Origin of the sequence: Paenibacillus sp. MMS20-IR301 (assembly GCF_032302195.1) — a bacterium.
In the GTDB taxonomy this organism is placed as follows: Bacteria; Bacillota; Bacilli; order Paenibacillales; family Paenibacillaceae; genus Paenibacillus_AQ.
Window position 1 is genome coordinate 6965001 of the sequence record NZ_CP135275.1, and the last position, 57671, is coordinate 7022671.

Below are 57671 nucleotides of genomic sequence, written 5' to 3' on the forward strand. Positions count from 1 at the left end.
AGGCATAAGGGAGCTTGACTGCGAGACCTACAAGTCGAGCAGGGACGAAAGTCGGACTTAGTGATCCGGTGGTACCGCATGGAAGGGCCATCGCTCAACGGATAAAAGCTACCCTGGGGATAACAGGCTTATCTCCCCCAAGAGTCCACATCGACGGGGAGGTTTGGCACCTCGATGTCGGCTCATCGCATCCTGGGGCTGAAGTAGGTCCCAAGGGTTGGGCTGTTCGCCCATTAAAGCGGTACGCGAGCTGGGTTCAGAACGTCGTGAGACAGTTCGGTCCCTATCTGTCGTGGGCGCAGGAAATTTGAGAGGAGCTGTCCTTAGTACGAGAGGACCGGGATGGACGTACCGCTGGTGCATCAGTTGTTCCGCCAGGAGCATGGCTGAGTAGCTACGTACGGACGGGATAAGCGCTGAAAGCATCTAAGCGTGAAGCCCCCCTCAAGATGAGATTTCCCAGTATGTAAGACCCCTTGAAGACGACGAGGTAGATAGGTTGGAGGTGGAAGTGCAGTAATGCATGGAGCTGACCAATACTAATCGGTCGAGGGCTTATCCAAGAATACCCCAAAAAGTGAAGAAGAGGCTGACGAAGCCGATTCCGAATACTTTCCGGGGGCCCCGTAAGAAGGGCAAACGCAAATTTCGTTTCGGATTCAGTTTTCAGGCGATTAAGACCTGAACGATTTTAAGCTGCATGTCCTTTCTGAGGATTGATATTTTGCGGGAGTGATTTCGCAGGAGTCAACGCAGCGCAAAAATCATGTTTGGTGGCGATAGCGGAGGGGTTCCACGCGTACCCATCCCGAACACGACCGTTAAGCCCTCCAGCGCCGATGGTACTTGGACCGAAGGGTCCTGGGAGAGTAGGACGCCGCCAAGCACACGAAGCCATTGTTGAGCAATCGACAATGGCTTTTTTGTTGCGGAAAATTATACAATTTGAAAAATGCGGGTAACTCTTGCTAACAAGTTGAATTGGACTGAGAAGCCTCTATTCTCCCAAGAAACCTGAAATATAGGCTGAAGCGGACTGAGATTCCGTTATCTTGTCCGTTTGAGCCCAAAAGAAGGCGAGAACGGGCAATTAAGAGAATCTCAGTCCGCCGGAGCTGTAATTTCAGTGATTTTGACTGAATAGCGGAATCTCAGTCCTCTCCCTGCTCGAAGAGGGAATTACATCAGGTTACCCGGCATTGCCTGAAAATATATGTTTTGGGCCTCCGCAATGTACCTGAGTCAGCCCCGAAGTCAAAGCTCCACTTTGTAGGGTTATTTTGTATTGCAGAAACTATCCCAACTATGAAAGAATGAAAAGAACATTTCTGATTACGAGGTGAAACGATGCGAATTCATTGTCTGCAGCATGTTCCTTTTGAAGCACCGGAGGAAATATCCGTCTGGGCCGGAAATAAAGGCCATACCGTTACAACAACCCTGCTGTATGAAAGCCAGAGTCTGCCGGCATTAGAGGATTTCGACATGCTCGTTATAATGGGCGGACCAATGGGGGTATACGATGAAGCTTCCATCCCTTGGCTGAAGAGAGAGAAGATTTTCATCCACGATGCCATCACCACAGGCAAGCTGACGCTGGGCATTTGCCTGGGAGCACAGCTGATTGCTGAACAAATCGGCGGGGAAGTCTACAGGAACAAGTGGAAGGAGATCGGCTGGTTCCCGGTTAAGCTGACAGAGGAGGCGAAAGGCTCAGCCTTGTTCAAAGGATTCCCTGAGCAGTTTGTCCCGTTCCATTGGCACGGGGATACCTTCAGCCTGCCTGCCGGAGCGAAACGGATCGCATTCAGCTTAGGCTGCGCGAATCAGTGCTTCGAATTCAGGGATACGGTCGCCGGCCTGCAGTTTCACTTGGAGGTTAATGAACAGAGCATTCAGCGGATTATGGAACACTGCGGAGAAGAAATAGAGCCCGGTGAATACATCCAATCCGCAGCAGAGATGGCGGGCCAGCCAGAGAAGGTCAGAGCCTCGAACGGGATACTGTTCACGCTTCTTGAGGCTATGGAAGACAAGCACCTGTCGAGAACGCAGTAGTCTAAGGGAGGATCATGCTATGAAAATATTAAATGTTGCAATCCCTACTCCTTTCCGGGAGGATGAAAGTCTGAATGTTGCGGGCTTTGAGCCGATAGTAGCTTATCATATGCAGCACGGGATCGAATCGCTGCTGGTGTCGGGAAGCACCGGCGAGCAGCACTCCATGAGTGTCGGGGAAAGGCTGCAGATCATCGAATATTTCAATCAGCATCCGTTCGCAGGGGTGGAGCTGATCTTCGGAGTTGCCGCCATAAGAACAAGGGATGCAGTACGGCTGGTCAAGTCGCTCGAAAGCTCCGTATTTGCGGCAATAATGATTGGCTTCCCGCCGTACATCCGGCCTACGCAGCAGCAGGCAGTTGCCTATGTAGAGGAGCTGCTCGGCCATACCTCGAAGCAGGTGATTCTATACAATAACCCTGGCCGGACCGGGTTTGATCTCCTGCCGGAGTCGTTGCATACACTAATTAGCCGGCACCAGAACATTGTGGGCTACAAGGAAGCCGGAGACTTGCAGCGCCACCTGCCGCTGGAGGATCCCGGGGACTTTATCCGTTTTGCGGCCGGTGATGTGAATCTTGCCGGCAATTTCACGCTGAACGGATGCAATGGCCTATCGAGCGTGGCAGGGAACATCTATCCGCAAGCGGTCAGAGAAGCCACCCTCCGGCTGTCGCAGGGAGAGCAGCCCGAAGCCGGTATCGAAGCCCTGGTTGAACGGGTAATCAGCGGCCATGCGCTGATTAATATTAAGCGGCACTATAATAATTTGGGGTTCGCTACGGGAGTCTGCCGCGCTCCAATTGCATAATACGGCCGCTAAAGGCAGTTGCCGCCCGCCTTATTGCTCACAGCATTATAGGAGCAATTATAGAGCCAGCCCCGGCAGATGGAGTCCTTAGGATTCGATCCGCCGGGGCTGGCTTTTATTTGGCTGCACAGACATGCCATGGATGTAAGCGCATAAACTCTATAGCAAGCGAAGAAAGCTATGATAGAATGAGAGGGAATATGTCGTGACTGAGAGGAAGTTGACATGAATATATCACGAGACCCGGCTAATCCGCAGAGACGTCCCTCTTATTTAAGAAAGTTTTCGATCAAAAATAGGCTGCTCGGCGCTTTCTTCATCACCTCACTGCTGCCGGTTATTTTTGTAACGCTGTATTCCAACGTCAGGTATGAAGAGTCTATATCGGATAAGCTGAGCGCCTTTTCCCTCCAGGTGCTGTCGGAATCGGCCGTCAATGTATCACGGGAGCTGGCCCAGTATGAAACGCTCAGTGAATCTATTATTGTGAATCAGGAGATTCAGAACGGCCTGCTGCAGGCGGACGGCATGAGCGATTATGAACGCAATGAGTTCCAGACCCGGATCAATAATGATCTTGGCGAGCAGGTATTCCGGCTCAGTAATCTGTCGAATGTAGTCGTTCTCACAGAAGGCATGGAGCCGTTCTACGATATGGGGTACGAGTGGTATCCGGGAAGCCAGATTGAGGATTCTGTCAAGCAGATTAACCAGTTCTCGGGCAATATGACCTGGAACTATTTACGGTCTAACCGCGGTACGGATAAAATCGCGCTGAGCCGGGTGATTTTCTCGGCAGACAATCTGAACAAGAAGCTGGGCTATCTCATCATCGTAATTGACGGAAGGGTCTTCACCCGGAATACATATGAGCATGTGGATCTTGGCACGGGCGGCAAATTATACATCGTGGACGGATTCGGCACGGTCGTCTCATCAGCTGACCCGGATATCCCGCAGGGAGCCGGCTACAAGCAGCGGGAGGTGTTCGATAATATAGTCAAGGGCCAGACCAACCAGTCCTTCTATACGTCGATCGGCGGCAAAAAAACGCTGGTGACCAATACCTATATCCGCTCTGCCGACTGGTATATGGTGGGACTGATTCCGCATTCATTCATTGTGTCCGAGCTGCTTGCGATCCGCGGGAATCTCCTGTACATCAGTGTGTTCATTCTGCTGCTCTCGACCCTGATGGCGATGTGGGTCTACAGAAGCATCATCACCCCGATGCGTGAACTGCTGCAATATGCCAAGCATATCAAGCTCGGACAGCTGGATTTCCGGCTCGCCTCTGCGAACGCTCCCGATGAGATGGGCAAGCTCACAGAGACGATAGACCAGATGGTGGCCCGGCTGAAGCAGCTGATCTATCAGGTCGGAATGGAGCAAAAGGCGAAGCGGGAGGCCGAGCTGAAGATGCTGCAGGCGCAGATTAACCCGCACTTCCTGTTCAATACGCTGAACTCGCTGAAATGGAGTGCTATGATGAGCGGCAACACCATCGTGGAGGAGGGTATCGCCTCCTTGTCGGAATTGCTGCACAATACAATTCTGGATCAGGAGGAAATGATTCCCCTCCGCAAGGAGATTGATAATCTGCTCCATTATGCAGTGATCCAGAGAATCCGGTACGGCCAGTCCTTTGAGCTGAACTGTACGGTTGCGCAGGAGGAGCTGTACGATTGCCTGGTGCCGAGATTTATCCTGCAGCCGATTGTCGAGAATTCGATTATTCATACCGGCGGCGATGAAGGGCGGATGGTCAGAATCAGCCTCAGGGTAGCGGGCAGTGAGGGAGTGCTGCAGCTTACGGTGTCAGATAACGGCAAGGGCTTCGATATGCAGGAGGTGCAGCGGCGCAAGACTTCCGCGAACAAGCTCTCGGGCATAGGCATTGTTAATGTTGAAGAGCGCATCCGCATGCATGTGGGTGAACCGTATGGAATGCTGACAACAAGTGAACCTAGCAAGGGGACGGTTACGGTAATCCGGCTGCCTCTGCAGATGAAAGAGGGGTAGACAACTTATGTATAAAGTGCTGATTGTGGATGATGAACTGATTGTAAGACATGCCGTAAAATCATTGATCCGGTGGGAGGACAGCCGGTTTGAATACGCAGGCTCGGCAGCTAACGGAGCGCAGGCGCTGGAGCTGATCACGAAGACAGGTGCGGATATCGTCATCACGGATATCAAGATGAGTGAGATGGATGGTCTGGAGCTGATCAAGCAGCTGTTCAAGACGTCCTTCACCGGTGAGATTCTTGTACTAAGCAACTACAACGATTATGACCTGGTCCGGGAGGCGCTGAAATGCGGTGCCCATGATTATATGCTGAAGCTCACACTGAAGACCGAGGATTTCATGGCTTCACTTGCAGAAATAGCGCTGAAGCTGGATCAGAAGAACAGCCGCCGCACCCGCCAGATTCCGCTTGCAGCAGGTACGGCAGAGGTGAAGGAGCAGATCGCGGAATGGCTGAAGGAGACGGATGCCGGTCTTGCCGCCGGGGGGGATTACGCGGGCAGGAATGCAGTTGCGGAATTGCTGGCCGGACCGCCTGCGCTGCAGGCGTATACGTTCGGCATACATGTACTTAAGGAGGGGAGGTCCGGCCAGGCGGCGGTGAAGTATCAGGAGATGCTGTATAAAATCGCCGAGAGCCTGCTCCCCGGCAACCGCGGACTGTATGTGGCTGCTGCCGGGCCGGAGCGGTTCCTGCTGCTGCTGGTGTCCCCGGTTCCTCCGGCCGGCGGTCCGGCTCCCGCGCCGCAGGAGCTGGCCCAGCGGATCAAAGGGCTGTCCAAAATTTATTACAATGTGGAGGTTACAGCGGTCTACGGAGATCCGTCAAGAACCTGGGAGGGGGTAGCCGGGCAGATCGGGCGGGTTAAGGAGGCGGCCGTGCTTTCTTTTTATACCGATCATCAGGAGAACTGCATATACAGCGGCCGCGCGGCCGGTTCCAGGGAAGAAGAGCAGCAATTCCGGGTACTGGAGAATCAGTTCAAAGACAGTCTGCGGCATATGAACGGGACGGAAATTGATTTGTGGCTGGAGAGCGCCACCATGCTCGTACGGGCAGCCGCTGAATTATGTATCCCTCCAAGCTCACTCAAACGGGCTATGATCGGCGGGATCTGGGGGCTCTTCAACTCAAAGCCGGTCAGCGGCGAGGTACCCTGGAATGAAAGCGAATGGGTGGAAAAGGTGGAATCCGCCTGCACCGACTCCCATGTGCTGCTTATCATCCAGGATATGTACGATGAAATTATGAATAGAATCGGCAAAACAGCGGGTTATAAGTTCATGCGGGAAGAGATCCGGCTGGCCAACGCGTATCTGGAGCAGCATTTCGCTGAGCGGGTATTTATCTCGGAGGTAGCGGCACATGTAGGGTTCTCCGAACCGTATTTATGCCAGGTCTTCAAGGCGGAGACAGGCTCAAGCATCCTGACCCGGCTCAATGAGATCCGGATGACCAAGGCTTATGAAATGCTGTCCTCCGGCAATTACCTGATCAAACAGGTGGCGATGGAGATCGGTATCCCCGATCCGTTTTATTTCAACCGGCTGTTCAAAAAGAGATTTGGAGTGGCGCCCAAAACGGTCAAGAAGATCCGCTGAAATGGACGATTTTAAGAATGTGTAAAAAATGTATAGGTTTGCGCTTCCGAAGGCCCATTCTTTCATTTGAGGTCAGCTTTATGCATAAAATCGTCCATGAACCTCCGTTCTTTTGTTAATATGGTGAACCCCCTCACAAACCTATAATTAAGACATCCAAATCCAGAAAGGGGTCAAACAAAGATGTCAAAGAAAAAGTGGACCGCCCTTGTCTCAGCCGCTGTACTCATGACGCTGCCGCTGGCTGCCTGCGGTTCCAATAATACCAGTAATAACGCCGGTACGAATGCTGCTCCGTCAGCGGCTGCTACTGAAGCTGCTGCGGAGGCGCCGGCCAGCGCAGCACCGGAGGCGGCAGAGACCTTCGGCAACCCGGAGCTGAACATCGCCGTGTTCCAGGGCGGATACGGGCGCGAGTATTGGGATAGTGTAGCCGCTGAATTCATGAAGGATTATCCGGGCACCAAAATCAACATTACGGCTAGCCCCAAAATTGCTGAGCTGGTCCGGCCGAAGATCGTTGCCGGGAATCCGCCGGATTTCATGTATATTTCGGGAAGCGATAACACCCCTATTCTGGATGGGCTGGTCAAGGATAAGGCTTTGCTGGATTTGACCGATGTATTTGATTCAAATACCGAAGCGGGAACTCCGCTGAAGATGCAGATTCTGCCCGGCGTGCTTACTTCCAGCCTGATTTCTCCTTACGGGGACGGCAAAATTTATCTCGCTCCTTATAATTTCGGCGTCATGGGGCTCTGGTACAATAAAAATCTGTTCGACAGCAAGCAGATTGCTGCGCCGAAGACCTGGGATGAGCTGTTCGCAGCGAACACCGTGGCGAAGGAAAATAACCGCGCCCTGTTTACTTATCAGGGACTATATCCTGGCTATCTGGAAGAGATGATTGTTCCGGCTATCGCCAGCGCAGGGGGCCAGGAAGCCCTGAACCAGTTCTTCAACTATGATCCGGAATTCTGGAAGAGTGAAACCTATACCAAGGTGTGGGGTCTGCTTGAGAAAATTGCTACAGAAGATAACGGCCTCATGAAAGGGACAGTCGCCCTCAACCACACCCAGTCGCAAACCGCCTTCCTGCAAGGAAAGTCGATGTTCATCCCGAACGGCACCTGGTTTGAGGATGAGATGAAGGATGCGCCGCGAGAGGACGGCTTCCAGTTCGGATTCCTTGGTGTCCCTTCCCTGGGATCAGACGGCAAGGTTATGGCACTTACCCAGGTAGAGCAGATGGTCATTCCCGCCAAGGCGAAGAATCCGGAGCTGGCCAAAGCCTTCCTGAAGTACCTTTACAGCGAGAAGAGCATTAAGCTGAATGCGGAAAAATCCAAAGGCGTTATGGCAGTAAACGGCGCGCCTGATCTGGTGAAAGAATACATTTCTGAGACGACCTACAATATCTATAAAGCGGTAGACAGTGGAATGGTTGCCGTCAGCGGCTCCTTCAAGCCGGTGGCCAAGGGCAGCAAATATAACGCCAGCGATGAAGTCTACAAGCCGATCTCCTCTATTATGAGCAAGCAGCTGACCCTGGATGAATATTCAGCGAAGCTGTACAAGGTCTACACACAAATTCAAAAAGAGCTGCAAGAACAAGGCCAGTAATTCAAGTACCGCCAGTTCGTCCTGCCTTGCAAGTACTCAAAACCTGCCTTTCATGTATGGGCGGGTTTTTTGTATAAATACGAATGTGAGCGCCTTCAACAGCTGTCTCACAGGGAAGGAGGTAAGGGGTTACCGAAGGGATTATTAATCATAAGGAGGATATCCAAGGTGAAAAAGGTTGTAACACTGGTATTGTCTCTTATACTCCTCTCGTCCGTTCTGATCACCGCAGGGCCGGCCCAAATTGCCAATGCAGCAGGAACTACTTATTATGTTGATTCAGCAGGCGGAAATGACTCGAACAGCGGTACTTCTACGGCTGCAGCCTGGAAATCCCTGACCAAGGTCAATGCGACCACCTTCCAGCCGGGGGACCAGATTCTTTTCAAATCCGGCGGGGTGTGGAACGGCCAGCTCTGGCCGAAGGGATCAGGGAGTGCGGGATTGCCGATCAAAATTGACCTGTATGGCGGAACCGTGCGGCCTATCATTAACGGCGGCGGCACGCAGCGCGACTATCAGGCGACAGGCGCCGTTATGCTGCGGAATCAGCAGTACTGGGAGATCAGCAATCTGGAAGTCACCAATGATGATAACTTCAACACGGATCTGACTGCAGTAACGTACGCGAACAGCAAGCCCTCCAATATCCGCGACGGCATTCTGGTCGTGCTGGATACGAGCCAGATTGCCGCCGGCGCGGACACCATTATGGATCATATCTATATCCATGATAATTATGTACATGATGTAGACAGCCCCAACGTCTGGCCGAATCAATACGGCAATGCCTCATTTAACGGCGGAATCATCTTCTATGTCATCGGCTCCCTGCAGGCGAATATGACCTTCAATGATGTGCGGATCGAGAATAACACGATTGAAAAGGTAGATCTGCTCGCCATAGCCAACTTCAACTACACAACCCCTTCGGCTTTCCAGGATGAGATTGATCCGTATAATCTCTGGCAGACCAATATCTATATCGGGCATAACTACATGCGCAATATCGGACAGGGTGCAATCGATATCTGCGATGCGAAGAATGTGGTTGTGGAATATAACGTGGTGGACGGCTGGTCCCGCCGCTACAATGCCGAGAGTGCCGGGATCTATCCCTGGAAATCCTACAATGTCACCTTCCAGAATAATGAGGTGTACGGCGGACCGACCACGACAGGGGCGAACAACGGGGATGGAACAGCCTTCGACTTCGATTCCCCGAATATAAATATCGTCTATCAGTTTAATTACACGCACAATAATCCGATGGGCTGGATGTCGTACCTGGGCAGAAGCAGCAATAATATTGCCCGCTATAATATCAGCGACGATAACGCCGCCTACCTGATTAAATTCGGCTGGTTTGATGTCGATACCTCACCTACTTACTTCCTGAATAATGTGTTTATCTATGACGGGGCGGTCACCAAGTTCACCAGCTCCAATGCCAATCTGGCTTCAACCTACTTCAAGAGTGTCCCGTATTACTTCTATAACAATGTCTTCTACGATAAAAATAAGCCGTCTTCCAGCTTCTGGCCAAGCAGCCCAAGCAGCTACGGTACGGCTGTATTCAGAAATAATGCCTTCTATGTGGCCAATGGCAGCCATGCTGCCGGGGAACCAAGTGATGCCGCCAAGGTGATTCTTCCGCCGCAGATGGTCAACCCCGGAGCGGCGCCGGCGGCGGGTGCCAACGGCTATACCAGCGGGGCTACGGTATGGAACGGCTACAAGCTGCAGGATACTTCGCCGCTGATTAATGCGGGCTTGTACGTCTCGCAATTAGGGACCAAGGATTTCTACGGCAATACGCTGTACAATGGAGCGGCGCCGGATATCGGGGTATTCGAATCCACGGTTGCCGGGGGATCGACAGATCCGGTATCCCTGACAGCGGGAGGAACGGTTACAGCGAGCTCAACCAGCAGCCCGTCCGGGGAAGAGAAAGAGAAGGCGTTCGATGCCAATCCTTCAACGAAATGGCTGATTACAGTGAGCACAGGCTGGATTCAATACAAGTTCGCGGCAGGGGTGACATGGGCAGCAACCTCCTATTCCATAACCTCAGCCAATGATGTTCCCGGGCGCGATCCCAAGAGCTGGACGCTGCAGGGCTCTAATAATGGCACCAGCTGGACCAACCTGGACACCCGGACCAATGAGACCTTCGCCACCCGGTTCCTGAAAAAGACGTATACGTTCAGCAATACAACAGCTTACGCGTACTACCGGTTAAATATATCTGCTAACAACGGGGAAACAAACCTTCAGCTGGCTGAAATCGGCCTGTACAACTAATTTGCACCGCCAGGCTGTCCCGGACGGAAGAGGAGCGGTTCCGCCCGGACAGCTTTTTTAAAATAAAAGAATAATGTTTCGGGGGAATTTCAACAGCACAAACCTGTACGATTTTAAGATGGCCTGCAAGCTGACAAGGGGGGTTAAGGGTTGCCTGTATTCGCTTAAAATCCTCCATGAACATCCTTCCTTTTGTTAATATGGTCTGCCTGCCAACCAACCTATAATTAGAGCATCAAGAGGAAAGGGGCTGGATACGAACATGACAATGAAGACCCGAAAAAGCATATTTATCGCTACATGCCTGCTTCCGGGATTATTCTTATTTCTCTTATTCAAGGTGTATCCTACACTGCAAATCTTTCAGAAATCCCTGTATCTGTGGACCGGGCTCAGCGATAAGCCGAAGTTCATCGGCCTGCAGAATTATACGGATATGTTCCAGGATGATACGTTTCTGCTGTCCCTGAGGAACACCGGTCTCCTGATGCTGGTTGTTCCTGTGGCCACGCTGCTGATTGCCCTGGTCAATGCTTCGATTCTGACCAAATCGAAGCTGAAGGAGCGGAATATCTACCGCACTGTGTTCTTCTTCCCAAGCATTCTGTCCTTTGTGGTTATCGCCATTCTCTGGTCCTTCATCTATCATCCGACGATGGGCTTCCTGAATGCGGGCTTAGAGGCGATTGGACTGGACCAGTGGGCGCTGCCCTGGCTCGGAGACCAGCGGGTCGTGCTGTGGGCTCTGGCCGTTACACTGATCTGGCAGGCCGCAGGTTATTACATGGTCATCTACATGGCCGGTATCGACGGGATCTCACCCGAGCTGTATGAAGCCGCCGAGCTGGACGGGGCAACCCGGATCAAGCAGTTCATTCATATCACGATCCCGATGCTGTGGGAGATTATCCGGGTTACGATTATTTTCAGCATCAACGGGGTGCTCAGTATAAGCTTTGTTATTGTCTCGGTCATGACGGCCGGCGGCCCGGATCACCACTCCGAGGTTGTAATGACGTATCTGTATTCGCAGGCCTTCACGAATTCCAACTTTGGCTATGCGATGGCGATCGGCGTATTTATCTTCGTGATATCCATGGTCCTGGCGCTGATCAGCAACAGGCTGACTGAAAGGGGGACTGACTGACTATGGCTGCCGAGAATACTGTGAACCGTCCTGCGAAAAAGGCCGGCAGCGCGGTAGGCAAGACGCTGCTCCGTCTGTTGCTGCTTGTCCAGACCGCCGCTGTGGTCTACCCGCTGCTGTGGAATGTCATGGCCTCGTTCAAAACCAATGCGGAGATTATGGATAATCCCTGGAAATTCCCTAAAGGGATGGAATGGATCAACTACGTCCATGCCTTCACAACTGCCCGGATCGGAGAATACATGCTGAATTCCGTGCTGGTCGTGATTCTCTCCATGGCTATTCTGCTGGTAGCGGCTGTGCCGTCCGCTTATGTGCTGGGAAGAATGCGGTTCCGCGGGCGTTCCTTTTTCACCAATTTCTATATGGCCGGGCTGTTTGTCGGCGGAGTATATGTCATTGTGCCGCTGTTCATCCTGATGAACAGTCTGCATATGCTGGACAACCGCTTTTGGCTAAGCGCAGTGTACGCTACAGGCAGTCTGCCGTTCTCCATCTTCCTGCTGACCAGCTTCATGAAGTCCATCCCGCATGATTATGAGGAAGCGGCGATGATCGACGGCTGCGGTTACTTCAGCACGATGTTCCGGATTATTGTCCCGATGGCCCGTCCCGGAATTATTACCCTGATTGTATTCAGCTTCTTCGATTTCTGGAATGAGTATGTGATGGCTATGACGTTCATCAGCAGTGATGCCAAGAAGACGATTCCGGTCGGATTATCCAACCTGATGCAGATTCAGCAATATGCTACGGACTGGGGCTCCCTGTTCGCCGGTCTCGTCATCGTGCTGGCACCGACGATTCTGGTCTATGTGCTGCTGCAGAAGAAGCTGACGGAAGGCATGATGCTCGGCGGAGTGAAGGGTTAGACTGTAAGGCTGAATATGACAAGCAGCGGGAGGAAGCGGATATGGGCCGTAAGGTTAAATCGGATACTTCCAGATATTACGTTGGAGGCGCAAGCCTTGTCCTTCTTGCAGTATTGATGATTATATCTGTCATATATTTGCGGGCTGCCGCCCGGACGCATGCGGTTGCCGAACCGGCTAAGCCCGGGTTAAGCGATGTGATCCTGTATGTGAATGAAGCGCCTGTGACGAGGCAGGAGTTCCAGTTATATATGGATAAGGAGAAAGGGGCAGTCACCAATTACTTCAGTGTTACTTACCAGGCTGAGGATCAGCCTGACTACTGGAGCAGTGAGTTCGGAGGCGAGCGGCCCATTGATCTGCTCAAAAGCCGTGCGGCGGAGGAAGCGGCCAAAGGCAAATTACTGCAGTCCATCGCCCTCCGCAAGGGGCTGGTGCAGGATATCTCCTATGAACAGTTTCTGCAGGACTGGGTTGACGGCAACAAGGAGCGCGAGCAGGAGATCAGCCGGAATGAGGCCGTCTTCGGGCTGGGGCAATATGAGCAGAGCCAGTTCTATTTCTATACCCTCAGCAATCTGAGGCTTGAGTTAGAGGAGCTTCTGGGTAAGGAAGAGCTGCAGGTGTCCGAAGAGGAGGTTCAGGCTGTCTACCAGGCGCATGCGCAGGATTATCAGAATCAGACCCGCATTGTACTGGAAGAGCTGTCTGTACCCTATGCCGGGGAAAAGGAGAAAGGCCAGGCGCTGCTTCTCATTCAGACGGCCCTTGAGCAGCTGAACAGCGGGAAAGCGGCCGCGGACATAAAGGACAGGAACGAGCGCATCCGGCTTACCCGCCGTACGGCCACAGGCCTCGGACAGATCAGCCCGTTATCCCCGGAGGGGATGCTGGTGCAGAGTGCAGTGAAGCTTCAGGCGGGGAGCTGGTCCCCTGTAATGGATGCCGGAGACCGTTATTCCCTCGTGCAGCTTGTCGATAGAACGGAGCAATATGATGTACCTATCGAGGAATTAGCAGGTCAATTGAAGGCTGAAGCACTGCAGCAGAAATTCGGAAATTACCTGCAGGAGCAGTTCCGGTTAAGTGAGGTACGGCTGAATGCAGGCCATTATGAGGATATAACTACACCTTGAGGATAGAAGGAGAGAACAGATATGACCAAGCAAGCAGGAAGAGTAACCCTCCCGAGTGAAGAAGGATTCGTAAAAGAAACGATTGAGATCATGGAGCGCTGGGGTGCCGACGCTATCCGTGACAGTGACGGAACCCTGCTGGATGCCGAAATTAAGGCACTTGATGCCAAAATATATACGGCGTACTTCCCGACAAGAGGCCATAATGAATTTATCAGCCGGCATATGGAGGAATGTCCGCAGATCTATCTCCTGTCTGATTACACGCTGGCCCGGGAAACTGAGCTGACGGTGGATTTGCTGCAGTCGTACTACAAGGAGCAGCTGGATGTGGATTATCTTCATGATCCCAAGGCTTACTGGCAGGTAACCGACAGGACGACCGGACAGCTGGTCCCGGAGCAGCATTGGCATGTGCTGGAGCAGGAGCATAAGGTAGTTATCCGGCAGGCTCTGCCATGGCATGAATATACCGTCTCGTTCCTGGCTTATATCAAATGGGACCCGGTGCAGATGTACAATCACATCACGAATGACTGGGGCGATAAGCCGCATGAGATCCCGTTTGATGTGAAGCAGCCGCATACGAACGCTTTTATATATGAGACTATGAAGCAATGGCTGCAGGACAATCCGGAAGTGGATGTAGTCCGGTTCACCACGTTCTTCTATCAGTTCAGCCTGGTGTTCAACCAGTACGGCAAAGAGAAATTCGTCGACTGGTTCGGCTACGGGGCAAGCGTCTCGGTGGCGATGATGGAGGATTTCCGCAAGGAAAAGGGCTACGCCCTGACCGCAGAGGATTTTGTCGACCAGGGATATTACAATTCTACCTTCAGAGTGCCCAGCAAAACTTATCTGGAGTATGTCGACTTCGTCTCCCGGTTTGTCTCAGTAGAGACCCGGAAGCTGGTTGATCTCGTACATGAGAGCAAGAAGGAAGCGATTATGTTCCTCGGGGACCAGTGGATTGGCGTGGAGCCATACGGTCCATACTTCGAATCGGTCGGTCTGGATGCCGTTGTGGGCAGCGTGGGTGACGGCACGACCCTGCGGATGATCTCTGACATTCCGCATGTGAAGTATACGGAGGGGCGGTTCCTGCCGTATTTCTTCCCGGATGTCTTCTTCGAGGGCAATGATCCTGTGATAGAAGCGCGGCAGAACTGGCTGACGGCCCGAAGGGCCATTCTCCGCAAGCCGATTGACCGGATGGGCTACGGCGGGTACTTGAGCCTGGCTTACAAATTCCCGGAATTCGTTGATTATGTGGAGCAGATTACGGATGAGTTCCGGGAGATTCATGCGCATATCCGCCGGAGCAAGCCGTATACCGGTATGAAGGTGGCTGTCCTGAATTGCTGGGGCGCGCTGCGGACCTGGCAGGCGTTCACAGTAGCTCACAGCCTCTACTCCAAGCAGGCTTACTCGTATTACGGAATTCTGGAATCACTCAGCGGGATGAATGTGGATGTGGAGTTCATCAGCTTCGATGATGTGCTGGAGCGCGGAATCGACTCTTCAATTGATGTTATTATTAATGCGGGCGATGCCGCAACGGCCTTCTCGGGCGGGGATGTGTGGAAGAATACCGCGCTGGTTGAAGTGCTGCGGGAATGGGTCTATGGCGGCGGCGGGCTGATCGGCGTGGGGGAACCGGCGGCAGTATCGCATCAGGGAAGGTTCTTCCAGCTGGCGGACTGCTTCGGCGTCGATAAGGAGACCGGGTTCAGCTTATCGACAGACAAGTATTTCACACAGCCGGCTGCGGGGCATTTCATCACTGAGGGAATCTCAGGATTTGACTTCGGTGAGAGCATGAAGAATGTTTATGCGCTGCACAGCGGGGTAGATATACTGGAATACTCCCGCGGAGAGATTCATCTGTCGGCTAATCAGGCCGGCGAAGGCCGGGCGGTGTATATAGCGGGATTGCCTTATTCGCCGCAGAACAGCAGGCTGCTGATGCGCAGCCTCTATTACGCCGCCGGCAAGGAAGCGGAGCTGCACAGATGGTATTCCGCTAATCCGTCATGTGAGGTGCATGCGTACCCTGCAAGCGGAATGTATGCGGTCGTCAACAACTCGCAGGAGCCGCAAACAGCTGCCGTCTACGACGGACAAGGGAAGCTGTCAGAGGTTCAGCTTGCAGCCGGGGGTATCGTGTGGCAGGAAATCCGGGAGGACTGATTAGATGAAGCTGGAGGAAATCTGCAATGTGCGGCCGTCTGAACGGCAGCTGAAGTGGCAAAGACTGGAGTTCTACGGGTTTATCCATTTCGGCATGAATACGATGACTGGCGCAGAATGGGGCTTGGGGCATGAAGACCGGAGCCTGTTCAATCCCGGGCAGCTGGATGCGTCGGAATGGGTGTCTGTGCTGAAGGCATCCGGCATGCGGGCCGTGATTCTGACCTGCAAGCATCATGACGGCTTCTGCCTGTGGCCGAGCCGCTATTCGGAGCATACCGTGGCGCATACGCCCTGGCGCGGCGGCAAGGGGGATCTGGTCCGGGAGGTGGCCGATGCCTGCCGGCAGCAGGGTCTGGTCTTCGGCACCTATCTGTCCCCGTGGGACCGGACAGAGCAGACTTACGGGGAAGGCAAGGCTTACGATGACTTCTATATACAGCAGCTGACTGAGCTGCTTACGGAATACGGCGGGATCGGCTGCGTGTGGTTGGATGGCGCCAATGGCGAAGGTCCCGGCGGCAAGAAGCAGTACTATGACTGGGACCGGTATTATGAGGTGATCCGCAGGCTGCAGCCGCAGTGTGTAATCAGCGTCTGCGGCCCGGATATCCGCTGGGTCGGCAATGAAGCCGGGCAGACCCGGGCGGAGGAATGGAGCGTAGTGCCGAAGCTGCTGCAGGATGCGGAGAAGGTGGCCGAGAAGTCACAGCAGGCCGATGACGGCCGGTTCTCCCGTTCACTCAACTCCATGGATGAGGATCTCGGCAGCCGGGCGGCGATAGCCGCGTATGAGGGAGAATGGGTGTGGTATCCCGCTGAAGTGAATACCTCGATCCGCCCCGGCTGGTTCTATCATGAGGAAGAGGATACGCAGGTAAGAAGCGGCAGCGAGCTGTTTGACATCTACCTGAACGCGGTGGGCGGCAACGCCACCTTCCTGCTGAATATCCCGCCCACGAAGGAAGGGCTGATTGCTGAGCCGGACCGCCGGGCGCTTGCGGAGCTGGGCCGGAGAATCGCCGGGCTGAGTGACCATTCGCTTATGCGGGGGGCAGAAGTGCGTGCCTCAAGCTCCGCAGGGGACAGGGAGCGTGTACAGCAGCTGATTGACGGGGAGGTCCAGCCGGATCAGCCGCTCTGGCAGCCGGCTGAAGGAGACAGTGAGCCTTGGCTGGAGGTGGTATTCCCTCAGAAGGTGGCCTTCAATACCGTGATTCTGCAGGAGCAGATTACGCTGGGTCAGCGGGTGGAAGCCTTTGAGCTCTGGACTGCTGATCAGCAGCAGTGGAGCAAGCTGGCTGAAGGCTCGATCATCGGCTACCGCAGGATTATCCGGGTTCCGGATACAACTGCCGGCCGCTTGAAGATTGTATTCAAGCAGTTCCGCGGGTTCCCGGCTTTATCACATGTACGTGTGCTAAGTATCGAGGAGTAGTGTTTGAATGAGCGGAGCAGAAGAGAGATTCTGCTGCTCCGCTCAGGCAAGGCCAGTGCGGCATCTCAGCCAGCTTCCGGCAGGGGCTCGGTGATGCTGCACTGGCTATTTGTGCGTGGTGATTATCTGGTGTGAAGCTCCGGCTATGCATGCATTATCCCTGTTAATGATGTAGACTGGATGCAGAGAAAGCAGGGATGAGATGAGCAAATTCTTTATAACCGATATCCATGGCGATAAAAAGGGTCTGGAGCTCCTCCTCAGGCAGGCTGATGTCAACTTAAGCCGGGACCAGCTGGTCGTCGGCGGGGATATGATTAACCGGGGGAAAGATTCCGCAGGCGTGGTCCGGTTCATTAAAGACCTCATGGAGCGGTATCCCGGCCGGGTCCACGCCCTTATCGGCAATCATGAAGAAATGATGGGCGATTATATCAGGAACGGGGACAAGCTCTGGCTGAGCCATGGCGGGCAGGAGACACTGGCGGGCTTTGCCCGGGTGTTCCCCGGTCAGGCTGAGCGGCAGGCGCATATGGAGTGGGCATACTCCTTGCCGCTGTACTTTGCGGATGAAGAATATGTGTATACGCATGCCGGGCTTGATCCGGAGATGCCTTTGGAGCAGCAGAGCCGGGACATTCTGTGGATGACGGAATACGAGTTCTACCGGCAGCCGCGCGAAGCGCTGCTCACATTGACGAACGGCAGACCGGTCATTCATGGACATACGCCGGTTGAGCGGATCTATTATGACGGGGTCCGGATGAACTGCGATATGGGATCGAATACTTACTCTGTGCTTGAGGAACGGTCCCTGGGCATTGTGAATCTTACAGAGATGACCTACCATGTATACAGGCAAGCAGATCACCGGCTGGAGACGCGGCGGATCGGAATGATCTAGCCGCTGGCTGGTGCAGAATGAACAAGAGAGGAATGAGTACACTGAAGCATCCTTTTCAGCTCAAGGCGGTATGGAACGGCGGGCGGAACAGTGAAGGGCATATTGAAGCGGGCGGGTTAAAGAGCGTGATCTCCATTCCGCAGGAGATGGGCGGGCCGGGAACCGGGACCAACCCGGATGAGATGCTGCTTGGAGCCGCGGCGACCTGTTATCTGATTACCCTGGCAGCGATGCTGGAACGCTCGGGGATTACTCCGCTGGAACTGACGCTTGCGTCTGAAGCCACGGTAGATGTAACGAATAATGTATTTACGTACGAGCGGATCGTACACAAGCCGCGGATTGTGCTCAGGGCTGCAGCAGCTGCATCGGAACTGGAGATAGCAGAACGTCTGGCCCATAAGGCCGAGCAATCCTGCATGATCTCCAGGGCGGTAGCCGGGAATGTCTCTATGGAGACGTTGCCCGTTGTTGTGACGGCAGAGGAAACGGGAAATTAAGTAGGTTACTTGCACGGCTCACAGATACAAAGGCGGGGGCACATGCTGAGTCATCCGGTAGAGCGGCAGCTCCACAATGACGGAGGTCCCCTTCGTGAATTCACTCTCGATCCGCAGCCTGCCGTCATGGAGCTCGATAATCTCCTTGCAGATGGCGAGCCCGAGTCCGCTGCCGGACTGGCGGGACCGGCCTTTGAAGAACTTGGTGCCGAGCTGCGCCAGGTCTGCGGCTTCTATGCCTTCGCCGTTGTCGGCGACGGTGATGATAATCAGGGCCTCGCGCAGCTCGGCAGTCATGCTGACTGCACCCTCTGCAGGCGTGAATTTGAAGGCATTATCGAGCAGATTGACAAAAACCTGCTTCAGGCGGTTGAAGTCACCGTCTACAGGCAGGGGCTGGTCCGGAATATTGGCGTAGAGGCGGATCTGCTTGGTCTGCCCCCTGTATCTGAACTGCAGCAGCAGATCTTCCAGCAATCCCCGGAGGTCATAGGGCTGGCGGACAATTGTAATCTCACCAGCCTGGAATTTGGAGAAATCCAGCAGATCCTCCACCAGGCCGATCAGCCGGTCGGTCTCGCTGGTCATGACTTCAAGACCCTGCAGCGTCTCTTGCTTATCGGACAGGTCGCCGACGAGCAGCGTTTCCCCCCAGCCTTTGATTGAGGTAAGCGGAGTCCGCAGCTCATGGGTGACCGAGGAGATGAAATCATATTTGATCTTCTCGCTCTTGAGGATTTCTTCGGACATATAATTCAGTGTTACCGCAAGTGTTCCCACCTCATCATCATACTGCTTGGCTGCCCGGACGGTGAAATCCCCGGTGGCCATCTCCTTGGCAACTCCGGTCAGCTGCTGGATGGGGCCGACAATCCGCTTAGCGATAATCAGGCTTAAGCCGAACCCGAAGCCGATAACGAGCACTCCCACAATAGCTGCATTCAGCACGATTTTCATAATAACCGCATATAAAGGCTCTGCTGACACGGAATAACGCAGCACCCCGATCGTGCTTCCATAATCCTTGAGGGCTATGGAGACAGCGATGATCCGCTCACCGTTCACGGGATTCAGGCTCTGGTAATTGCCTTTACCGCTGGTGAGTGCCGTTCTGACATCAGGGGTACTAACCTGCTCACCGCTGGAGAAGCCGAAGGAATTAATAATGACCTGGCCTTCGGCATTCAGCACCTCCACCTTACTGCTCTCTTCCGTAGAGAGATTCTCCAGAATATAACGCGCCCGGTCCTTGAGGGAGAAGCCCTCCAGATACTTGTTGAAGAATGTTGCTGAAGTAGCAGCCCGCGAGTTCAAGGTCTCCATTGCACTGCCCAGATAGTAGTAATGGACGGCCGCAATAAAAACCCCCTCCAGCAGCAGGACAATCAGGAGCAGCACGAGCGTGATATAGACGGTAAGTCTGGACCTGATTCCCTTCAGCAAATTAACCCCTCCATATATAGCCGAAGCCCCACACTGTTTCGAGAAACTGCGGACCGGCAGCTTCTTGTCCGATCTTGTGGCGGATCCGGCTGATATTCACATCAACAATTTTAAGGTCTCCCATGAAATACTGCCCCCACACGGCGGTCAGAATATCATCCCGGTTCATCGCCTTGTTCGGCTGCTCCATCAGCAGCTTGACGATCATGAATTCCGTAGGCGTGAGCGGGATGTCCTGCCCGTCCTTCAGCAGCTTCCGTTCATCCTGCATCAGGGTAAAAGGCGGCAGCACAATATTATTCTCCTGCAGCACAGCTTCTCCGGGATACATCCGGCGGTAGAGGGAGCGCACCCGCGCAACCAGCTCAACCGGACTGAACGGCTTAACCACGTAATCATCCGCACCGGATTCCAGGCCCATGACTTTGTCGACCTCCTGGCTTTTGGCTGTGAGCATAATGATGCCGAGCCGGGGGAATTCTGCCCGGAGGCGCCTGCACACCTCGAATCCGCTCATCCCGGGCAGCATCAGGTCCAGCAGAGCGATGTCAAAGTCCTTCCGGTCCTTGACAATGCTCAGGGCAGCCTCACCGGTTGAAGCCTCGAATACCTCGAAGCCGGCACGCCTCAGATTTACACTAAGCAGATCGCGTATCGGCTTCTCATCTTCCAGTATCAGCACTCTCATGAACAGCCTCCTCGTTATTGCCGGGTCTTCTGCGGGGTGCCGGCAAGCCGGACTGCTTCTTCCAGGGTCAGCTTCAGCTGGTTGTACTCCTGCAGGGAAGCGCCTTGCAGCTTGGCGGCAGCATCCCCTTCAGGCATTACAGCGACGAACACCGTCGGTGCCGCAGCATCATTTGTATTCTGCAGCTCATACAGCAGCTTATATTCCCGCTGATCCGCCTGCAGTTTAGCTTCAGCAGCAGGCCAGTCATTCTTGGCCAGCAGTCTCAGCTCCAGCAGCGGAGCCTGTTCAGCGGTAGCGGCATTCTTATAGCTGAAGCGGATATTCTCCCACGGCGACGGCGACTCTTCCGGTGTCTCCAGCACGGTCCGGCCGGCCCAGGCTGCCGGGATGCGGAAGTTGAAGCCCCAGCGGTCAAATTGCTCCTCTACAAATTTCAGGCCGGAGGCCCCGTCCCACTGATAGTATTTGCTGATGAAAGGTGTAGCCAGCGGAGCGTAGCCTTCCGTTCCGGCCGGCGGCACGAGGAAGCCGATCTCCGTAATCCCGTCCCCGTTAATATCTGTGCTGGCCAGCGGATAGTCCTTAATAGCGATATTATTGCTGCCGAGCAGTCCGTCCGGTGCTGCGGCCAGCGGTTTAAGCACAAGATCCTTGCTGGCGGAGAGAGCCGCACGCTGGTAATCATCTGTTGCAAGTATATCAGTAAATTTCCCGTTTGCCCAAGTCAGCAGCGAGGTATAGGAGGAATGTGCACCAACCGCCGCATCAATGATCAAAGCGCTGCGGCCCGGTGCCGCCCCGGTGAACTGGGCGGAGATCACATTGCCGTCGAGATTCTGGTCACTCAAGGTCTGCAGGGTGCCGCCCTGAAGCCGGAGCAGCTGCAGCCGGGTTGAGTTCTGGGCGTCCGTCGCGTAAGTTCCCTGGAGCATGGCAATATCGGTCTTCCCTTCCCCGGTAAGATCACCTACGAGCAGCTGGTCGTAAGGCTGCTTGAGCAGCTCGGTAAGACTGCCGCCGTTCAGGCTGTAGACGGACAGCTCCTTGCTCAGCCCTTCGCCGCCGCTGTATCCCAGCAGCAGATCCTCCGCTCCATCGGCGGTAACATCCGTGAAGTTGACATAATCCAGCTCGCTGCCGACCCCGGTCAGGGTGGCGAGCTTACTCCACTTGCCCTCCTGCTGTGAGAGCAGGAGGGTGTTGATCTCATAATCGGTTTTATCTGTTTTGTAGAAGGCCAGCAGTTCCTCCGTACCGTCTTTGTCCAGGTCCTGCAATTGAATGGCGCTGCCTGAATCGGAATGGACAGGTACGGTCAGATGCGCATTCGCAGGCAGAAAAGACTTCACAATGCCGGTAAGTGTACCGTCGGCATTGCCCTGTGACGGAGCCTGCAGCAGCTCGCCCGGCGCCTTCATGGCACCGCAGCCTGCGGTAATTAAGGTTAAGAATAGAAGGCCGCTCAGGCCGGATGTATATTTGTTCATCTTGAATACTCTCCTTTGTTTCATCTGCCGCTAGTATAGCTTAGTCTTTGCGGCAAGTAGTTGCAAAATGGTAAAGGAGTGTAACCGGGCGGCGGTTAAACAGAAGGGCGGCGGCTGTTCTCCCTATACTGCAGCGGAGTCATACGGAACAGGTCTTTGAACTTCCTGTAGAAGAAGGTCACGCTGGAATAGCCGACCTCCTCGGCGATATCGGGCACAGGCAGCCGGGAGCCGGACAGCAGAAGGGCAGCCTGGGTCAGGCGCTGGAGCTGCAGCAGCTCCTTGTAGGTTTTGCCTGTGGCTTTTTTGAGCAGCGCCGACAGATAGTTGGGATGGAACCCGAAATGGCGGCCCATCTCCTCCAGGCTGCATTCCCGGTAGTGCTCCTCAATATAGACCAGAAAGTCAATAAGAGCGACCTGCTTCTGCCGGGAGGAATGCGCGGGAAGCCGGGAACGCTGCTGGCCGCTGTGCCGGATCAATTCGGAGAGCAGAATAACCATATAGGAATCGATGATCTCCGGGGACACGAAGTCACTGTCGAAAAACTCGCACATGACCGGCTCCATAATATTCCGTATAACCTCATGGTTCTGCGGCCGGAAGACCAGGAAGCGGTCCTGCTTACGGTCATCTATGAGCGAATCAATTATAAATTGCGAGATCATGCTGCGCCCCGACAGCCGGCTGAGGAAGGCGGGGGAGAGGAAATCTTTTTTCAGGGTAAGATTGATAATGATATCCTCCTGCCGGACTGCGGCTACTTCATGCGGTGTGTCCTGGTTAATGAGCAGAAACTGCCCCTCGTTCAGGCTTACCGGAATGCCGTCTATGATCAGCTCGCACTGTCCGGAGAATACATAGATCATCTCCAAATAATTATGCATATGAAGCGGAATCGGAACTCCGTAAGGCTGCTGTGAGATCGAAATGCTGTCAGCTGTCGGTGAATTGTTAATATCGAACCCGTAATTGAACAGGAAAACCTCCCTCCCGTCAACGGTGACGGCCGGAGGATTGTATTTTCCCATGTAATCGGTGTGTCCGGCGGTCCGGTTCCTGCTGTGGAGGTAGGCGGTGAGCTCGCTCCGGTTCATGGCAAGCCTCCTTCATTTCTTTGATTTGAGCGGTCCGGTCAACGGGCGGTCTGTTAATTACTCTAGAGGATTTCTTGCTGTAAAGCAATTTATAAGCTATGCGGACACTCCCCAAAATCTTTGATTCGAAGAACAAAGTCATGCGATTCTAATATTATTCCGCCGGAGATTGCTTGTTATGATGAAGCATAGATAAGGAACCTGACTGTCCATGGAGAGGAGAAACAGATGATGCGGATTGAACAAATGAAGTGCAATCATATAAGTGAGCCGCTTGGTTACGAACTAGACGAGGTTGTTCTGAGCTGGATAACCACAGGTGAGCCGGGGGGCTACCAGTCGGCAGCCAGAGTGACTATCTCCCCGGATGCAGCGATGGCAAGTGTAATCTATGATTCGGGCAAGGGGGCGGAGGTCAGCGGGATAGCCCATGCCGTGAAGCTGGAGTGGCAGCCCCGGACCCGTTACTACTGGCAGGCGGAGGTATGGACGGTGTCCGGCGGGTATGCCGCAAGCAGCATCTCCTGGTTCGAGACAGGCAAGCAGGCGGAGCCGTTCACCGGCCGGTGGGTGGCAGCTTCAAGAGAGCAGACCCATCCGCGGTTCCGCAAAAAATTCCGGCTGGAGCAGCTGCCCGTATCTGCACGTTTGTATGCAACCGCGGCGGGCTTATACGAGGCTGAGCTGAACGGCAGCAGGATCGGCAGCGAATATCTGGCGCCGTACTGCAACGACTATGATACCTGGCTGCAGGTGCAGGCCTATGATGTAACCTCCCTGCTGAAGGCCGGGGAGAATGAGCTTGGCGCGATGCTCGGCAGCGGCTGGGCGCTCGGGCGGATCGGTATGGACGGCGGCGCGGAGCAGCTGTATGCAGCGCGGCCGGCCTTCCTGGGAGAGCTGATTCTGCAGCTGGAGGACGGCAGTGAGCTTGTCATTGGCAGTGATGAGAGCTGGATGGCGGCAGCGGGATATGTGACCGATAGCGGAATCTATGACGGCGAAACGCAGCAGGCCGGATTGCGTCAGCCGGGGGCTGAAGAGTGGAGCAGCGTTGAAGTCGTGCCGAGTCCGGTGCGCGGACAGCTTCAGGGTCGGCGGAGCCTGCCGGTTGTGGTGAAGGAGAAGCTTGCGGTCCGGGAGATTCTGCATACGCCGGGCGGAGATGTCGTGCTAGACCTCGGACAAAATATGGCCGGCTGGCTGGCCTTCCGCGCCAAGGCGCCGAAGGGTGCCGAAATTGTGCTGGAGTATGCCGAGATTATGCAGGAGGGGGAGTTCTACCGCGATAATCTGCGTACGGCGCAGCAGCGTTTCACCTATGTGTCGGATGGAGAGGAGCGGGAGGTGCGGCCGCATTTCACCTATTTCGGCTTCCGTTATGTGCGCGTAACCGGGATGGAATGGATCGCCCGCGGCTCGGTTTCGGGCTGGGTGCTGTATTCCGATATGGAGGCGGGCGGGGAGCTGAAAACCTCGCATCCGCTGGTCAACCGCCTGATCAAGAATGCGCTGTGGGGGCAAAAAGGCAATTTCCTCGATGTGCCAACCGACTGCCCGCAGCGGGATGAACGTCTCGGATGGACCGGCGATGCCCAGGTATTCGCCCAGACGGCCAGCTTCAATATGGATACCGCCGCCTTTTACCGTAAATATCTGTACGATCTGGCGCAGGAGCAGTCCAAGCTGAATGGAGCGGTGCCTACGGTTGTCCCTAAAATGATCAAGGGCAATGCCTATTCGGCAGCCTGGGGAGATGCAGCGACCATTATTCCCTGGCAGCAATATGTCCAGTATGGCGACACCGGCGTGCTGAAGCAGCAGTGGGATTCCATGCAGGGCTGGGTGGAATATGTCCGGGGCCGGGCAGGAGAGCGGCATCTGTGGCTGAATGATTTCCATTTCGGCGACTGGCTGGCGATGGACAGTGTGACCGGCGATTTGTCAGGCGGAACCTTGAAGGAACTGGTGGCTACCGCGTATTATGCCCACTCCGTACATCTGTTGTCCAAGGCGGCGGCGGTACTGGGAAAAAAAAGCGAAGCTGAAAGGTACCGCGCCTTGTATGAGGACATCCGCCGGGCCTTCCAGGCAGAGTTCGTGACGGCGAACGGGCGCATTGTTTCGCTAACCCAGACGGCACAGATTATTGCCGTGCAGTTTGGTCTTTTACCGGAGGAGTGGAACAAGAAGGCCATAGATACGCTGGCTGAGCTGATTGTTAAAGCCGGCTATAAGCTGCAGACCGGATTCGTCGGTACGCCGTTCCTCTGCCGCGTACTGTCGGAATACGGCTATAATGACCTGGCCTACAAGCTGCTGCTGAATGAAGAACTGCCGGGCTGGCTCTATCCGGTCACAATGGGGGCGACCACCATCTGGGAGCGCTGGGATTCGGTGATGCCGGACGGGCGGATCAGTGAAAATGGCATGAACTCGCTGAATCATTACGCCTACGGTTCGATTGTCGAATGGATGACCTCGTATATGGCAGGCATACAGCCGCTGGAATCGGCACCGGGGTATAAGGAATTCCGCCTGGCTCCGCAGCCGAGCAGCCGGATGCAGGGAGTAACGGCCGCCTATCAGAGCCGCAGCGGGCGGATTGTCAGCAGCTGGAGCCAGGAGGGCCGGCAGCTTCACTTCCGCTTTGAGGTTCCGTTCAATACGACAGCCCGGCTCATTCTGCCGCATTGTGCGGCAGAAGAGCTGCAGGGCTGGACAGAAGCAGGCCTCCGCCAGCCGGAGCAGTGGGGGACAAATTGCTGCCTGACGTTGCCGCCGGGAAGCTACCGGTTCGTGTATACGCCAGCCGGTGATTATTTCCCGCAGTACAATTCCTACAGTGATCTGCGTGATCTGCTGGCGGACAGCCGCCGGGCGGAGCTGGTTAAGGCGATCATTCCGGAAATTGAACATAAACAGCACCAGATTTACGGGATGCGGCTGCCGAATATGCGGACAATGCAGTTCGTGACCGGGCTGGAAGACAGTCAGCTGGATCAGCTGGACCAGGCGCTGGAAGAGCAGTATAAGGACTTGATCGAAGCAGAAGCAGTGAAAGGATGATTAAAGTGACTAAACCCTGTATCAAAGCAGATTTGCGGGCCCGGCCTTACAGGCTGGACGACGCTGCAGTAGCGTGGGTGGAAGAGACGCTTGCGGCCATGGGCACGGAGGAGCGCATCCGGCAGGTCTTTGCTCCGCTGGCGCCAAGCACAAATGAGCAGTATTTGCAGGAGTGGGTTACCAAATATCAGCCGGGGGCCGTAATGTTCCGGCCGGCACCGAAGGCTGAGCTGAAGCAGGCGGCAGCTGTGCTGCAGCAGAACAGTGCGGTTCCGCTGCTGGTGGCCGGCAATCTGGAGGACGGCGGGAACGGCTTCGCGGAGGACGGAACCTACTACGGCAAGCCGCTGCAGGTGGCCGCAACGGGCGACCCGGCGTTTGCCCGCGAGCTGGGCAGAATTGCCGGACTCGAGGCGGCCGCGGCCGGCGCCAACTGGGCATTCGCCCCGATCGTCGATCTCGACCTGAACTGGCGTAATCCGATTACGAATGTGCGGACCTTCGGCTCAGACACGGATACGGTTATTGCAATGTCACGGGCATACAAGCAGGGCTTTGAGCAATCCGGCGGCGTAGTGTCGGTGAAGCATTTCCCGGGCGACGGCACGGATGAGCGGGATCAGCATCTGCATGTAACCTTCAATTCACTGCCGGTTGCGGAGTGGATGGAATCGTACGGGCGAATCTACCGGTCGCTGATTGAAGACGGAGCGCATACGGTGATGGCCGGTCATATTGCCTTCCCGGCATACTTAATCAACAAGGGGGCGCAGGAGAAGGCGGCAACTCCTGCCACCTTGTCGCCGGAGCTGCTGCAGCATCTGCTGCGCGGTGAGCTTGGCTTCAACGGAATGATTGTAACCGATGCTACGCCGATGATCGGCTTCGCAGCTTCGGCTCCGCGTGAAGAAGCGATTCCCGCCGCGCTTGCGGCCGGCTGTGACATGATTCTGTTCAACCGTGATTATACAGAGGATCTGGCGTTCATGCGCAGAGGCGTGGAGCAGGGCGTAGTCACAGCTGAGCGGCTGGAGGATGCGGTCCGGCGGATTCTCGGCGTAAAGGCAGCGGCCGGCCTGCATCTGCAGCAGGGGAAGGATAGCGGAATTCCGCTGGAGGCCATAGGCAGCGCCGGGCATGCGCACAGTGCCCGGACAATGGCCGATCATGCGGTTACGCTGGTTAGAGACCGGGATGCCCTGCTGCCGCTGACACCTGACAAGTACCGCAGGATATTCCTCATGCCGCTTGGAACGGATGCCGGTGACCGCTGCATCCGCCAGTTCGCCGGCCTGCTTGAAGCAGGCGGATTCCAGGTTGAGGTACAGGATCTTAAGGAATACAGATTCGACAAGGTGAGCCAGCCGCTGCAGAGCATGAAGGACCGTTATGATCTGGCCATCTACGCAGCGGTTGAACGGACAAGCAGCAACCGCACGCAGGTGCGGCTGAATTATTCACCGATGGTTGCGATCAATGCCCCGTGGTTTGCGCAGGAGGTCCCGAGTCTCGCGGTCTCTTTTGCCAATCCGTATCATTTGCTTGATATGCCGTTCATCTCTACGTACATCAATGCCTATGCCGACAGTGAGGCAACGGTTCATGCCGTTGCGGCACAACTGACCGGACAGGCTCCGTTCAAGGGCAAACATCCGGTAGATGCTTATTGCGGGAACCGCTGGGATCTGCATATTTATGACTAACTGGGAAGCGGGGTGCCACAGATGGCATTGAAGGCGGTTATCTTTGATCTGGATGGCGTGATTGTATCTACAGACGAGTATCATTACCGGGCATGGGCAGCAATCGCGGAGCGGGAGCAGGTTCCCTTCGATGAAGAGCGTAATGTCCTGCTGCGCGGCGTCAGCCGCGAGGAAAGCCTCGAGATCCTGCTGCAGCAGGCAGAGCGCACGTATTCGGCGGCAGAGAAGCGGCAGCTGTGCGGGGAGAAGAATACAATCTACAGGGAACTGCTTGAAGGGCTGACACCGGCAGATCTTCTGCCGGGGGTACTGGCGTGGCTGGCGGAAGCGAAGGCCGCCGGTATCCGGACCGCAATAGGCTCCTCCAGTAAAAATACAGATATGATTCTGCGGAAGCTCCATCTGGCGGATGCCTTTGACACTGTAGTCTCGGGAGCAGATGTGACGCGGAGCAAGCCGGAGCCGGATATCTTCCTGCTTGCGGCAGAACGGCTGGGACTCACACCTGCTGAGTGCGTGGTGGTCGAGGATGCGCCGGCCGGGATTGCTGCTGCCCGGGCGGCCGGGATGCGGATGGTCGCTGTAGGTGAAGCGGCTGCGGCTATTGAAGCAGACTGGAATGCGGAATCGCTCACGGATCTGCGGCTCAGCGAGCTGCAATATTATGAGAATCCGGTGATTCCCGGGTTCCATCCGGATCCGAGCGTGTGCCGGGTAGGCTCCGACTATTATCTGGTAACCAGCTCTTTCCAGTACTTTCCCGGAGTCCCGGTCTTCCATAGCAGGGATCTGGTGAACTGGCAGCAGATCGGTCATTGCCTTACACGCAAAAGCCAGCTTGATCTGGGCGGCTGCGCCAGCTCAATGGGGATTTTTGCCCCGACCCTGAGGTTTCATCAGGGCCGGTTCTATATGATTACTACCAATACCCATAGCTTCCGGAATTTCTATGTCTGGTCGGAGGCACCGGAAGGGCCATGGTCCGAGCCGGTATGGCTGGACTGGCCGGGCATTGACCCGTCCCTGTTCTTCGACGAGGATAACCGGGTCTATCTTACAGGCAACGGCGGGTTCCGGGGAGATGAGCCGCGTGGCATCTATCAGGCGGAGCTGGACATAGAGACCGGCAAGCTGCTGACGGAGCGCCGCTTCATCTGGAGCGGCACCGGAGGAAAGGCGCCGGAAGCTCCGCATCTGTACCGCATACAGGGGATGTACTATCTGCTGATTGCCGAAGGCGGAACGGAATACGGACATATGGTCACTGTAGCCCGGAGTGCAAGCCCGTACGGGCCGTTTCAGAGCTGCCCGTCGAATCCCATCCTTACGCACCGCAGTCTGGAGCATCCCATACAGGCGACTGGCCACGCCGATCTGGTGCAGCATGAGGACGGCAGCTGGTGGGCGGTCTTCCTGGGCATCCGCCCGGCGCCGGTCCCTTTCGGGGGACAGCATCACTATCTCGGGCGCGAAACCTTCCTCTCTCCGGTTACCTGGAGTGAGGACGGCTGGCCGGTAATTGGCGATCAGGGGACGGCAGGGGAGCGGATGGAGCTTCGTTCACTCCGCCCGGGAAAACGCCGCCCGTGGAATGGGCTGGAATCCTTCGACAGCCGGGGACTGCCGCCGGAATGGAGCTTCCTCCGGAATCCGGCGGAAGGCAGCTGGAGCCTGGAAGCGCGGCCGGGCTGGCTGAGCCTGACCGGCTTGGCAGCCACGCTGGATGATGTGTCATCTCCGGCCTTTGCGGGCCGGAGGCAGCAGCACTTCAACTGCCGGGTATCGGCATTCTTATCCTTCGACCCGCAGCAGGAGGGGGAGGAAGCCGGACTTACGGTATATATGAATGAGCGGTACCATTATGAGATTGCTGTAAGACTGCTGGACGGCAGGCGCCAGGTGATTCTGCGCCGGAGAGCCGGGGCATTATGGAAGGTGGAGCAGGAGGCAGTGTATGAAGGCACGGAGATTATTCTGACGGTTCAGGCGGAACCGGCGCTGTATACATTCGGATTTTGCCCCCCTGAAGAAGAGACGGTTGCCATGGGCACAGGGGAATGCTCGCTGCTCTCCACCGAGGTGGCAGGCGGCTTCACCGGTGTGCACTTCGGCCTCTATGCAACCGGCAACGGCAAACGCTCCGCTGCCTCTGCTGATTTCGGCTGGTTCAAGTATGAAGTATTAGCCTGATCCGGCTTACTCCGGGCTGCCCGTGTTGGATTTACGGTAGCTCTGCGGGGCTTGCCCGTACTTTTTTTTGAAAGCTTTGCTGAAGTAGCTTAAGTCGGCGAACCCTGCCTGCTCAGCTGCTTCGGAAATATTCGAGCCGGGGAGCAGCAGCAGCTCCCTGGCTTTTTCCAGCCGGATGCTGTTCATCCGCCCGATAATTGTATTCCCCGTCAGTCTCTTATACTCCCTGGACAAGTGGCCGTAGCTCATATGCAGTGAGGCTGCCAGCTCCTCCACGTTCAGCCGGTCCCCCAGATATTCCTCCATATAAATCTCTACTTTACGTACCAGCGGATCGGCTACGGCGGCAGGTGATTCAGTATGCCCCTCCAGTGTCTGCTGCAGCTGGCATAAGCGCTCCAGCAGCCGGATCAGCAGCAGCTGCAGACTGAGCTCAGAGGGGGCTGCAGTATCAGCCTCGCTAAGAAAATGCTCCAGCATTCCGCTAAAACCTTCTTCATCGCTATAGGCACCGGGCCTCCACTCCTGCAGGGATTTCAGCCTCGCATACAGCAAATGGCCGCCGTCCGCAGCCTGTCCGGGATCAGCAGGCCGTAGCCGCCAGCGGAAGCAGAGCCCTTCATGCGGATTGCCGCGCGTGTAAGTATGTGAATGTACTCTGCCGGGCGGAATCAGGAAGAACTCCCCCGCATTTACGGTCAGCTCGTCCCCGTCGAACCGTGTGCCCATCTGCCCGGACAGCACATAGTTGAACTCGAACCAGGTGTGGGCATGGGGAGGGCATTTACTGGCCGTACCGATTTGTTCGAAAATGATATCGACCCATTCGATAACCGCATCCTGAACCCGGATTTCACGGCACAGCTTGTTGAATACAGGGGGGAGTCCGCTTTTATAACGGTTAATATCCATTGGCCTAAGTCCCTTCATTGATGGAGCTTCATTCTTATGATGTTCCCGATTATATCATAATGAGACAAATATCTGCGAGGATTGGAAATGTACTCCGGCGCGGACATACCTCACAATAGAGATAGACTAATTACGATCCTATGGAGGGAAACAGTAATGAAAAGGAAACTGCATTTGCTCAGCAACGCCCATCTGGACCCGGTGTGGCAGTGGGAATGGGAGGAGGGCGCAGCGGCAGCGGTATCTACGTTCCGTGCAGCGGCGGAATTCTGTGAGGAGAACGACGAATATATTTTCAACCATAATGAAGTGATCCTCTATCAATGGGTTGAGGAGTATGAGCCGGCATTGTTCAAGCGGATTCAGCGTCTGGTTAAGGAAGGCAAGTGGCATATTATGGGCGGATGGTATTTGCAGCCGGACTGCAATATGATCTCGGGTGAATCGTTTGTCCGGCAGATCCTGCTCGGCAAAGCCTATTTCCGGGCAAAGTTCGGTGCAGAGCCGGCTACCGCCATCAACTTCGATTCCTTCGGGCATTCCCGCGGGCTGGTGCAGATTCTGGTACAGGCGGGTTACGATTCGTATATCTTCATGCGTCCGGATGAGATGGAAGGCTTGCCGGCGGATGATTTCAGCTGGGAGGGGTATAACGGCAGCAAGGTGATGGCCCACAAGATAGAGGGCGGCTACAACAGTCTTATGGGCAAAACCCGCGGGAAGATCGAGCGCTGGCTGGGCGATCACCCGCAGCAGCAGACCGGACTTGTGCTTTGGGGCGTGGGTAATCACGGCGGCGGGCCGTCGCGGACCGATCTGGCGCAGATTGCCGAGCTCATGCAGGAGCGGGACGATGTGGAGATTGTCCATTCGACGCCGGAGCGTTATTTCGCCGAGCTGAAGCAGAAGGGGGCAGAGCTGCCCGTCTATGCGGGCGATCTCAATCCCCGGTTCGTAGGCTGCTATACCTCGATGATCCGCATCAAGCAGCAGCACCGGCTGCTGGAGAATGAACTGTTCCTGACGGAGAAAATGCTGTCCGCCGCTGCGCTGCAGGGTCTGCTCCCCTACCCGGCAGCCGGGCTGCAGGAGGCGCTGCGGGATCTCTTGACCGCGCAGTTCCATGACATTCTGCCGGGGACCTCTGTGCAGAATGCCGAGGAGGCCTCCCTGCGCCAGCTCGGCCACGGGCTGGAGACCGCCGCCCGGCTGAAGACGCGGGCGTTCTTCGCTCTGGCTGCCGGACAGCCGAAGGCGGCGCTTAAGGAATATCCGGTGCTGATCTATAATCCCCATCCGTATGCGGTTACAGGCGTATTCGAATGTGAGTTCATGCTGGAGGACCAGAACTGGAGTGAGGAATACTCTTTGCCTGTAGTCTACCAGGGTGGGCGCCGCCTGCCCTGCCAGCCGGAGAAGGAGCGCAGCAATATTCCGCTGGACTGGCGGAAGCGGGTAGCGTTCACAGCAGAGCTGGCCCCGTCATCGATGAACCGGTTCGACTGCCGGATGGAGATGCTGCCGGATAAGCCGCTGCCGCAGCTGGCCGGTCAGGACGGCTGCTTCCGGTTCGAGACTGCGGAGCTGACGGTAATCATTAACGCCCGGACCGGGCTCATGGATGAGTACACCGCCGGGGGCCATTCGCTGCTGCGTCCGGGAGCCTTCGCCCCGCTCGTGATGGCGGACAATGAGGACCCGTGGCGGATGGACACGGACCGCTTCGATCAGGTAGAGGGCGTGTTCACGCTGATGGGTGAGGCGGAGAGCGCACGCTTCTCCGGCGTGAAGCAGCCGCTGCCTGCCGTGCGGGTCATCGAGGACGGCGAGGTCCGCACCGTGATTGAAACGGTGCTGAGCTACGGCAGCTCCTCGATCACCCAGACCTATAAGCTGCCGAAGCAGGGAACCGAGGTAGAGATTGAGCTGCGGGTGTACTGGAATGAGAAGGATAAGCTGCTGAAGCTGGCGGTCCCGACCGTGCTTGCGCAGGCCGGGTACTTCGGCCAGACGGCCTTTGGTGTGCAGCAGCTGGACCGGAACGGCCGGGAGTCAGCGGCGCAGAAGTGGGTCTCTGCTGAAGACGCTGCGCAGAATCTGGCGTTGACCTGCATTAATAGCGGCATCTACGGCAGCGATTTCCGGCAGGGCGAGCTGCGCCTGTCGCTGCTGCGCAGCGCCGGCTACTGCGCGCACCCGATCGGCGACCGGCCGATTATGGCGCAGGACCGCTTTCTGCCGCGCATGGACCAGGGGGAGCGCAGCTACACCTTCTGGCTGAACGGCGGCACGCGGGAGGAGCGCCGCAGGCTGGTGGACCGCGAAGCGCTGGTCCATAATGAGCGGCCGTACGCGTTATCCTTCTTCCCGTCAGGGGAAGGGGAGCAGCCCGGCCCTTGTGTGCTGCTGGCGGATGACAGCATCCAGCTTAGCGCCTTCAAGCGGGAGGAATACGGCGACGGCTTCATCCTGCGCCTGTTCGAGCCGACCGGACTTGGCGGCGCGACCGTGGTCAGCCTTCCGGCGCTTGGGATCCGCCGGGAGGTCTCCCTGAACGGATACGAGATCAAGACGTTCCGGCTGCTGCCCGCTTCCCGGACGCTGGAGGAGGCTCCGCTGTGTGAGGTTTGAGGCTTGGAGTTTGAGGGGGGCTAATCTGAAATAAATGGAAAAAAGGCACTTAATTCTTCTGTAACGGATGATTTCGGAAATTTAGATGGAAAAAAGGCATTTAATTACCCAATATTATCGCTGAAAAGCCGCAACCGAGAGCAATAAGTGACGTTTATCCAACTAATCCAAGTTTGTAAGGTAAATCAATGAATTTAAGTGCCATATTTCCACTTATTTCCGCTTTGCAAGGTGGATTGCAAACCTATGACTCGGCTCATAGCTCTGCTGCGGTGATACATTGTAATAATCTGCTAAGTACCAGGCTTAACGCGTAAGCAGACACACCGCATAAGAATACTCAACACGTAAGAGGCACAACGCGCTAGCAGGATCAACCGATGGAAGGTTACCAGGCTGGGACTCAGCTATAACTCAGCTTCAACTCAGACTTACCTCACCGGGCGAATATGTCTTAGAGTAACATTACCCAAAGAGTGAGGCGGACTGAGAATCCTCTATTTGCTCAAAATCCTTGAAATATAGGCAGAAGCGGACTGAAATTCCGCTATCTTGTTCCTTTGAACCCGGAAGAAGGCGAAACGGGACATATAAGGGATTCTGAGTCCGATCGGACTGTAATTGTGCTGATTTTGCTCCAATAACGGAATCTCAGTCCGCCTCGCATATATTCAGTTGATACGGCATGCAACCAAAAAAGCAGACAAAAAAGCAGGCAGCCAATAACCCGGCTGTCTGCTTTTTTATATCGTGCTAACGCCAAGTGCCCGAAGCTGTTACGGCCACAGCGCAAAACTCGCTTTTACCGCAGCTACTGCCACAGCTCATAACTCGCTCATAACTCACTCCTACCGCAGCTCCTTAACGCTTCAGGCTCTCCCCGTCGGTAGCGATAACTTCCTTGTACCAGTGGAAGGATTTCTTGCGGTAACGCTCAAGGGTACCGGTGTTATCGTCGTGGCGGTCTACGTAGATGAAGCCGTAACGCTTGCTCAGCTCGGCGGTCGAGGCGCTGACCAGGTCAATACAGCCCCATGAGGTGTAGCCCATAACGTCAACACCGTCCTCGATGGCTTCGCCAACCTGAACCAGGTGGTCATTCAGGTACTGGATGCGGTAATCGTCATTGACGGTCGGCACGCCGTCTTCGCCGGTGATCAGCTGATCCTTGGCGCCGAGCCCGTTCTCCACGATGAACAGCGGCTTCTGGTAGCGGTCGTAGAACATATTCAGTACATAACGCAGGCCCTGCGGGTCAATCTGCCAGCCCCATTCGGAAGCCTTCAGGTACGGGTTGGCCGCACCGCTGAACAAGTTGCCTTCGGTCTGCTGGCGCCGGTTGTCGTCGCCTGTTTCACAGATGCTTACATAGTAGCTGAAGGAGATGAAGTCTACGGTGTGCTTCAGAATCCCGGCATCGCCGGGCTCCATATGAATTTCAATGCCGTGCTCTCTGAAGTAGCGCTTCATGTAGCCCGGGTATACGCCGCGCGCATGAACATCCCCGAAGAAATAGTTCATATGCTCCGACTTCATCGCCGCAATGACATCGTCAGGATTCGGCGTCAGCGGATAGGTCGGCATGCTGAGGATCATACAGCCGATCTGGGCAGAAGGGTTAATTTCATGTCCGATTTTTACCGCTGAGGCACTGGCCACCAGTTCGTGATGGATCGCCTGATACAGGTCCTGCTTGCTCAGCTGTTCTTTCGGAGTGTAGATCCCGCCGCTCATAAACGGCTCATGCAGAATCGAGTTGATCTCGTTGAAGGTCAGCCAGTACTTTACTTTATCCTTATAGCGGGTGAAGACGGTTCTGGCATAACGCTCGTAGAAGCCGACCAGCTCGCGGTTGACCCAGCCGTTATACTGCTTCGACAAATGCAGCGGTGTTTCGTAATGGGAGAGCGTCACCAGCGGCTCGATGCCGTATTTGTGCAGCTCGTCGAACAGGTCGTCATAGAACTTCAGGCCTTGCTCATTCGGCTCCAGCTCATCCCCGTTCGGGAAAATCCGCGACCAGGCAATCGAGGTACGGAATACCTTGAAGCCCATTTCTGCAAACAGCTTGATATCTTCTTTGTAGCGGTGGTAGAAATCAATACCGACCAGCTTCATATTATCCTCGGTAGGCACCTCAGTGATTGGACCTTTAATGCCCCGCGGAGCCACGTCCTGGGTGGACCAGCCTTTACCGTCTTCATTATATGCGCCTTCCAGCTGGTTAGCGGCTACAGCGCCGCCCCACAGGAAGCCGTCAGGAAATTTAATGCTCATCGATGATCCCGCCTTTTTATAGTTATTGAATCAGATATGGTAAGCTACTAATATGCCCATAATTCAATGCTAAATGTTGTAACGCGTTACATGTCAAGTATTATTTAAAAGATGAAAATTTATGTAAGGAGTGTCCTCATGTCGAATCTTGATCATATTGCCAAGCTGTCGGGATTCTCCAAAGCTACGGTATCACGGGTGCTGAATCATTCTCCCCATGTGAGTGAGGCCACACGCAATAAAATCATGGCGATTATGGACGAGCTGGACTATGTCCCGAACGGCAATGCCATCTCCTTGTCCAAAGGTCAGACAGAGCAGATCGGCATGGTTACGGAAGGGATCAACGAAGTGATGCTGCCCTTTCTGAACAGCTTCGTAGAAGCAGCCAGCCGGCACGGATACCAGACCATTATCTATACTTCCGGCGGAGATCCGGCCAAAGAGCTGCAGGCGTTCGAGGATATGCGGCGGAAAAGAGTCGATGCCCTCGTCATCACCACCTGCGTCAATGATCAGAATCTCTTAGGCTCTTTTTGCAAATATGGGCCGATTGTGTCCTGGCAGCGGATGGAGCTTCCGCAGATTCAGAGTGTTGCCATGGACCAGTATGGCGGATATATGCTGGGGCTGGAGCATGTAATTGCCCGGGGGTATACCCGGATTGCCAATGCCTTTGGCAGACCGACCAGTATCAATACCTCCGGCCGGAACCAGGCTTTTCAAGACATTGCCCGCAAATACGGCCTGAATGTGAATCCGGACTGGTCACCGGCCGGCATACATTCTATCCGCCAGGGGGAACAGCTGGTACGGGAGCTGATGCAGTGTGCCGGAGACCGTCCGAACGCGATACTGTGTGCCAATGATCTGGTGGCGGCAGGGGTGCTGAATGAGGCCCGCAGGCTTCAGGTGAAGGTGCCGGAGGAGCTGGCCATTGTTGGATTCGATAACACCGAGCTGGCCCATACGCTGGGGATTACCTCCATTAATAATCCGATTGCCGCGCAGGCGGAGAATGCGTTCCGGCTGATTCTAAGCAGGCTGAAAGGCACGGAGGCGGAGCAGCAGCAGCTGGAGTTCGGGCTGGTGCAGAGAGCTACTACGTAACTAAGCCGTGAACCGTCCGGCAGAGCAGGTCCGCGGTTTGTATATTCCCTGATGATTGGAGTTCAACGGAGCTGATGGATAAAATACTGATTATTGAAGATGACCTGAAGCTGCAAAAATACATATCAGAGTATCTCGAGGCGTATCATTTCGAAGTGGAGACGGTGAAGGATTTCAGCCGGATTGTTGCCCAGGCGGAGGAGAGCAGGCCGCAGCTGATTCTGCTGGATATTAATCTGCCGGTGCTGGACGGCTTTTATTATCTGAAGGTTTTGCGCAAAAGCATGCAGACCCCCATCATCATCCTCTCCGCGCGCAGCGACGAAAGCGAACAGATCCGCGGTATGGAATACGGGGCGGATGATTATGTGACCAAGCCGTTCAAGATCGGGATTCTGCTCGCCAAAATCAATGCCGTGCTGCGCCGCGCCTATCCCCAGGCCGAGGAGCCGGGCCATACAGCCGGCAGTCTCAAGCTGCTTAAGGATACGATGAAGCTGCAGATTAAGGAGCAGATGCTGGAGCTGAGCAAGAATGAATTCCGGCTGCTGCAGATGTTTATGAAAAGGCCAGGTGAGATTCTCACCCGTGAGGAGCTGCTGGAGGCACTGTGGGATGAGCAGACCTTCGTGGATGACAATACGCTGACCGTGAACATTACCCGGCTCAAAAAAAAGCTGGCCGGCTGCGGCCTGCACCAGGCAATTATAACTAAGCGGGGTGTGGGCTATGCGCTTGATCCGGCGAATTGCTGAGCTGCTTCAGCTTAAGCAAGGGATGATCCTTGTCTATATCCTCAATACGGTTGTGCTCATCCTGGCCTCTTACATGTTCCATGGTGTGAAGGATATTCTGTATCCGCTTGGTGTGAGTCTGTTTTTGCTGACGGTTTATCTGGGGATTTCCGCAATCCGGCTGCACAAATTCAAGCTTAAACTGTCAGAGGCGGCGGCCAGCCCGCAACTGCCTGTCGATGCGGCGGATGCCGCGGACAGGCTGGTCTTCGGCATGGTTAATGAGATTCATGAGGAGTACAACAGCCGGATCTATCAGCTCGGCAGCTCGGCGAAAGAGCGGAATACACTGTTCTCCCAGTGGATTCACAACATGAAGGTGTCGGCCGCAGTCATTGATCTGGCAGCAGAGCGCGGAACGGAGCAGGCCCTTGCTGATATCCGGGAGGAGAACGGCAAGCTGACCGCGAACCTCGAAGAATGCCTGAACCTGCTGCGGCTGGAGCAATTCTCGCGTGATTACAGGCCGGAGCGGGTCAGCCTGCACCGGGTGGTGGTGAAGGCGGTTAATGCCCGCAAGCGGGATTTCATCTACGCGGGAGTATATCCGAAGATCACGGTGGATGAAGAGGCGGATATTTATACAGACGAGAAGTGGTGCGGCTCTATGCTGGAGCAGGTGCTGACGAACGCCATTAAATACAGCCATAAAGGCGGTACCGTTACACTCAGCAGCAGCGAGGTGACAGAGGGCCGGGTGCTGCTTACCGTGGCGGATGAGGGGATCGGGATTGAACTGGAGGATTTGCCGCGGGCGTTTGAGCCTTTTTTCACAGGGAGGAATGGAAGGGATCACCGCTCGGCTACCGGCATCGGCCTCTACATGGTGAAGCACACCGCAGACCGGCTGGGCCATTCCGTCAGGCTGGATTCGCAGCGGGGTGCGGGGACGGTGGTTACGTTTACTTTTGCAGCGGTATAGCGTTCCTTACGTAAATGTAAGGTTATGAAAGGCAAATGCATTCATGGAGCAGAAACTTCCTTTTATACTTTGATTATCAGAATATGGGGGGAAGCAAAGGTGAACGTTATTTCAATTAATCAACTGGTCAAAGTCTACAATTCTTACAAGGCGGTAAAAGCAGTCCCGGCACTCGATTCCATCAGCTTTGCTGTCACAAAGGGGGAGTTCACCGGGATTATGGGCCCCAGTGGCAGCGGCAAAACAACTCTGCTCAATATTCTCTCCGGTGTAGATAAGGCCACCTCGGGGGAAGTGCTCATTGACGGGCAGGATATTACGAAGCTGTCCAAGGATGAAATGGCCTTGTTCCGGCGGGAGCGGATCGGATATGTCTTTCAGGATTTCAATCTGCTGGACAGTCTGACGCTGGCGGAGAATATCTCACTGCCGCTGATTCTGGACCGTAAGAGTCCTAAGGAGATTGAGGACAAGCTCGGGCCGCTGCTGCAGCTGCTGGATATTGAAGAGCTGAAGGACAAGTACCCGTACCACCTCTCCGGAGGGCAAAAGCAGAGAGCTGCAGCCGCCCGCGCGATTGTGAATGAGCCGGCGGTAATTCTGGCGGATGAGCCTACGGGAAATCTGGATTCCAGATCGGCAGGCCGGTTAATGGAGACGATGGCTTCGCTGAACGGACAGCTGGGCAGCACGATTCTGATGGTAACGCATGATCCGTTTGCGGCGTCGTTTTGCCAGCGGGTGATTTTCATTAAGGACGGACAATTTGAATTCGAGATCCGGCGGGGTGGCGGGCGCAAATTGTTCTTCGACCGGATTCTGGAGGCGCAAAGTGTGCTCGGAGGGAAGCCGCTATGACCTTCTCCGCCATGATCCGCAAAAACTTCCTGTTCCACGCTAAAAAATATATATCTCTCTATTTCGTCAATACGCTGATTGTCGCTATCCTGTTCATGTTCGGCAGCCTGCTCTACAATCCGGATATTCTGCGGCAGGTCGGCAATACCACGCTTTACAGCATTGTGCGTATGGCCCTGACCGGAGTGGTACTCTTCTCCATTGTATTTGTCACCTACAGCAATCTGTCCTTCCTGAAGTATAGAGGCAAAGAATTGGGCATGTATATCACGCTAGGTATGACTGCGAAGGATCTTACCAGGCTGCTGCTGCTGGAGAATCTGGGCATTGCAGCTGTCTCCCTCTGCAGCGGGCTCATTACCGGCGCCGTGTTCGGCAAATTATTTTATATGGGGCTTAATCAGATTCTGCTGGAGCATAAGCTGCGGTTTGTGTTGAATGCCGGCAGTCTGCTGCTAAGCGGCGGGATTTTTCTCATCATTGCCTGTGTGAATTTCGCGTTCAATCTAATCTATATCCGTAAAATGTCCGTGGCCCGCATTCTGCAGTCCGCCCATGTCCGGGAAACAGGAGTACGCAGCAGCGGATGGGGAGTGCTTGCCCTGGTCCTGTTCATTGTCTCAGTTATTCTACTGCCGGGAACACTGCTGCACAACTGGTTTGACGGGAATCAGGTGGTGGCCGTGATCTGTATCGTGCTCACACTAATCTGTCCTTATGTGATGATCGGTACGGGCATCAATCTGTTTAAATCGGTCATGAAACGGTTCAGACGGTTCTACAACCACAATCTGCTGGTCATGTCGAACCTGTCGCACCGGTTAGCGTCATACACCACAACGTTGTATATCGTCACCCTGCTGATTGCCGGAGCGCTGTTCTTCATTGGAATGACCTATTCCATGTACGCCGCCACCAAGGAGACGGTCCAGCGTAATAATCCGTTCGATGTGCTGTTCGTGGAGAGCGGCAAGGCCAATGTTATGAATGAGCCGGAAATTGCGGCACTGCTTGCAGATAACGGTGACACGGTGCTTTCGCAGAATGAAACGCTGGAATATATTGCGCTGCCGGAATTCCGCAATTTCAAGGGAAAATGGGGGATGTGGGATACACAGTCGATGATTCTCGCAGAGCGTGCATTTAACGAGCTGCTGGGAACCCGTTACGTGCTGGCGGAGCATCAGGCGCTCTTTGCCAGGGTACAGCTGGAGAATTTGGATTTTCAGGTGCCTGATACGATTCTGGCTGCAATTCAGCCGGAGCAGGCGGAGGCTATGCCGCTGGACAGCGGGGGAAAGGCAGAGCTGCTGCAGGATTTGCAGGGGACTGTTATTCAGGAATATGAGGCGGCCGGTATTGCTGAGGTAAGTGAACCTTACGTCAATTGGGTGGCTACGGCTTCGTCCTATTTTGGGCAGGCTCTAGTGGTAGATGACGGGGTGTATGAACGGCTTAAAGCGGCTGTAACGGCGGTACAGATCAGGAAGGTCCACCTGCTTAGCGGGAATATCAGTGAAGCCGGCTTCACGGCACTGGTGGACGAGCTGCGGGAGCGCAACGGATATGATGCTTCGTACTGGAGCACACCTTATCGGCATAATCTTGGTGCAGAGGACCGGATGCGGGCAGAACAAGAGGCGATGCGTCCCGTCTACCGCGGGGAACTGCTCAGCCGGGAGCTGGAGGCGAACGGAACGGTATTCTTTATTACTATGTTCCTGGGCGCCTTGTTCATCATCGCTTCCGGGTTGGTGCTGTACCACAAAGTATTATCCGATATCGATATGCAGAAGGAGAGCATGGCCTCGCTGAAGCGGATCGGCGTGACCCCGAAGGAGTTTCAGCAGCTGGTATCCAAGGAACTGTCTATCCTGTTTATGCTGCCGGCTGTGTTTGGCCTCGGGCTTGGTTATTACTACTTCTATATAGCCTTCAGCAATACTGGCGTCCTTCACGGACCGCTGGGCCGGGCGGCCGGCGTAGCCGCCGTATTCTTCCTGCTGCAGATTGCGTTCTGCTTCGCCAGCCGCCGGAAATATTTCTCTGAGCTGGGGCGGGAGCTGTAGGGCCTGGGCTGAACGGGAGAAAGTTGCTATTCAAATTGAATTTAAGAGCTTGGGCTTCAGCAGAATGAGCGGGTGGAGTGTTCTATTGTACTTTGTACAATAGAACACAATAAAATCCGCCCCAAAAATAGAATCTATTGGAGTTTGTACACTAGTTTTTTAGAATTTGGGCATTTTACGCCCATTTCCCTGAAATCAATTGTATGGAATACAATAGAATGGATTTTTCGGCCGTTTAGCAAGCAATCTAATGTATAAAATACAATGGCTCCATTTCTATCCGTGGTTATATCTATAGCCTATCTACAGCCATACTTTATTACAAACAAACCCTAACGGTTCCGGTTCAGTCTACTGGCGGATTGTCTCCGCCGCATGCTGGCGGTACCATTCATTCGCCTCCTGCAGCACCTCTGTTCCGCCCGCCGCCATAAATTCCTGAACGAAGACATCAAAGCTCTCCAACGGCTGTTCTCCGGTAATGATGGAGATATAAGCCTTGTTCTTCAGCCTGATCAGCTCAGGCCCGTTCTGAATCAGCGAGGGGGTGGCGACTTCCAGGGCATTGTAGATGCCGTCCTGGTCCAGGCCCAGGGTGGCGGCCCATTGCTCGCGCCGCTCCGTGGGCTTGTGCGGCACAGTCATGCCCAGATTCGCGCCGATCAGGTTCTGATAGCTGAACATTTTGTCATAAGGAGGCAACAGGACGGCATCCTGCTTCGAGGCGTCCGCCCACTCCCAGTGCCTGCCCTGGACCCCGTATTGCATGGCAGTGCTCTCGTCCCGGTCGGGATTTGCGCTGACGTAGTCAAGAATCTGCAGGATGGCCTCCAGCTTGCCGGGTTCCTTGGCGGCGTCCGCCCCGATGGCCGTGAAGCTCATTAGCATATCATAGGCTTTGGAGCCTCTTTTCCCCTCCGGACCGCTGAAAGGCTGGCCGAACACTACCCGGGCCTGCGGGTTCTTGGCGGTTAATTCCTTGACATTAAACGAAGCCTCCACAGGTACCTCCGTGCGGTTCAGCTTGCCGTTGTAGCTGATCTCCTGATAATCGCCGCTCTGAATCCAGTGATAATAATTGCCCATGGAGGTCATGCCGACCCGCCCGTTAATGAAGGCATGCGACAGATGCTTGTAACCGCCCTTATTCTCTCCGGTGACAAACTCCGGATCAATGATGCCGTCCTGATACCATTTGCGCAGATATTGAAGCGCCTCCTTCATCTCCGGCTCCAGCGCGCCGATAACGAGCTTCTGGTCCTTAACTCCGAAGTAAAGCTGGTCGGCAAAGACGATTTGCCCGAAAGCACCGAACACCACGTTCATTCCTTCCCTGGACAAGCCGTAGGTATCCTTAATGCCGTTGCCGTCGGGATCATCATTAGCAAAGGCATAGATCATCGTCTCGAAGTCCTGTAAGGTCTCCGGCACCGGCAGGCCCAGCTTATTGAGCCAATCCTGGCGGTAGACTACAGGAATCCGATAAATATTCGTCGGATTAATCACGGGAATCCCGTAGATTCGGCCGTTGATCCGGCCGTAATCCTGATAGGCTGGCGCGTTGTCCTTAATGGCCTTCATAAGGTTAGGCGCGTTTTGGTTCAGCAGCTCCTCAGGGATCTCGGCCAGCAGCCCCTGCTGCTGGTATTTGAGCAGATCCTGCGGCTGCCGGATCCGGAACAGGTCGGGAATTTCGCCCTGCGCCAGCAACATGTCCAGAAGCGTTTCATATTTATTATTTTCCAGATTCCAGATATCCAGATTGACGTTAAATTTATGCTCTACATATTGAACCATCTCCGCATCAGCGGGCACCGGCAGGTTCTGATGCATCGTCCAGGAGATGCTGTAGCGGGAGGTGACGGAAGAGGCCGGGGCCTGTTCTCCGGCGGCAGACGGATTACCCGCTTCCGTCCCGCAGCCGCTGAGGATGAGGAACACTATCCCTGCCAGCCATGCCCTATGAACCATGAACCGCCGGAGTTTCTTCATTGAATGCATGCAACCTTTCCTGATAGCCATATTCTTGTCTCCGCACACCAGCTTACGCCCCTTAAGCCTGCTCCGCGGTACTGCGCAGGTAATTCCCCGGCGTGCAGCCGTACATTTCCTTGAACCGCTTAATGAAGTAAGCCGTAGTCCCGTAACCCACGGTCTCAGCAACCTGCTCGACGGTCATGTTATTGTTCTCAATCAGCAGCTTAGCCTGCTCCATCCGCCGGCCGGTGACATAGTCGGTGTAGGTGGTGCCGACTTCCTCCTTAAACAGCCTGCTCAAATACTTGGGGCTGATGAACACCCGGGCAGCCACCGTCTCCAGGGACAAGTCATCCGGCAGATGAGTCTCTATATACTGTTTGGCCGACTCAATGCTGGTAACGGCCCGTCCGCTGTTCCGTTTCTCCATCCGGTCAGTGAAGGCAGACACCGAATCCACCAGCCATTCTTCAAAATGGCGGATATGATTCAGCCCGGTATATTGATTGTACAAATCCGGATGATCTGAAGCGGGATACTTGTGCCGTACGCTTCTCAGATAATCCGAGTAGACGAATACCGTATTCGCCAGAATGAAATGGCAATAGTCGGCCGCATACGGGCCTTCCCGCATGGCGGTGACCAATTGCCGGATTGCTTGTACAATATCCGGCAGCTGCCGGGTCTGCAGCTTCTCCTTGAACTTAGTGAGCAGGGCTTGCGGAATTTCGTCCGGACACTGCTCCCTTTTAAGGAGAAGGCGGTCGTTCAGGACGGATATTTCCGGCAGGAAGTATCCGTATTTCATCAAGATATGCGCTTCGTTGTAGCTCTGATGGATTTCGTCCAGCGCCTGAACCCAGGTCCCCCATGCGATTTGAACACCCAGGCCAAGCTGCTGCCTGCTCTCCGCCAGCATATTGCCGGCAAGTTGCGACAGCAGGTCTTCGTCCGCTGCATCCGTACATAGAATGACAACGAGCTTGTTATCCGGCAGTTCTTCGGCAATCAAGCGGCTATTCTGCGGAGACACTGCTTCCAGACGGTGAATCAGCTGCTCCGTTCCCGCCTGTATATTCCGCGAGCTTAACCGGGCAGAGGCCTCCGCCGGACTTAGGAGCAGGCAGCAATACTGGCTGTATTCACGGGCAAGGCCCAGACACTGCAGCTCTTCCGCCAACTCCTCTCCGGTATATCCGCCTTGCAGCATATTCAGCACCACATTCTGCAGGGCCGCTGCACGGCTGGCCTGCAGTGAATCCTCCAGACTGCTGACTTTATCGTTAAGCCGGATGAAGGCCGTATCAATCAGCCTGTATTCATTCGTTGCATGCTCAGGCGCCGGGCCGGTTAAGTCCCTGATTTTGCCCGCCAGCCGCTTAACCGGAATGTAATTTACTTTGGCCAGAATCCCGGATAACACCAGGCCGAGCAGGATAGCAAACAGACAGATGCCAAGGATCAGCTTCTGCACAACAATGGATTGTTCATAAAAAGAGTTGGCCGGTACCGCATTGTATATTTTCCACTGGGTGGACGGCAATGTCTGGTAAGAGATTACGTAAGGGATTCTGTTAATCGTATCGGTGAAGCTCCCCGCCTCCTTGTCCGCAGCTTGGGTGATCCCCGTGCCGAAACTGCCCTCCAGGTCTAATTCTCCCGTATATGTGCCCGTGATGATCTTGCCGGAACGGTCCAGCACAAAGGAGCTCTCGTAATGAGACGGCATCATATTCTGAATAATTCCGCCAATCGCCTGTTCCTTCACATCAATGGCTATGAAGAGATCGCTATTGTCACCTGAGGCCTGAAAAGGGTAACTGTGCGCATAGGTGATCAAGGCCTGGTCATTGCTCCCCGGAAGACTCGAGAAGATATCCTGGGAAACCATCCGGGTCCGGGTCCACAGGCTGCCCTGCTTATTGCTGCTCATTCCATTGATCCACTCTGCAAAAAACGCGGCCCCGTCGCCTTGATCAGCACCAAGCTTCAGCCCGTAGACTGACGACAGCATGACCTTCTGCTCCGGGGAGTACAGATGAATTGCCTGTACAATATCGGAGTTGCTGGCTGCCTTGGATTTAAGCACCTCCTGCAGGTCGAGCATTTTACTGAGGTTGCTTTGATATGCAGGACCGGATAACAGATGCAGCTCTGCAGTCTGGCCGAGTGCAATTTCCACATAAATCTGCTGTACCCGCTCAAGGACCGTGTTCTCAATTGTGCGGGCTGTATTTTCAAGCATCAGCTGATTTTTGCTGCGCAGCTCCTCCTTATAGTTGCCGGAGAAGTATATATAGAAGAAAGAGCAGATTAAGAGCACGATGACAAGCACGACGGATATATAAGAAATAGCCAGATTGGCGAATACGGAATTCCGTTTGTTCAAATGGATCAGCTCCCTCCGTATACCATCATCTCCGATTAATATTAAGCGAATGTAAAAAGAATTCGGCCATTGCAACAAATGTTGTGCCAATGTCCGGAAATACTCCTAAATTGATATAAAGCAGAAATCGTTGTATTGCTGGGCGGCCAGGCCCGGTGCTACACTCGGGAGCGTTCAGAGCTGAGGCCGGCAAGGCTGTGCTCTGGCGGAGGATTTCATACTTTATTAATGATAGGGGTAGAAGCGTTGTGAAGAGAAGAAAGTTGAAAAAGGCTTTGGCCGTCTCCCTGGGTGCGTTACTGCTGTCGAATACACTGGCGGCAAATCTGACTATCGCAGCATCTTCTGCACCTGCCGCAGCGGGGCCGGGAACCGAACTTCCTGCGGCTCCGGTGTGGGGCCATTTTGTAGACAGCTATACTAACAATAGCTCTGTTAATCTGGCGGTCTATTCCAATCCGGCCATCGGCGTGCTCTCCGGCTTCCTGGAGCTGTGGAAACCCGGCACCTCCTGGAACAACGGAACGAAGCTGAACAGTGAAGTGCTGGATGCCAATATTCAGTACGTGGTCGATCTGGCCAAAACGCGGACGCAGGCCGATGAAGATGCGGCTTATTTGACTGACCGCAGAAACCAGACCTACGGCGCGACAGAGGGGCTTGGCCCGCTGGCCGAGGTGTACCGCACCAAATCCAAAACAACTACTTCCATTAAAGACATCCCGGCGGATGCCGTGAGTAAAAAGTATGATGATACGAACGGGGCAAACAAAGGCGGCGACTCCGGTTCCGAGCTGGGCAAGATGGTTGATCTGATTGGAATTGTACGCGGCAACGCGATGTCCACGAATCCGGCAAAAGCCTTCTATAACTACAAGCGTCCCTTCCGCTGGGCCGAAGATACCTCGGTTGTGATTCCGACGCTGAGACCGGCCATCAAGGAGGATGCTTCGTCAGACGGCGGGTTCCCGAGCGGACACACGAATGCCTCCTATCTGGCAGCCTACGCACTGGCTTATGCCGTGCCTGAACGCTTTCAGGAGCTGATGACCCGGGCTTCCGAAATGGGAGACAGCCGGATTGTGGCCGGCATGCACTCTCCGCTGGATGTGATTGGCGGGCGGGTCATGTCTACAGCACTGGCTGCTGCTGCTTTGGCCGATCCGCAGAATGCGGAGCTGAAGCAAGCCGCTTACGATCAGGCCCATGCCCTGCTGCTGACTGAAACCGGAACAGCGGAGGACAAGTACAGCAATTATGAGCAAAATAAGGCGGATTACACGAAGCGCCTGACTTACGGTTTTGCGCCGATTCATTCGACACTGGAAGCGGCAGTTGTGCCTAAGGGCGCGGAAGTGCTGCTGGAGACACGCCAGCCTTACCTGAGCGCTGAGCAGCGCCGCGCAGTACTGGCAACCACGGCCATTTCTTCAGGTTATCCGGTACTGGATGATCCGGAGGGCTGGGGCCGGCTGAACCTGTTCGCCGCAGCTGACGGGTATGGCGCGCTTAACGGCGAGGTCACGGTCACAATGGATGCCAGCGAAGGCGGATTCTACGCGCTGGACAGCTGGAAGAATAATATCTCCGGCACAGGCAAGCTGACGAAGGCAGGCAGCGGCACCTTGAAGCTGACCGGCAGCAACATGTATGCGGGCGGTACTGAAGTAGCCGGCGGGACACTGGAAGGCGCTTCGGCCAATGCGCTGGGCAGCGGGGATGTAACGACCAGCAGGGGCAGCCTTGTAGAGAATGTAACCGGTCCGCTGAATGTAGGCGGAGATTATACGCAAGCTGCCGCAGGTACGCTTGCGCTGAACATTGCCGGTGCAGCTGATGTGGTAGACGTCAAAGGCGATGTGAAGCTTGACGGAGCTTTGCAGGTGAAGTTCACGAATAGCTTTGTGCCTGGTGAACGTACCGTACTGATCCGGCATGACGGCAAGCGCAGCGGAGAATTTACTGCGCTGAAGGCAGAAGGTCTGCCAGGCGATTACAGCGCCAAGCTCGTCTATGAAGCGAACCAGGTTGTACTGGTTGCTGTTAAGGGCGGAACGGTAGTGCCAACGACCGCACCGACCGCATCGCCAACCGCATCGCCAACGCCAGCCCCAACCGCAGCACCGACAAACGCTCCGGCATCAGGGGGAGGTGCGGTGCCGACCCAGGCTCCGGCAGTGACGGCAACACCATCACCAACCGCAATACCTGCGGCAACGCCAACGCCAACGGCAACACCTGTTGCTGAGGCGGATCACTTCCAATCCGCGGTTACGAGCCGCGACGCGGTTCTGAAGGCGCTCGGCGCTGCCGCCGCTGCAACGGGCAGCGGAAACACAGCATTCAAAGACACTGCCAGTCACTGGGGCAGCAGTACGATTGCCAAGGCCGTGAAGCTTGGGATTATCAACGGCTATGAGGATAACTCATTCAAGCCGGATGCGCCGGTAACGAGAGCCGAATTCGCAGCAATGATTGGGCGTGCATTCGGACTGACTCCGGTTACGGCTGCCGGCTTCAAGGATACCGGCACCAACTGGGCTGCCGGCTACATCGGCGCGTTAACGGACAAGGGCATCGTGACCGGCTACGCGGATGGCAGCTTTAAGCCAAACGCGAAGATCTCCCGCGCTGAGATGGTAGCTATCATTGCCCGGGTGCTGGACCTCGATGCTCTGGCATCCGGTTCATCCGCCGGCTTCAAGGATGTGGGCAGCGATAACTGGGCGGCGGAAGCCATCGGCAAAGCTTCTGCAGCAGGATTGGTTCAAGGACTTGCCGGCTCGGCATTTGCCCCGGGCGGCAATGCTACACGCGCCGAGTCCGTCACGCTGATCATCCGTGCCCTGGAAAGCGACAGTACGGTGAAGGCATTTATTGAACAACTGTAGCAGGGAGCGAATACAAAGATCAGGTCACTAGATACCGGGCTGTCCCTATCAGCCACTGCATGACTTTTAACAAATCGTTGTCAGAATTCCCACACTTCTAAAGTGGCGGGATGAATGATAACGGTTTGTCTTTGCTTTTCAGAAGATCTTTGGTAAAATCGAAACAAGAACATATATTCCTGTTTTGATTCATAGAAGTTGAGGTGAGGCTTCATGCTCAAAGCTTTCAAATTTCGGTTATATCCAAGTGCTCCGCAGGCTGATTTCTTGGTGAGAAGCTTCGGCTGTGTACGTAAAGTCTACAACCTCATGCTGAATGATCGCATCGAAGCCTACAAAAAGCACCGGGAAACCGGTGAGCCCATCAAGCTTCCTACACCCGCCCAATACAAAAAAGAATATCCTTTTCTTAAAGAAGTCGACAGCTTGGCCTTATGCAATGCCCAGCTTCATCTGAAAGCCGCCTATAACCACTTTTTCCGTCATCCTTCCTCCGGTTTTCCAAAGTGGAAATCCCGTAAACATCCGGTCCAGTCCTACACCACGAACAATCAGAATGGAACCATCGCGATTGTGGCAGGACGTTATTTGAAACTGCCCAAGATGGAACCTGTGCGGATCAAGCTGCATCGGCAGCTTCAGGGCCACATCAAATCGGCCACGATCTCCCGTACGGCTACCGGTAAGTATTTTGTCTCCATCCTGTGCGAAACGAAGGTGGAAGCGAAGGCATTAACCGGCTCGGTCATCGGGATGGATCTCGGGGTCACTTCGTTTGCCGCCTTCTCCGATGGAACGAAAGTCCAGAATCCGAAGCATCTGATGAAAACCTCAGACCGGCTCTCCAAGGCCCAGCGTAAATTGTCGCGCCGAGCGCTGCAGGCCCAGAAGGAGGGGCGCCTCCTCGCAGGTAGCCGTAATTACCAGAAGCAGCGTATCCTTGTGGCTAAGCTGCATGAAAAAATAGCCAATCAACGGAACGACTTTCAGAACAAACTCAGTACGGAACTCGTCAACAACCACGACGTGATCTGTGTGGAGACTCTGAATGTCACAGGGCTGGTTCGAAACCACAGGCTTGCCCGTAGTCTTCATGATGTCGCGTGGTCCGCCTTTCTGTCCAAACTGACCTACAAAGCGGAGTGGTATGGGAAACAAGTGATCCGGGTGGGACGCTGGTTCCCTTCCAGCCAGCTCTGCTCGGCCTGTGGGCACCGGGATGGAAAAAAGGGACTCCACATCCGGGAATGGAGCTGTCCCAGCTGCGGAATCACGCATGACCGGGACGTAAATGCAAGCAGGAACATCCGGACAGAAGGGCTGCGTCAGCTCTATGGAACCGCCGGAATCTAACGCGGAAGGGAACCGCAGGGACTGCGGGGATCGCTTGGTGTATAAGCCTAACCGCTGCTTCGGAAGGTAGTCTCCAGAGCAAGTATGGGCTGTTCCCAAGAAGCTCACACCTCTATAGGTGGGAGTAGTTCACGACAGCCCTCACTGCCTGACCTGACAGAAAGTCTGAAGCAGCCGCTAATGATATGCGGCTGCTTTTTTGAATGTAAAGGACATGATGCAAACTGAACAATTGTAGATAACAGCAGAACAATAGATGGATATAATACACTTGCTACAAGAACGAAGAGGCTATGTTAAACAGCAAGTGGAAAAAGCACTTAATACTCGGGAAAAAGACCAAAGTAAGCAAAATGTGCGGAATTAAGATACGCTGCTAAACAGAAGAAGCTTTGCCGGGAAAAGCAGTAACCACTAAGCTGGCACTCCGCGAGCAGGAGCTTACGGACTCCCGTGCGCTTATCTTCCGGATTCAGCTTATTTCTCCGGGTTAACGGACACAGGAGCGCTTATTGCCGGATCAGCAGGCTGATTTCCGGAGAATCTCAGTAAATAGCTGCACTGGAGTCCGTAAGCAGGGCGAAAAGCCCCTTTTGCGGGAAATATGCGCATCTGTGTCCGCAGCGGCCCGCGTTCAAACATCAGCTCTGCTCAAACAACTGTTTGTCCACAGCCACTCCCGTGATCACATCCCAGCCACTCCCGCGCTCACATCCACAGCCACTCCTGCGCTCATATCCCAGTCACTCCCCCTGGCCACTCCCGCAGCCCCGCCCCGCAAAGCCCTTATAAGCAGACAACCATCCTCCGCAAATTCCCCGGCAATTATGCAGTATATCTAAAGTTTAAGGGGGCGAAGGCGCGGAAACCCGGTGCTATAATGGCGTTACCAACAGACAGGAAGGGGCAATTCCCATGAATTCCGGCGATCATCTATCGTCTTTGAAGCTTGCTGTACCGCTTACATTACCGCTTTTTCCCCTACATTATAACTGGAAGGGCGGGGGAGCCAATGAGCAAGCTAACCGCTGAATCCGGCCTCGCCGGTGCATCTTTGCACCCGGGAAGCCGCCGTTCCTTCTCCCGCTTCCTCCGCAAGTATGGTCCCGCGTATCTGATGCTGCTGGTGCCGGTCTGCTTTTTCATCGTGTTCTCACTGTATCCGATCGGCTGGGCGCTGAAATATGTCTTCTATTATTATGACGGCGTGATGCCGGAGCGGTTCACCGGGATGGCCAATCTGCACCGCCTGATGGAGGATCAGATTTACTGGTCTTCGCTCTGGAAGCAGGCGCTCTTTTCCCTGAAGATTCTGATCGAGCTGCCGCTCGCGTTCGTGCTTGCCTTGTTCCTCTACTCCCGCCTGCGGGGGCGGAATATTTTCCGGGCGATGTTCGTGATGCCTTATATCCTGCCTGGCTCGACGATGGCGCTGGTCATGTACATTCTGCTCAACCCGTATAACGGCGGGCTCAACCAGCTGCTGCTGAAGCTCCATCTGATTGATCAGCCGGTTCAGTTTCTGTCGGGGGGATGGACGGCGTTCGCCAGCGGGATGGTGATGGATGCCTGGCAGAACTTCGGGATCAACATGCTGTTCTTTCTGGTCGGGCTGACGAGCATTCCGAAGGATGTCTACGAGAGTGCGGATATGGACGGGGCTACCGGGTGGAAAAGAATGCGCTACATCTCCATCCCGATGATGGGCCGCATCCTGCAGATGATCCTGTTCCTGTCCATTCTCGGTACGCTGAAATCGATGGGCCCCTTCCTCGTCTTGACGAACGGCGGGCCGAATAATGCTACAGAGCTGACGTTCCTGTACATATTCCACCAGTTCTTCGGGGGCGAAGCGGGCAGCAACTATGGCTATGGCGCGACGGTGGCCGTGGTCACTGCACTTATGCTGGTGGTCATCTCCGCGGGCTACTTCAAGCTGACCAAAAAAATGGACTATCAGGAATAAGGGGGAGGCGCAATGAAGACTATCGGGCAGACGCTGAAATATATCTTTCTGGCGGTGGCGGCGCTGGTGACGCTGGTGCCGGTGCTGTATGTGTTTTTCTATTCTTTTAAATCCAATCAGGAGCTGATTACCGGGGGCAGCCTGCTGCCGGAGGAATGGACGTGGTCGAACTACTCTGAGGTGTGGGATAAGCTGGATTTCTCGTTATACTTCTATAACTCGGTGGTGTTTGCGGTGGTCAGCGCGGGGATGTCGGTATTCATGGGGGCCATGGCGGGGTATGTGTTTGCAAGAACTAATTTTCCCGGCAAAAAAGTGCTGTCGCTGCTGATCATCGGTGTCATGTTCATCAGCCTGGGACCGATGACGCTGTACCCGAAATTCAAGCTTGCCGTGGACTGGGGACTAACGGACAGTATCTATACGATACCGCTTGTTGCCTTATACGGGCTGGGGGCCAGCGTGTTCCTGTACGAAGGCTTCGTCAAATCCCTTGGCAAGGACATGGACGAGGCTGGTATTATGGATGGAGCAGGCTATTTCACGCGCTTCTTCCGGCTGACACTGCCGCTGATGGCGCCGATTACCGCAACTTTTTTCCTGCTGGAATTTATTGCGGAATGGAACAACTATATCCTGCCGCTGGTGATGAGCATCGGGAACCCGGATACGAAGACGCTGACCGTGGGCGTGGTGGAGCTGCGCAACTCAGGGACGGGGGCTGCGGCATGGAATCTGCTGCTGGCCGGGTCGATGATCTCGGTCATTCCGGTACTGACGGTCTTCATTCTGCTCAACCGGCAGATCGTAGGCGGACTCGCGCAAGGAGCAGTGAAGGGCTGACTACTTAAGGGGGATTCCATGTACAAAGTACTGATAGTGGACGACGAGCATTTCATCCGGGAGCGGCTTGAAGCGATGATTCCCTGGGCGGAATATGATCTGGAGGTGGCCGGAGTGGCCGAGGACGGGGTAAGTGCGCTCGAGCAGATCGCCCGGCTCTCTCCGGATATTGTCATCAGCGATATCAAAATGCCGGATATGTCCGGGCTGGAGATGATCGCGGCGGCGGCTGCGCTTGGACCGGACATCCGGTATATCATTCTCAGCGCCTACGGCGAGTTCGATTATGCCCGCCGGGCGATTCAGCTGGGAGTGACCGATTATCTGCTGAAGCCGACCCGGCCGGAGGAGCTGCTGCAGGTGCTGCTGAAGCAGGTGGATGTGCTCGCTCAGCTGAAGCTGCAGAAGCAGCGTGTCCGGCGTAATCAATATTATGAGGAATCGATCCGCTCACAATATATACAGGAGCTGATTCTCGGCAATCATCCCGGCTACGATTGGCGGGAGGAGTGCGCCCAGGTAGGGCTGGAGTGGATGCTGGAGGGAGAGCTGCGGCTGCTTCTGGTGACACTGGAAGGGCAGGGGACCATTGACCCCAGTGCGCAGTTCGCCGTGCAGAATGTGATGCATGAGCTGCTGCAGTCTTATGAAGACGTTTGCACAATCCGGCTGTCCTTCGGCAAATGGCTGGTTACCACCGGAGGCAGCCGTTCAGATGCAGAGCTCTTGGCTCTAGCGCAGCAATTGTACGGAAGTATTGAGCGGTTCACCAAAAAGAAGGTACATATCATGATCTCGGAAGGGGGCGGCAGCCCGCTTGAGCTGTCCAGACTGTTCTGGGAAACGGAAAAAATGATGGACTACATGGGCGGGAATCCAGAGGAACCCGTCCGTTTCCTGCAGCCCTCCAGCCGGGAGCTGGCATACATGCAGTGGACCAAGCCGATGGCGGAGCTGATCCAGTGGATGCTGGCCGGGGAGACGGAGCAGGTCGTCCGCTGGCAGAATCAGCTGGCCCTGTCCTTCCTGGAGTGGGAGCTGGGGGCAGCACGGCGCTGGTGCTTTGAATGGCTGACTACGATCCGGGAGCATGTGCAGACCGGAGGCGGACAGGTTCTGCCTGATACAGATGATCTTAAGATGCGGATTGCCGCGCAGCCCAAGATTAAGGAACTGCTGCAGTTCTTCATCCATGAGCTGCATCACCTGATCCACCAGCGCCACGGCAAAGGCGCACACCGGCTGATCCGCGTCGTTCTTGAACGGATTGACAGCCAGTATGGCGGGGATATCCAGCTGACTACCGTAGCTGAAGAGCTGGGGATTTCCCCGGTGTATCTAAGTGAGCTATTTAAGCAGCAGACCGGAAGCACGTTCCGGGCGCATCTGCTGCAGGTCCGTATGGGTGCGGCGATCCGGCTGCTGAAGGACCCGACGCTCAAGGTGTACGAGGTCTCTTACAAGGTGGGGTACAACAAGGTGGAGCATTTCGTTAAGCTGTTCAAAAAAGAATACGGCATGACTCCCTCCGAGTACCGGGGGGCACTGGTATGAGCAGACAGCGCCTGCCGTTCCGCCGGTTCCACCACAAATTATTTCTGCTGATTCTCCTGCTGACGCTGGCTCCGATTCTGATTGTCGGAACAGTAAATATACTCGTGACCTCTAATCTGTTCACCCGGCAGCTGGAGGAAAGCTCGGACATGATTCTCTCGCGCACGGCCGCTCCCTTCGAACAGCTCTATCAGGAGTTCGAAACTACGGAGCGGCTGTTTCTGCATGATGAAGAGCTGGTCCAGGCCCTGAACAGCCATGAGGAATCGGTGCTCCGGCAGATCGGGGTAGCGAACCGGCTGCAGCAGTTTCTGACGAATATCAAATATATCAACGGCGATTTCAGCGTCAGCTTCCGCCTGCCGGAGGAGCATTATCTGGCTCATTACGGGCTTCCTGTTAAGGCAGACCCGGAGTTTCTGCAGGGGTTGTCGCTGGACCCGGGAGCGCTGGAGCAGATGTACCGGCTGGCCGGCGATGAATCCTCCGGGCAGTTCACCTGGATTGTGCCGGTCGGCAGCATCACCCGCCGCGAGCTGTACGGCTGTATGCTGATCTCATTGCCATACAGCTATATTCAGGATCTGCTCGGCGCGCCGCTGGAGTCGGGACAGCGGCAATACCTGCTTACGGACAATTCGCTTGAGGGTGATATCCTGATGGGCTTTCAGGGGGCAGAGGGAGATGATAAGCTCCGCGCTGCCCTGCTGCGTGCGGCTGCTGAACCGGGCAGCGGCAGATCCGGGAGCGGCTACGCTGAAGCGGGAAACTACTATTCTGCGCGGCAGGTCGGGCAGAATTGGACCCTGCTCGGCATCGTGCCGAAGAAGCATGTGCTGCTGCCGCTCTATCAGGTCTACCAGTGGACAGCCGGGGTGATGGGCTTGCTGCTGCTCGTGTCGACGCTGGTATCCAGCCGGGTGGCGCGTAATTTCTCCCGCCCGATTGAGCGGCTGGCCTCGCTGGTTGTGCGCAAAAAAAGCGACGGGGCCCATCTGAATATCCCGCCGCTCACGCGCGGGGATGAAATCGGCATTCTGTATGACGGCATGCGCGGGCTGCTGATGGAGATCCGCGAGGAGCAGGTGCTGAAGCGGGAGTATCATCTGCGGCTGCTGCAGTATCAGATCAATCCCCATTTCCTGTACAACAGCCTGGATACGATTAACTGGAAAGCGCTGGAGCACCGGGACCGCGAGCTGACCGGTATGATCGGCCATTTGACGGGGTTCCTCCGTGCCGGGCTGGACGGTCCTGATGTCGTCACCGTGGAGCAGGAGCTGAAGCATCTGAACAGCTATATCGGCATGCAGCAGATCCGCTATAAGGAGCAGTTCGCCATTACGGTGGATATGGAGCCGGGGCTGCTGAAGCAGCGGATCGTCAAGATTTCGCTCCAGCCGCTGGTGGAGAATGCGATTATGCACGGCATGAGCCGCCAGGCCGGAGGGAACCGGATTGAGATCAGGGGCCGGCGGGCAGACGAGGATAGCTATAGTATTGAAGTGTATGACAACGGCATGCTGCTTGATCTGGCCAAGGTGCAGCGCCTGCTGAATGAAAGAGAACCAGATCCGGCCTCCTTCGGCATCCGGAATGTGCATGAGCGGATCCGGCTGTATTTCGGCGAGGCGTTCGGAATTCAGGTTAATCTGCTGGAAGCGGGCAAAAGCTTCGAACTCCGGCTCCCTTTTACAAAGTACGGAAACGAATAGACGGGATCTGCAAGAAGCCCCCCTTTTGTTCAGTAAATATGAATTCCGAGGGGTTAGCCGTGCGCGGATTCCTTTCTATAATCAGGGTGTAATCAAAACAAACATAAGGGGTTGAACAATCGGATGAATACAAAATGGAGCAAACAGGGACTCCTGGGAGCGGCAGCAGCACTGCTGATTCTGATGACCGGATGCGGGAATAACAGCAATAGTAGCGGCAACGGGAATGCCGGCCCGTCTGCGGGCAGTAATGCAAGCGCCCCCAAAGAAAAGGTATCGATTGAGGTATGGGTGAACTCACGGCATGACCTGGAAGTGCGGGAAAGCCTGATCAAGAAATTCAATGAAACCAACCCGGACAATATTGAGATCAATTATAAAGTATTCGCCGACAACTACGAGGAACAGCTGAAGCTGGCGCTGAATGCGGGCAACCTGCCGGATATTGCCTATAATATCTCCGCTGATCTGGCCAATGCGGGTTATCCGCTGGATCTGAATCCGCTGATCACACCGGAGATCCGCGCACGGTTTGATGAATCCGCTCTCACAGTTCCGCCTACCGCCAAGAACGGGGAGCTGGACCGGGTGTTTGAGAATGTAACAACTGTGAAGCTGATCTACAATAAGGATCTTTTTAAGGCCTCGGGCCTTGATCCGGAGAAGCCTCCGGTAACCTGGCAGGAGATGAGTGACTATGCCAAGCAGATCACGGCCAGCGGCGGCGGACAGAAATTCGGGCTGGGCCTGCCGGTCAAGCAGACCGTATTCTGGAGATATTATGTGATCTATCCTTCAGCGCTCTCCGGTGATATTAACGGCCGTGAAGGCTGGAATGCGGTAACGGGTAAATACGACTTCTCGCCGTTCGCCAAATATGTGAAATGGTGGATTGATGTGAACAAGGAAGGCAGTGTCTTCCCTGGCGTCGGCACTTACGACAATGATATGATCCGCGCACAGTTCGCGGAAGGCAATATCGGCATGCTGTCTGCAGCCACCTGGGATATTGGTGTATTCAATGACCAGTTCCCGGCGAAGAATGACTGGGCTGTTGCGGATTTTCCGACATGGGACGGCAAGCAGCTGGGGGGCACGCCTTATGAAACGGCC

General features: G+C 55.0%; 38 protein-coding genes, 2 rRNA genes and 1 pseudogene (2 of these 41 cut by a window edge). 33 read left to right on the forward strand and 8 right to left on the reverse strand.

The window, feature by feature from the left end; genetic code table 11:
- The 16 genes from LOS79_RS30040 to LOS79_RS30115 all read left to right on the forward strand — a co-directional run.
- Positions 1 to 563: ribosomal RNA gene (locus LOS79_RS30040) — 23S ribosomal RNA — on the forward strand; it begins 2363 nt to the left of the window's first position.
- A 206-nt stretch (positions 564 to 769) separates the two neighbouring features.
- Positions 770 to 886 (forward strand): 5S ribosomal RNA (gene rrf / locus LOS79_RS30045).
- Between the two features lie 461 nt (positions 887 to 1347).
- Complete coding sequence (locus tag LOS79_RS30050; RefSeq protein WP_315414544.1) at positions 1348 to 2058, forward strand: type 1 glutamine amidotransferase; 711 nt, start codon at positions 1348 to 1350, stop codon at positions 2056 to 2058.
- A 19-nt stretch (positions 2059 to 2077) separates the two neighbouring features.
- Positions 2078 to 2872, forward strand: coding sequence for a dihydrodipicolinate synthase family protein (locus tag LOS79_RS30055; protein WP_315414546.1), 795 nt, complete (start codon positions 2078 to 2080; stop codon positions 2870 to 2872).
- 225 nt (positions 2873 to 3097) lie between these two features.
- Positions 3098 to 4894, forward strand: a complete 1797-nt coding sequence (locus tag LOS79_RS30060) for a cache domain-containing sensor histidine kinase (protein WP_315414548.1) — start codon at positions 3098 to 3100, stop codon at positions 4892 to 4894.
- 7 nt (positions 4895 to 4901) lie between these two features.
- A complete protein-coding gene (locus LOS79_RS30065; RefSeq protein ID WP_315414550.1) occupies positions 4902 to 6503 on the forward strand; it encodes a response regulator transcription factor in 1602 nt (533 codons plus the stop codon).
- Between the two features lie 183 nt (positions 6504 to 6686).
- Entirely contained in the window at positions 6687 to 8126 is a 1440-nt protein-coding gene (locus LOS79_RS30070) for a carbohydrate ABC transporter substrate-binding protein (protein ID WP_315414551.1), read from the forward strand.
- A 168-nt stretch (positions 8127 to 8294) separates the two neighbouring features.
- Positions 8295 to 10430: a discoidin domain-containing protein gene (locus LOS79_RS30075; protein WP_315414552.1), complete on the forward strand. Its 2136-nt coding sequence runs from the start codon at positions 8295 to 8297 to the stop codon at positions 10428 to 10430.
- Positions 10431 to 10698: 268 nt separating this feature from the next.
- A complete protein-coding gene (locus LOS79_RS30080; protein ID WP_315414554.1) occupies positions 10699 to 11577 on the forward strand; it encodes a carbohydrate ABC transporter permease in 879 nt (292 codons plus the stop codon).
- Between the two features lie 2 nt (positions 11578 to 11579).
- Positions 11580 to 12449, forward strand: coding sequence for a carbohydrate ABC transporter permease (locus tag LOS79_RS30085; RefSeq protein ID WP_315414555.1), 870 nt, complete (start codon positions 11580 to 11582; stop codon positions 12447 to 12449).
- A 41-nt stretch (positions 12450 to 12490) separates the two neighbouring features.
- Entirely contained in the window at positions 12491 to 13585 is a 1095-nt protein-coding gene (locus LOS79_RS30090; RefSeq protein ID WP_315414556.1) for a peptidyl-prolyl cis-trans isomerase, read from the forward strand.
- A gap of 21 nt (positions 13586 to 13606) precedes the next feature.
- On the forward strand, positions 13607 to 15775 hold the full coding sequence (gnpA, locus tag LOS79_RS30095) for a 1,3-beta-galactosyl-N-acetylhexosamine phosphorylase (RefSeq protein ID WP_315414558.1): 2169 nt from the start codon (positions 13607 to 13609) through the stop codon (positions 15773 to 15775).
- 4 nt (positions 15776 to 15779) lie between these two features.
- Positions 15780 to 17213, forward strand: coding sequence for an alpha-L-fucosidase (locus LOS79_RS30100; protein WP_315414559.1), 1434 nt, complete (start codon positions 15780 to 15782; stop codon positions 17211 to 17213).
- Between the two features lie 3 nt (positions 17214 to 17216).
- The gene (locus LOS79_RS30105; protein ID WP_315414560.1) at positions 17217 to 17348 is read left to right on the forward strand and encodes a hypothetical protein; all 132 of its coding nucleotides are present in this window, start codon (positions 17217 to 17219) and stop codon (positions 17346 to 17348) included.
- Between the two features lie 67 nt (positions 17349 to 17415).
- Positions 17416 to 18117: a metallophosphoesterase family protein gene (locus LOS79_RS30110; RefSeq protein ID WP_315414561.1), complete on the forward strand. Its 702-nt coding sequence runs from the start codon at positions 17416 to 17418 to the stop codon at positions 18115 to 18117.
- Positions 18118 to 18158: 41 nt separating this feature from the next.
- Complete coding sequence (locus tag LOS79_RS30115; protein WP_315422521.1) at positions 18159 to 18617, forward strand: OsmC family protein; 459 nt, start codon at positions 18159 to 18161, stop codon at positions 18615 to 18617.
- An 18-nt stretch (positions 18618 to 18635) separates the two neighbouring features.
- Here the strand turns inward: LOS79_RS30115 and LOS79_RS30120 are convergent, their stop codons facing one another.
- From LOS79_RS30120 to LOS79_RS30135, 4 genes are all read right to left on the reverse strand, one after another.
- Positions 18636 to 20060: a sensor histidine kinase gene (locus tag LOS79_RS30120; protein ID WP_397386711.1), complete on the reverse strand. Its 1425-nt coding sequence runs from the start codon at positions 20058 to 20060 to the stop codon at positions 18636 to 18638.
- 1 nt (position 20061) lies between these two features.
- Complete coding sequence (locus tag LOS79_RS30125; protein ID WP_315414563.1) at positions 20062 to 20748, reverse strand: response regulator transcription factor; 687 nt, start codon at positions 20746 to 20748, stop codon at positions 20062 to 20064.
- A gap of 14 nt (positions 20749 to 20762) precedes the next feature.
- Positions 20763 to 22238 carry a VCBS repeat-containing protein gene (locus LOS79_RS30130; protein WP_315414564.1) on the reverse strand — a complete coding sequence of 492 codons (1476 nt, stop codon included), beginning with the start codon at positions 22236 to 22238 and terminating at the stop codon, positions 20763 to 20765.
- A gap of 95 nt (positions 22239 to 22333) precedes the next feature.
- Positions 22334 to 23335, reverse strand: coding sequence for an AraC family transcriptional regulator (locus LOS79_RS30135; protein ID WP_315414566.1), 1002 nt, complete (start codon positions 23333 to 23335; stop codon positions 22334 to 22336).
- Positions 23336 to 23581: 246 nt separating this feature from the next.
- On the opposite strand from LOS79_RS30135, the gene LOS79_RS30140 reads away from it, so the two are divergent.
- From LOS79_RS30140 to LOS79_RS30150, 4 genes and pseudogenes are all read left to right on the forward strand, one after another.
- A complete protein-coding gene (locus LOS79_RS30140; RefSeq protein WP_315414568.1) occupies positions 23582 to 26404 on the forward strand; it encodes an alpha-L-rhamnosidase in 2823 nt (940 codons plus the stop codon).
- Between the two features lie 5 nt (positions 26405 to 26409).
- Positions 26410 to 28107 carry a glycoside hydrolase family 3 protein gene (locus LOS79_RS30145; protein WP_315414569.1) on the forward strand — a complete coding sequence of 566 codons (1698 nt, stop codon included), beginning with the start codon at positions 26410 to 26412 and terminating at the stop codon, positions 28105 to 28107.
- Positions 28108 to 28128: 21 nt separating this feature from the next.
- Positions 28129 to 28683 (forward strand): annotated as a pseudogene (pgmB, locus tag LOS79_RS33145) (beta-phosphoglucomutase); the annotation flags it as partial.
- 78 nt (positions 28684 to 28761) lie between these two features.
- Complete coding sequence (locus LOS79_RS30150; protein WP_397386822.1) at positions 28762 to 30297, forward strand: glycoside hydrolase family 43 protein; 1536 nt, start codon at positions 28762 to 28764, stop codon at positions 30295 to 30297.
- Positions 30298 to 30303: 6 nt separating this feature from the next.
- On the opposite strand, the gene LOS79_RS30155 is transcribed toward LOS79_RS30150, so the two are convergent.
- A complete protein-coding gene (locus LOS79_RS30155) occupies positions 30304 to 31209 on the reverse strand; it encodes an AraC family transcriptional regulator (protein ID WP_315414572.1) in 906 nt (301 codons plus the stop codon).
- 156 nt (positions 31210 to 31365) lie between these two features.
- Here LOS79_RS30155 and LOS79_RS30160 point away from each other — a divergent pair, with 156 nt between their 5' ends.
- Positions 31366 to 33840, forward strand: coding sequence for a glycoside hydrolase family 38 N-terminal domain-containing protein (locus tag LOS79_RS30160; protein WP_315414574.1), 2475 nt, complete (start codon positions 31366 to 31368; stop codon positions 33838 to 33840).
- Between the two features lie 861 nt (positions 33841 to 34701).
- Here LOS79_RS30160 and LOS79_RS30165 read toward each other — a convergent pair.
- The gene (locus LOS79_RS30165) at positions 34702 to 36117 is read right to left on the reverse strand and encodes a glycoside hydrolase family 1 protein (protein WP_315414575.1); all 1416 of its coding nucleotides are present in this window, start codon (positions 36115 to 36117) and stop codon (positions 34702 to 34704) included.
- A 138-nt stretch (positions 36118 to 36255) separates the two neighbouring features.
- Here LOS79_RS30165 and LOS79_RS30170 point away from each other — a divergent pair, with 138 nt between their 5' ends.
- The 5 genes from LOS79_RS30170 (at position 36256) to LOS79_RS30190 (ending at position 41870) form a co-directional block, all read left to right on the forward strand.
- A complete protein-coding gene (locus tag LOS79_RS30170; RefSeq protein WP_315414576.1) occupies positions 36256 to 37227 on the forward strand; it encodes a LacI family DNA-binding transcriptional regulator in 972 nt (323 codons plus the stop codon).
- Between the two features lie 74 nt (positions 37228 to 37301).
- A complete protein-coding gene (locus LOS79_RS30175) occupies positions 37302 to 37982 on the forward strand; it encodes a response regulator transcription factor (RefSeq protein WP_315414577.1) in 681 nt (226 codons plus the stop codon).
- Complete coding sequence (locus tag LOS79_RS30180; protein ID WP_315414579.1) at positions 37957 to 38943, forward strand: sensor histidine kinase; 987 nt, start codon at positions 37957 to 37959, stop codon at positions 38941 to 38943. The genes LOS79_RS30175 and LOS79_RS30180 overlap by 26 nt, the downstream gene beginning before the upstream one ends.
- 99 nt (positions 38944 to 39042) lie before the next feature.
- Entirely contained in the window at positions 39043 to 39801 is a 759-nt protein-coding gene (locus LOS79_RS30185; RefSeq protein WP_315414581.1) for an ABC transporter ATP-binding protein, read from the forward strand.
- Positions 39798 to 41870: an FtsX-like permease family protein gene (locus LOS79_RS30190; RefSeq protein WP_315414582.1), complete on the forward strand. Its 2073-nt coding sequence runs from the start codon at positions 39798 to 39800 to the stop codon at positions 41868 to 41870. Before LOS79_RS30185 ends, LOS79_RS30190 begins: the two co-directional genes overlap by 4 nt.
- 351 nt (positions 41871 to 42221) lie before the next feature.
- Here the strand turns inward: LOS79_RS30190 and LOS79_RS30195 are convergent, their stop codons facing one another.
- Positions 42222 to 43862, reverse strand: coding sequence for an extracellular solute-binding protein (locus LOS79_RS30195; RefSeq protein ID WP_315414584.1), 1641 nt, complete (start codon positions 43860 to 43862; stop codon positions 42222 to 42224).
- 61 nt (positions 43863 to 43923) lie between these two features.
- The gene (locus LOS79_RS30200) at positions 43924 to 46236 is read right to left on the reverse strand and encodes an AraC family transcriptional regulator (RefSeq protein ID WP_315414586.1); all 2313 of its coding nucleotides are present in this window, start codon (positions 46234 to 46236) and stop codon (positions 43924 to 43926) included.
- A 248-nt stretch (positions 46237 to 46484) separates the two neighbouring features.
- Between LOS79_RS30200 and LOS79_RS30205 the strand changes: the two genes are divergently transcribed.
- From LOS79_RS30205 to LOS79_RS30235, 7 genes are all read left to right on the forward strand, one after another.
- The gene (locus LOS79_RS30205) at positions 46485 to 49127 is read left to right on the forward strand and encodes an S-layer homology domain-containing protein (RefSeq protein ID WP_315414587.1); all 2643 of its coding nucleotides are present in this window, start codon (positions 46485 to 46487) and stop codon (positions 49125 to 49127) included.
- Positions 49128 to 49340: 213 nt separating this feature from the next.
- Positions 49341 to 50480, forward strand: coding sequence for an IS200/IS605 family element RNA-guided endonuclease TnpB (gene tnpB / locus LOS79_RS30210; protein ID WP_315414589.1), 1140 nt, complete (start codon positions 49341 to 49343; stop codon positions 50478 to 50480).
- 1012 nt (positions 50481 to 51492) lie between these two features.
- Positions 51493 to 52446: a carbohydrate ABC transporter permease gene (locus tag LOS79_RS30215; RefSeq protein ID WP_315414591.1), complete on the forward strand. Its 954-nt coding sequence runs from the start codon at positions 51493 to 51495 to the stop codon at positions 52444 to 52446.
- Positions 52447 to 52458: 12 nt separating this feature from the next.
- On the forward strand, positions 52459 to 53289 hold the full coding sequence (locus tag LOS79_RS30220) for a carbohydrate ABC transporter permease (RefSeq protein ID WP_315414592.1): 831 nt from the start codon (positions 52459 to 52461) through the stop codon (positions 53287 to 53289).
- Between the two features lie 18 nt (positions 53290 to 53307).
- A complete protein-coding gene (locus tag LOS79_RS30225) occupies positions 53308 to 54843 on the forward strand; it encodes a response regulator (protein WP_315414594.1) in 1536 nt (511 codons plus the stop codon).
- Positions 54840 to 56558 (forward strand): sensor histidine kinase, encoded by a 1719-nt coding sequence (locus LOS79_RS30230; RefSeq protein WP_315414596.1) that lies wholly within the window; start codon positions 54840 to 54842, stop codon positions 56556 to 56558. Before LOS79_RS30225 ends, LOS79_RS30230 begins: the two co-directional genes overlap by 4 nt.
- A gap of 123 nt (positions 56559 to 56681) precedes the next feature.
- Positions 56682 to 57671, forward strand: partial view of an ABC transporter substrate-binding protein gene (locus LOS79_RS30235; RefSeq protein ID WP_315414598.1) — the 5' portion only. It continues 462 nt past the right edge of the window; the window shows 990 of its 1452 coding nt (coding positions 1-990); the start codon lies at positions 56682 to 56684; its stop codon lies beyond the right edge, outside the window.

Bases quoted from the DNA above. Each gene is read 5' to 3' on its own strand.
- LOS79_RS30100 (WP_315414559.1), top strand. From the start codon at position 15,780: ATGAAGCTGGAGGAAATCTGCAATGTGCGGCCGTCTGAACGGCAGCTG.
- LOS79_RS30170 (WP_315414576.1), top strand. From the start codon at position 36,256: ATGTCGAATCTTGATCATATTGCCAAGCTGTCGGGATTCTCCAAAGCT.
- LOS79_RS30230 (WP_315414596.1), top strand. From the start codon at position 54,840: ATGAGCAGACAGCGCCTGCCGTTCCGCCGGTTCCACCACAAATTATTT.
- LOS79_RS30220 (WP_315414592.1), top strand. From the start codon at position 52,459: ATGAAGACTATCGGGCAGACGCTGAAATATATCTTTCTGGCGGTGGCG.
- LOS79_RS30155 (WP_315414572.1), bottom strand. From the start codon at position 31,209: ATGGATATTAACCGTTATAAAAGCGGACTCCCCCCTGTATTCAACAAG.
- tnpB (WP_315414589.1), top strand. From the start codon at position 49,341: ATGCTCAAAGCTTTCAAATTTCGGTTATATCCAAGTGCTCCGCAGGCT.
- LOS79_RS30080 (WP_315414554.1), top strand. From the start codon at position 10,699: ATGAAGACCCGAAAAAGCATATTTATCGCTACATGCCTGCTTCCGGGA.
- LOS79_RS30055 (WP_315414546.1), top strand. From the start codon at position 2,078: ATGAAAATATTAAATGTTGCAATCCCTACTCCTTTCCGGGAGGATGAA.
- LOS79_RS30050 (WP_315414544.1), top strand. From the start codon at position 1,348: ATGCGAATTCATTGTCTGCAGCATGTTCCTTTTGAAGCACCGGAGGAA.
- LOS79_RS30130 (WP_315414564.1), bottom strand. From the start codon at position 22,238: ATGAACAAATATACATCCGGCCTGAGCGGCCTTCTATTCTTAACCTTA.
- LOS79_RS30135 (WP_315414566.1), bottom strand. From the start codon at position 23,335: ATGAACCGGAGCGAGCTCACCGCCTACCTCCACAGCAGGAACCGGACC.
- LOS79_RS30215 (WP_315414591.1), top strand. From the start codon at position 51,493: ATGAGCAAGCTAACCGCTGAATCCGGCCTCGCCGGTGCATCTTTGCAC.
- LOS79_RS30180 (WP_315414579.1), top strand. From the start codon at position 37,957: ATGCGCTTGATCCGGCGAATTGCTGAGCTGCTTCAGCTTAAGCAAGGG.
- LOS79_RS30190 (WP_315414582.1), top strand. From the start codon at position 39,798: ATGACCTTCTCCGCCATGATCCGCAAAAACTTCCTGTTCCACGCTAAA.
- LOS79_RS30160 (WP_315414574.1), top strand. From the start codon at position 31,366: ATGAAAAGGAAACTGCATTTGCTCAGCAACGCCCATCTGGACCCGGTG.
- LOS79_RS30225 (WP_315414594.1), top strand. From the start codon at position 53,308: ATGTACAAAGTACTGATAGTGGACGACGAGCATTTCATCCGGGAGCGG.
- LOS79_RS30090 (WP_315414556.1), top strand. From the start codon at position 12,491: ATGGGCCGTAAGGTTAAATCGGATACTTCCAGATATTACGTTGGAGGC.
- LOS79_RS30175 (WP_315414577.1), top strand. From the start codon at position 37,302: ATGGATAAAATACTGATTATTGAAGATGACCTGAAGCTGCAAAAATAC.
- gnpA (WP_315414558.1), top strand. From the start codon at position 13,607: ATGACCAAGCAAGCAGGAAGAGTAACCCTCCCGAGTGAAGAAGGATTC.
- LOS79_RS30060 (WP_315414548.1), top strand. From the start codon at position 3,098: ATGAATATATCACGAGACCCGGCTAATCCGCAGAGACGTCCCTCTTAT.
- LOS79_RS30110 (WP_315414561.1), top strand. From the start codon at position 17,416: ATGAGCAAATTCTTTATAACCGATATCCATGGCGATAAAAAGGGTCTG.
- LOS79_RS30195 (WP_315414584.1), bottom strand. From the start codon at position 43,862: ATGAAGAAACTCCGGCGGTTCATGGTTCATAGGGCATGGCTGGCAGGG.
- LOS79_RS30065 (WP_315414550.1), top strand. From the start codon at position 4,902: ATGTATAAAGTGCTGATTGTGGATGATGAACTGATTGTAAGACATGCC.
- LOS79_RS30165 (WP_315414575.1), bottom strand. From the start codon at position 36,117: ATGAGCATTAAATTTCCTGACGGCTTCCTGTGGGGCGGCGCTGTAGCC.
- LOS79_RS30070 (WP_315414551.1), top strand. From the start codon at position 6,687: ATGTCAAAGAAAAAGTGGACCGCCCTTGTCTCAGCCGCTGTACTCATG.
- LOS79_RS30140 (WP_315414568.1), top strand. From the start codon at position 23,582: ATGAAGTGCAATCATATAAGTGAGCCGCTTGGTTACGAACTAGACGAG.
- LOS79_RS30125 (WP_315414563.1), bottom strand. From the start codon at position 20,748: ATGAGAGTGCTGATACTGGAAGATGAGAAGCCGATACGCGATCTGCTT.
- LOS79_RS30085 (WP_315414555.1), top strand. From the start codon at position 11,580: ATGGCTGCCGAGAATACTGTGAACCGTCCTGCGAAAAAGGCCGGCAGC.